The following is a 52,342-nucleotide window of genomic DNA, read 5'->3' as shown; positions in this document are numbered from 1 at the left end:
ACAGGATGACCGGATGATCCGGTGAGCGACGGCGATCTCCTCAGAAGCTACAGCCATACCGGTTGGGTATGAGAAGCTCCAAGGGCGAGCATGGCCCGGTTCTTATTGACTTTCTATTACACATAAACGGCGACATCAGCGAGCGCGTGATGACCGTCATCGAGGGCTTGGTGCCGCAACTGGAGGTGTACAGCATCGACGAAGCCTTTGCAGAGCTAACCGGTATCCAAACAGATCGGGTACGCATGGGGCGGGAGATCCGCTCCCAGATTATCGCCGCAACGGGCATTCCCACTGGAGTCGGCATTGCTCCGACCAAGACGCTGGCGAAACTCGCCAACTTTGCCGCGAAACGCTGGCAGCGACAAACCGGCGGCGTGGTGGACATCACCGACCCAAAGCGGCGGGACAAACTGCTGCAAGCCGTGGCGGTAAACGAAGTCTGGGGGGTTGGTCGGCGGCTCACTGAGCGCCTCGGTGAAATGGGTATACGCACGGCTTGGCAACTGGCCGAGGCAGACGCCTGGACCCTGCGAAAACAATTCAGCGTGGTGCTGGAAAAAACCGCACGCGAATTGCGAGGCACGCCCTGCCTGGAGCTGGGCGGCATTGCGCCACCCAAACAGGAAATCTGCTGCAGCCGCATGTTCGGCGAGCGTCTGGACGAGTTGGCTCCTATCCGCGAGGCGGTGGCCAGCTATGCCGCTCGGGCCTGCGAGAAATTGCGTGCTCAGGGCTCGGTTTGCAAGCGAGTACGGGTCAGCATCCGCACCGGTATGTTCAATCCGGACGAGCCTAAATTCGCCAAGGGCATGCTGTGCGAGCTGCCCTACCCCACCGACGACACTCGACTGATCACCCAGGCCGCGCTTGCCGGCCTCGACAAGCTGTATCGCCCAGGTTTCGCTTTCTCAAAAGCGGAAGTGCTGCTGATGGATCTGTGCGGGCGCGGTGAATTCACCGACGACCTGTTCGCCTCCAGTCAGCCAGCTAATTCGGAGAAGGTGATGGCCGTGCTTGATTCGATCAACGCCAAATGGGGACGGGGAACGTTGCGACCTGGTGTGGTACCAGCAGCCCCCGCCTGGAGCATGCGTCGCGAGCTGATGAGCCAGAGTTTCACGACGCGAGTAGATCAATTGTGGCGGGTATCCGCGCGGTAGCCTGCATCGCGCGCCTGCTGTGCTGCTTCTCCTGGAAGGGAAAGGGCCTGGCTGCGGTAATGGTTTGCTGATCCGGGCCGTGCTTGTGCCCCTCTACGCACCCGAGCTCGCAATAGATAATCCGTCTCCAAGCCGGTATGCGATCTTATCCAGGCCTTGGGTTATTTGGAGTTCAGGAGATGCTGAAACCAACTAAACCGAGGAGCTAGCCATGAACCTGTTTACGCACATTGCCAATCTGATTACCTCTGTCGTCCGGCCAGAAAAAACGGCATTCACCACGGTCATCTATCCCAGCCAGGGAAAAGCGGTCGTGGTGCATGACGGCCTCAGGATTCGCCATGAGAACCGGTGGCATAGGTTTGACTCGCTGCTGGAAGAGGATGAGCCGAGCACCTCCTTCAGCACATTGCACGATAACCATACGAGCCAAGCTGAACCGGTTGAACCGGTTGAACCGTTTCAAGCTGACAGTTTCACTTCAGATTTTTTTGCTAGCAGCTTCGAGCCGATGGGTGCCGATTGGGTCAACCCGGCCAACGGAATGCCCATGATGGACAGCTGCTTTGATGTCATGGGCAATGCGTATGGCATGGACACGATGAGCGACAGCCTCTCGTTTGATCATGGTATGAGCGACTTCGGAGGCAGCTTTTCGGCCTTCGGTTTTGATTGAACGCAGGGTCATTCAGGGGGAATTGAATATGTCGCCATTGGGACTGGGGGTAAGCTTCATTCTGGCTTTTGCCATAGGAATTTCCTGGCTGGCCTGGGCGTTCGATGCACGGATTGAGCGCAGCAGATTGATTCGGCAAATTCCACTACCGCTGGACTATCCAGGCGTTGGCCGGCGCCACTGGCCACAAACCGGAGCGCGGCCAGCAATAGCGCTATTAGGGTTCATACTGGTTCTGCTTTCGGCAACAGGTGCGGCACTCTTAGGACGGTTGGCCACGATGCAGCCGGGTGAAGCTGCAGCGGTATTCATGGCTTACCCGCTGCTCAGAAGCCTGTGGGGGCAGATCATCGGGGCGGGGCCAATCGTCTGCGTTGTCATGGCAGTACTCGGCACGTATTGCATCAGGATTGGCCTTGGAGCAGAGCGACGTTGAGGATACGTTGCCGTTTGACCTCCACTGCGGCAACAGGCTCGTGCTCGAGATCGCGTTAACTTCCGAAATCACCGTCGCGTTGCCAACGGACCTCCGCTACGGCAACGACCCCGGCTACTCACAGACCACAAAGTAATAGGAATCATTATGGATGTAACCGTAATCACACTCCTGATAGCTATCGGTTCAACCCTGCTGGTGGTGGCAACGGCGACACTGATCGGCCTTGTGGTGGCAAGGCGTTTGGATAGCAAGAATGGACGCAGCACCTCGGATTGCCCGCCACCGCCTCGGCAGCATCTGTAGACGGAGTTTTGCCGGAGCACTGCAAGCACGCAGGCTTCAGAGGACTCATGACTACACATTCCATGTTCCCTCAGCAGCCCCAAGTGCTGCGCGGCTTCGGTTGGCCCGGACGGGGCCCGTTACTTGGGCTGCCTTTGCCGTGATCGACACCCATTGTCTAACGCTCGCGTAAGCCAGCGGTCGCGAATGGCAAATGGCTTGGGCTAAGCCCAAGTGAGATCAATCTACGCTAGCGTTTTTAGAGGTATGCACCAGCTGATACAGGCGGATAACACAAATGCATTCTTATCACCAGATAAGTAGCACCCAAAATGAAACGAGGTGGAGCGCGAAGGGCGGGAGCTGCTCGCCGAACAGCGCCGGCAGCTGCGCCAGGACAAAGCCAGACCGATCATCGATGGCCTGCATAGCTGGATGCTTGGGCAGCGGCAGAAGGTGCCGGAAGGCAGCGCGATCGCCAAGGCACTCGACTACAGCCTCAAGCGCTGGGCAGCGTTGGTGCGCTACCTGGATGACGGCAACCTGCCCATCGACAACAACTGGATCGAGGTGCGACACGAAGTCGCTTAATGAAGTTGTTCCCCTTGGTGGGAACCACCCGTGTCACCGGGTGAATCTAGAAGGCTGAATCAAGAGCGCCTTCGACAATGGAACGAGGCATCGCAAGGTGCGGGGTACCAATCGTGAGAGGCGTACCCTTCTGGCAGCCATGGCCGGACAAGGGCTAGATAGTTGGTATGGTGAACACATGTGAATCTGCGCAACGATCGTTAAGTTGAACGAGCGGAAATGGCTTATTGAATCGCCCCGGGTTTCGTGGAGGCCTCAACTCTTGAGAAGATGAGGCCATGAAAAAGACTACGACCTACTCCCCTGAAGTCCGTGAACGTGCCGTGCGCATGGTTCTGGAGCATTTGAACGACTATCCCTCCGAGTGGGCCACCATTGAAGCCATCGCGCCGAAGATTGGCTGTGCAGCGCAGACGTTGCATGGCTGGATTCGCCGTCATCAGACCGACGCAGGTCAGCGTCCAGGCCCGACAACCGAAGAGCGCGAACGCATCAAGGCGTTGGAGCGGGAGAACCGCGAACTGCGCAAAGCCAATGAAATTCTGCGTCTGGCCAGTGCGTATTTTGCCCAGGCGGAGCTCGACCGCCGCACCAAGTCCTGAGGGCTTTGTCGATCAGTACCGTGACCGTCTTGGGGTCGAGTCGATCTGCCGCGTCTTACAGATCGCCCCGTCCGGTTACCGTAGGCATGCGGCCCAGCAGCGCAACCCCGAATTACGTTGCTGCCGCGCTCGACGCGATGACGCATTGATCATGGAAATCCAGCGCGTATGGGACACCAACATGCAGTGCTATGGTGCAGTGAAGGTCTGGAAGCAGTTACGGCGAGAAGGCATCGCAGCTGCCAGGTGCACGGTAGAGCGATTGATGCGTCGTGCTGGATTACAGGGCATAAGGCGTGGCCAGGTCGTGCGCACAACGGTGGCTGGCGACAAGGCTCTTTGCCCGCTGGATCGCGTCCAACGCCAGTTCCATGCCGACCGCCCGAACCAGTTGTGGGTGTCGGACTTCACCTATGTATCGACCTGTCAGGGCTGGCTGTACGTGGCGTTCGTGATCGACGTCTTTGCACGCCGGATCGTCGGCTGGCGAGTCAGTACTAGCATGAACACAGACTTCGTACTGGATGCCTTGGAGCAAGCCCTGTATGCCCGTCAGCCGCATTGCACAGGTGGGCTGATCCATCACAGCGACCGTGGCAGTCAGTACGTCTCCATTCGCTACACTGAGCGATTGGCAGAGGCCGGTATAGAGCCCTCGGTGGGTAGCAAGGGAGACAGCTACGATAACGCCCTGGCCGAAACCATCAACGGGCTGTACAAGGCCGAGCTGATTTACCGTCAGTCATGGAAGAGCCGCGAAGCCGTCGAAATGGCGACCTTGAAATGGGTGCACTGGTACAACCACCAACGCCTGCTGAGCTCAATCGGCTATATCCCGCCTGCGGAGGCTGAGGCAAACTTCCACCAGCAGCAAACAGATCAGGCCGTGGCGGCCTGACTTAAACGAAACGGCCTCCACGAAACCCGGGGTGATTCACCGATAATCAGAGTAAGCATGATTAGGGTCACCGGAATGCTCAGCAGCTTCATCAGAATGCTGCCGCGTAGCGGGCTCGGCTCAACGGCTACATCCCAGTGCTCCGACAGGCAGAACGGACAGCAATTGGAAATCGGTTTCCCTCCTCCAACCCTCCATCCCCACCGGCCGGCTACGCTTCGACTGAAAATAACGCGTGGGACCATCAGCCGCTTACAGCGGTTACACAAAACATGGGACATATCGCTAGCTCCTTAGAATCAAACGGATCCTAGCGGTAGCCGCCGTGAACCCAAGTAGAAGGAGTTCGGGATATTGACCCGGCTGATCGTTGTTCATTGCCGGCTGAATACTCCTCGCGCAAGGTGGCGAAGTTGACGAATCTCTAATACCAAAGGTGGACGGCGTCATAGCGGTGAGGCGGTATTGATGTGCCCCGCAAAATACCCGCGGCAATACGAAAGATCACGACAAGGGGCTTGGCTTGAGATTGAATGGGATCAGTGAACGCAAAAAAGATCATGCTCAAAGTTGACCATCTTGACGGGCAGCTCCCGGCCCAGAGTGTGTAAAAACGTCTGATCAAGCCCTTGCTATGATTTCGAGGATTTCATCGTAAGGGTCGACCATGAAGCGCTTCATCGCCGTGACCGAGCTGACCTATGCGGGACAACTGATCGTCGCCCGGACCTACGGGGCCGCGTCAGTGATGATGCCGATCGTGCTGGGCTACCTGCTGGTCTGCTGGCCGATCCTGCTGCGGCAGAGACCTACTGAACTGGATTCGCCTGTTGCGTATCGATTTAGGGGGCCTCTGTGAAAGACGGCACGGACGCACCGATCGCGCCCTGAACTGCGCATGGAGCTCACGGCGCTTTCAGTACACTGCTCTGCTCTTCTCCCTTGATGACCAAGTAATGTCGTGCTGAAGAGGTAGGCGGCAGTTTTCGAAATCCAATTTTGCAGCGCGGACATCATTCAAGCCAGCTCGCACCTTGCCGATAGAGACCTGAACCGGCAAGAGCATTGGCGCTCGTGATGGGCGCTCTCCTGCCTAGGTAACTTCGGAGAATCGAAAATGTTGAGTTGGCTTGGCAACCTACGTGTCTATCACAAATTGGGTCTTGGCTTCGGTGTAGTGCTGCTGTTTACAGTCGCGCTGGCTGTCATCGGGTGGAGCAGCTTGAGCAGCTTCATCTTGCGTAGCGACCGCATGGGCGATGTTGCCTCGTTGGACGCGGCTACTAGCCAAACGCAGATCAGCCGTCTGCAATACATGCTCACCGACGGTGACGAGACCGCCTTGAAAAAGGCCCAGGCCGACTTGGAAGCGTTGCAGGCCAAGCACCAGACAATAAAACAAAATTTCAACAAGACCTCCAATTTCAGTTTGCTCGAGCAAATCGGGCAAGCCATCCAGGCATACGAGACAGCGCTGCAGCAGATGCGCGCCGCCGTGGCCGGCACCCAGACGGCACGGCGCAACATGATCGTTCAAGGCAACCAGGTCGTGGCCAGCATCAATGAAGTGCGCGGCCAAATTGACCGGATGGAAATTGCCGAAGAGCGTGCCCGACTGTTCCGTGCCTTCACCTCGTTCAACGACGAGATGCTGATGACCCGGTACGAGGTACGCGGCTTCATGATGACCGGATCGGCTGAGCGCGAGGCCACGCTAAGCAAACAGATGCAGACCACCCAGGCCGAACTGTCGCGTATCGAGCCGGAACTGGCCGCAGACTTCCCCGCTGAGCTGAAGCAACTCAAGACCGCCCTGGGCGGCTATTTCGCCTCGCTGGATCAGTACAAAGACAGCCTGCGCGCCTTGAAAGGCACCGGCCCGGGCATGACCGAGCATGCCAACACCATGCAGAGTTTGACGGCCGAGCTGCGGCATAGCCAACTGGCCTTGCGTGACAGCGAGGACGCAGCTGCGCGTACGCTGCAGATCATCGGTGTCCTGGCCGCGCTGTTGTTGAGCCTGATCGCCGCGATGGTGATCACCCGCCAGGTCACGCAGCCCCTGCAGCAAACGATGGCCATCGCCGAGCGCATCGCTTCAGGCGATTTGACCCCCTTCCCGGTCTCGACCCGTCGCGACGAACTGGGCAATCTGCAGCGTGGCATCCAGAGCATGGGCGATACCCTGCGCGAGCTGATCGGCGGCATCCGCGACAGCGCGACCCAGATCTCCAGCGCTGCCGAAGAGCTGTCAGTCGTGACCGAACAGACCAGCACCGGTGCGCAAAAACAGATGGCTGAGACCGACCAGGTCGCCACGGCCATGCATGAGATGGCTGCCACTGTGCAGGAAGTGGCGCGTAACGCAGAACTGGCAGCAGAAGCGGCTACTCATGCAGACGGCGAGGCGCGTAAGGGCGATCACGTCGTCAGCGAAGTCATCATCCAGATCGAGCGGCTGGCCCAGGAAGCCACCCGTTCCAACGAGGCGATGAACCAGCTCGAACAGGAGAGTAATAGAATCGGCAGCGTAATGGACGTGATCAAGGCAGTCGCCGAACAGACCAATCTGTTGGCGCTGAACGCGGCCATCGAAGCGGCGCGCGCGGGCGAGGCGGGTCGCGGCTTCGCCGTTGTCGCTGACGAAGTACGTACCCTGGCTCAGCGCACCCAGCAGTCCACCGAGGAGATCGAAGCGTTGGTAGCCGGCCTGCAGAACGGTACCCAGCGTGTGGCGGCAAGTCTGAGCAGCAGCCATAGCCTGGCCGTCAGCAGCGTGGCGCTGACCCGCAAGGCTGGCACCTCGCTGGGCGCTATCAATAGTGGCGTATCAAACATCCAGTCGATGAATCAGCAAATCGCCGCTGCGGCCGAACAGCAGAGCGCTGTGGCAGAGGAAATCAGCCGCAGCGTGCTCAGTGTGCGTAATGTGACCGAGCAGAGCAGCACTGCGACACAGGAAATTGCCAAGTCGAGTACAGAGCTTGCGCGCCTGGGCAATCAGTTGGCCACGACGGTCAGCCGCTTTCAGATCTGATTCGGCGCTGGTAGCGGTATAGCTTGGCCATCAAACTTTCCAGTTCCTGATGGCCAAAGCCGCGAAAAAAATGTACCAGCACAGCACTTTCTTTGTTGTGGATGGCTTGGCGTGGCGGTCGGATCACCATGCTCGGTCTCCTCGGCCCGCTGGTCGGTCCGGCTTCGCTGCCTGAAGTCTGGTTGAGGGCCTCGTCATCGCGAAAGTGCTGTTTTTGGTGGCGCGCGCGTTGGACGTGGCGGCTACTGCGGCTGTTCAGATGGGCGCTTCCGTCATCGCCCCGTTTCCACTTCCCTCCCGCGCGACGAGCGCTGGCTTGTCGTGCTCAGGCTGGTAAACCGGGCATTAGTCAATTGCGTACTCTCCCAGGCGCTGGAAGCGGCCCGAAGCGAGCTGCCGATGGGAAGATCAAGCTCACGCGCGACACCAGGGTCGGAGACAATCGGCCTGACCAAGAACAGAAGCCTGACACTGGACCCTGTGCCTAAGCACACGCTAAATCTTCAGTAGTCTCCAAAAGCCGTTAGCCTGGACCGCAATGCTGGCGATACGCGAACAACTGCACGACCGTACGCATCGGGCGTTACCCGTCGAAGCGACTGATGTTCAGGATCACTTGGGGACGTTAGGAGGGGCCGACCGAGACGCCAGCCCGAGTAGCGAAATGATGAAACGCGGTGGGACTAAAGTGCCCCATCGTCAATCGTCAATCGTCCATGCGCCCGGCGGGCCATGGACGGTGGATCTCAACCATCCGCTACCGCAGGACCGCAGGCCGCGGCACTTAGGCCTATCGGCATCGCCCTGCGGAAGCGAATATTTTGCTAAACGACTCGGTTAGACGAGTCGCTCGAGCTCCGGCACGATCTCGAACAGATCGCCCACCAGGCCATAATCGGCAACCTGGAAGATCGGCGCTTCTTCGTCCTTGTTGATCGCGACGATCACCTTGGAGTCTTTCATGCCGGCCAGGTGCTGGATGGCACCGGAGATGCCCACCGCGATATACAGCTGCGGCGCAACGATCTTGCCGGTCTGGCCGACCTGCATGTCGTTCGGTACGAAGCCGGCGTCGACCGCCGCGCGCGAGGCGCCGACGGCAGCGCCAAGCTTGTCGGCCAGCGAATACAGGTGCTTGAAGTTCTCGCCATTCTGCATGCCACGACCGCCGGAGATAACGACCTTTGCAGCAGTCAGTTCAGGGCGATCGGACCTGGCCAGCTCCTCACCAACAAACGACGAAACCCCTGCATCGCCAGTGCCGGACACCTGTTCGATGCTAGCGGAGCCACCTTCGGCATTAACCGGATCGAAACCGGTCGCGCGAACCGTGATCACTTTGATCTGTGCGCTGGACTGGACGGTCGCGATGGCGTTACCAGCGTAGATTGGACGCCGGAAGGTATCAGCGCTTTCAACGGCGATGATTTCGGAGATCTGATCAACGTCCAGCTGGGCGGCTACGCGCGGCAGGAAATTCTTGCCGTTAGTGGTGGCAGCAGCCAGTACGTGGCTGTACTCCTTGGCCAGACCGGCGATCAACGGCGCGACGTTTTCCGGTAGCTGATGAGCGTAGGCGGCATCATCAGCAACCATTACCTTGGAGACGCCTTCGATTTTGCAACCCGCTTCGCCAATGGCCGCACAATTGCTACCGGCTACCAGCACATGAATGTCGCCGCCGATAGCTTTCGCGGCAGCCACGGTATTGAGGGTCGCAGCGGCCAGAACGGCATTGTTGTGTTCAGCGATAACCAGGATAGTCATTTAGATAACCTTCGCCTCGTTCTTCAATTTCTCGACCAGTTCAGCCACAGACATGACCTTGATGCCGGCGCTGCGCGCGGCAGGTGCTTCGACTTTCAGGGTCTTGACGGTGGAAGCAGTAGCTACGCCCAGCGCGTCGGGCGTCAGCACTTCCAGCGGCTTTTTCTTGGCCTTCATGATGTTCGGCAGCGACGCATAGCGCGGCTCGTTCAGACGCAGGTCGGTGGTGACAATCGCCGGCAGATTCAGCGCAACGGTTTGTGCGCCGCCATCGATTTCACGCTCGACCTTGACCTTGTCACCTTCCATGTCGACTTTCGACGCGAAGGTGCCCTGAGCGAATCCGGTCAATGCGCCCAGCATTTGGCCGGTCTGGTTGTTGTCGCTGTCGATGGCCTGCTTGCCGAGGATGATCAGCTGCGGCTGTTCCTTGTCGACCACGGCTTTCAACAGCTTGGCCACGGCCAGCGAATTGAGCTCTTCGGTCGACTCGACCAGTACGGCGCGGTCGGCACCCAGTGCCAGCGCGGTACGCAGCTGCTCCTGGGCTGCGGTCGGTCCGATGGAAACCACGACGATTTCACTGGCCACGCCCTTCTCTTTCAGGCGCACGGCTTCTTCCACGGCAATCTCGCAGAAGGGGTTCATCGACATCTTGACGTTGGCGAGGTCGACGCCGGAGTTGTCCGCCTTGACGCGAACCTTGACGTTGTAATCGACCACTCGTTTGACTGTTACCAGTATTTTCATATTGTCTCCGATTGCAGGCACCACAGAGGTGGCGGCGATCAATTGGTGCGTAGCGATTGAAGGTAGCGGCGCAAGGCAAAGCCCAGAGATAGCACCGTCAGCACGATGAAGAACCAGTCGATGGGGCCACGAATAAACACATCGAAACTGTTGCTGCTGATCAGCAGGGAACGACGGAAATTGTCTTCCAGCATCGGCCCCAGGATGAAACCGATCAGAAACGGTGCTGAGGCGAATCCGGTACGGTTGAAAATGAAGCCGACCAGGCCGAACACCAGCATGACAGCGATATCGAAGGTGCTGTTGTTCACGGCGTAGGCGCCGTAGATGCAGAACATCAAAACGATGGGGAACAGGATCCGCTTGGGAACATCGGCAATCCGGGAAAAATACCGGATCGCCAGCTTGCCGGTACCGAACAGCACCACGGAGCTGAGCATGATGCCGCAGAACAGCGCGTAGATCAGATTCATGTTCTCTTGGAAAAGAATCGGTCCGGGAGTCAGTCCATGGATCATGAAGGCGCCGAGGATGATCGCGGTGATCACGTCGCCGGGGATCCCCAATGACAGCAGCGGAATCATGGTCGCGCCGGCAACCGCGTTGTTGCCGGCCTCGGCTGCGGCTACACCCTCGATTTCGCCCTTGCCGAAATTGTCCCTGTTGGGCGAATTGCGGCGTGCCTCCGAATAGGAGATGAACGAAGCGGCTGTCGCGCCAGTGCCCGGAATGGCACCGATGATCACACCGATGAAGCTGCCTCGAATGATGCTGCGCATGCTGCCTTTGAGCTCCTGCCAGGTCACGTCGGCACCCGCCACGGCGGTCTGGATGTGCTCCCGGGCCCGCGACAGATAGAACTCGAGAATCTCGGGAATGGCGAACAGACCAATCAACAGCGGGATGAAGTTGATGCGATCCATCAGATTGTAATTGTCGAAGGTCAGGCGCTCGGTACCGTAGACCGGATCCATGCCAACCAGCGCGAGGATCACCCCTAAAGCAGCGGCGACCAGCCCCTTCATCACCGAATCACCGGAAACGGAAATGATGATCGTCAGCGAGAAGCAGATCAGCCAGAAATACTCCGGCGGCCCGAAGTTCAGCGCCAGCTTGGCCAGGTAACCCGCCAGGAAGATCAGCGACAGATTGGAGATGAAGTCGGCGATACAGGACGCGTACAGCGCCATGGACAGTGCCTTCTTGGCTTCACCCTTCTGCGCCATCGGGTAACCGTCCAGCAGCGTGCTGGCAGACGCTGGCGAGCCCGGAGTGCGGATCAGAATGGCAGTGATCGATCCGCCATACATGCCGCCCTTGTATATGCCGACCAGCAGCAGGATCGCGGTGACGGGCTCCATGCCGAAGGTGAACGGCAGCGCCAGGGCTACCGCCATGGTTGCGGTCAACCCGGGTATGGCTCCGATCACGACGCCAATCACCACGCCGACCGCGATCATCAGGATGTTTTCCACGCTCAGGAAAAGGCTGAGCACCTCAAGCATCTGGTCCATTTCATAATCTCATCAAGCGGGTACTCAATATCCCCAGAGCGAGCCGTAAGGCAGGGGAACATTCAGGCCATAGTCGAAGGCCAGGCAGATACCGATCGGCATCGCAACACCCAGCAGATAAATGCCAATGCGCCTGACCCCCATGGCTACGAACAGCAACATCGTGGCCAGCACGCCACAGACCGCCGCGCCCACCAGCTCGAGCCCGAAGTAGTAAACGGCGAAGGCCAGCAACGGCAGCAGCCATTGATGGAGCGGCAAGTCGCGAAGTTTGGTGTATTTTTCTTCCCGCTCACGCTTCGGGCCAAATATCGTGCCGAGCACCAGACCGATACCAAGTAACAGAATCATCCAACCCATGATCTGAGGAAGGACCAGGGGCGACAGCAGCGGTGACTGAAGCCTGCGAGGCTCAACGATGTACGCTGGAACCAGATAAAACAGAAACGTAAGGGATGCCACGATGAGAACCAGACCGGCAGCTGCATCGACGCTGGCAAGCCTGGAGACTCTCTGGCGAATGGCGGTGTTTTTCATAATCCATCCAGATAGACAGAGGCGTCCCGCGCGGCGACGCCCCATGAAGCTGTTGAGGCTTATTCGCCGAGTCCGGCGGCTTCGACCAGATCAGCCCACTGCTTGATATCCCGCTCCACCATGGACTTGAACGCTTCCCCGGATTCCTTGCCGGCGACAGCGCCCAGCTGCGGTAGGAAATCCTCGAACGCCTGGCTTTGCATGACGTTTTGCACGCCGGCCTGCAGCTTGCCGTAGGCCTCGTCGGACATCGAGGCGCTCCCGATAAGACCGAACCAGGCGGAGGTGGCAAAGTCGGACAGCCCCGGCTCAACACCAACGGACTGCACGGTCGGCACGTCCGGCAGGAAGGGCGAAGGCTCGCTGGTGCTGACAGCCAGTACCCGCAGTTGCCCGGACTTGATCATCGGATAGACAGTTGGCAGGTTCTCGAACGAAAAGTCGACATCACCCGACAGCAGTGCCGGGAGCGCCTCGCCACTTCCACGGAACGGAACGTGGGTCATCTGTGACGCACCGATCTTGGCTTTGAACAGTTCACCCGACATATGGATGGAGCTGCCGATACCAGGCGAGCTGAAGGAGGTCTGCTCGGTCTTCGCGGCTTGCACGAACTCTTCGAAGGTCTGGAACTTGCTCTTGGCCGGTACGACGAGGACGTTAGGGATATCAATAATGTTCTGAATAAAGCGGAAGTCTTTTACCGGGTCATAGGCCAGGGGATAAAGACTCGCGCCAACAGTGTGCCCCGGGGACGCCATCAGCACGCGGTAATCGGCATCGCGCTTGGAAACCCGGGCCAGTTGCGCGGTGGCAACAGTGGTGCCGGCACCCGGGCGGTTCTCGACGATAACGTTCACACCCAGTTCCGTGCCCAGAAGGTCGGCCACCCGACGGGACAGGATATCCGTGGAGCCACCGGCGGCGTACGGAACGACCAGTGTGATGTTCTTGGACGGCCAATCGGCAGCCTGGGCGGCCGTACCGAGCAGCGGAAGCAACACGGCAGCGCTTGTCGCCACCAGCATTTTCATCAACTTGTTCATATTATCTCTCTTGTGGTTGCGTATTTGATGACCCGGCATGTCGCAACATGACCGGGCTTACGTCCAGCTCAGGCAGTGAGCCAGTACCGGTTACTGGATGGGTTACGTGAGTTGCTCGATGACCCCCTTGTCTTTCAGAACATCCAGCGCATCGGCTGAAAGCCCCAGGACGGATTTCAGAACCTGCTCCGTGTGCTCACCGAGCATCGGCGCAGGCCGCTTGTACTCGACCGGCGTGCCCGAGAGCTTCACCGGGCTCCCGACCATCCTGAAGTCCGGGTTCTTGGCGTGCGGGATATCGACCAGCATGTCGCGCGCCAGCACCTGCGGCTCAGCCAGGGCGCGGCCGATGTCGTTGATCACGCCGACTGGTACCTTCGCCGCATGGATCCGGGTGACCCAGTTGTCGGCGGTGTCCTTGAGGAAGTGCTCGGACAGCAGCCCGACGATGGCGTCGCGGTTGCGCACGCGGTCGGCGTTTTTGGTGAAGCGCGGGTCCCGCGGCAGTTCCGGCAGGCTGATGGCATCGCACAGGGCTACGAACTGAGTGTCGTTGCCACAGGCAATGATGAAATCCATGTCGCTGGCAGTGAACACCTGATATGGCACGATGTTGACGTGGGCGTTGCCCTGACGGCCCGGCGGTTTGCCGGTGCTCAGGTAGTTCTGGCTCTGGTTGCCCAGGGCGGCCACCTGCACATCCAGCAGCGCCATATCGCAGTGCTGGCCGCGACCAGTCTTTTCACGTGCCAGCAACGCCGCCTGAATGGCGATGGTGGAATACAGGCCGGTCATTACGTCCGCCACGGCCACGCCCACCTTCTGCGGGCCGGCACCCGGCACACCGTCCTTCTCGCCGGTGATGCTCATCAGACCGCCCATGCCCTGGATGACGAAGTCGTAGCCGGGCTCTTCGGCGCGCGGGCCGGTCAGACCGAAACCGGTGATCGAGCAGTAGACCAGACGCGGATTAAGCTTCGACAGGCTGTCGTAGTCCAGCCCGTACTTGGCCAGCGAGCCGGCCTTGTAGTTCTCGATCAGCACGTCGGAGATGGCCGCCAGTGCTCGCACCAGCTCCTGACCTTCCGGCGTGGCGATGTTCACAGCCACCGACAGCTTGTTGCGGTTGGTGGACTGGTAATAGGACGCCTCGATGCTGTTCTCGCCATCCGGCGTTTTCATGTAAGGCGGGCCCCAGCCACGGGTGTCATCACCCACACGCGGCCGTTCGACCTTGATCACTTCGGCGCCAAGGTCGGCCAGCACCTGGCCGCACCAGGGGCCAGCCAATACACGACTCAGGTCGAGCACCCGAATCCCACTCAATGCACCCATGTCTCTTACCTTTTCAACACGGCCGGCACAAAACTCCGCCGACCTGGTTCAGATGAGCAAACAGCCTTCGCTCAGACGCGCTCGATGACCATGGCCAGGCCCTGGCCGACACCGATACACAAGCTGATGACCGCGTAGCGCTTGCCGCTGCGCTGCAATTCACGCGCGGTGGACAGTGCCAGGCGGGCCCCGGAAGCCCCCAGCGGATGACCCACGGCAATCGCGCCACCGTTCGGGTTGACGCGCGGGTCGTCGAACGCCACATCCAGGCCCTTCAGACAGCCCAGCACCTGCGAGGCGAAGGCTTCGTTGATTTCGATGATGTCCATATCGGTCAGGCTCAGGCCAGCACGGGCCAGTGCCTTGTTGATGGCTTCCACCGGTCCAACGCCCATGATGCGCGGCTCGACGCCGGCAACGGCGGCGGACAGGATGCGTGCCATTGGCTTGAGGCCGTGCTTCTCGCCAGCGGCCTGGCTGCCGATCAGCAGCGCGGCGGCACCGTCGTTTACGCCCGAGGCGTTACCCGCGGTGACCACGCCGTCTTCAAACAGCGGGCGCAGCTTGGTCAGTGCGGCCATGTCGGATTGCGGACGCGGATGCTCATCCTCGGCGATCACGCTGGGCGGGGTCTTGCGACCGGTCGGCACGCTCACCGGCAAGATCTCCTCGGCGAAGAAACCAGCCTGGCGGGCGGCTTCGAACTTGGCCTGTGAGGCAGCGGCAAAGGTGTCGGCCTCTTCACGGCTGATGCCAAACTCGAGGGCCACGTTGTCGCCAGTCTGCGGCATGCTGTCGTTGCCGAACTGCTCGATGATTTTCGGGTTCGGGAAGCGCGCGCCGATGGTGCTGTCGTACACCGTGAAGTCGCGGCTATAGGCCTTCTCGGCCTTGGCCATGACGAACGGGGCGCGCGACATGCTTTCCACGCCGCCTGCAACGAACAGTTCGCCTTCGTTGCAGGTGACGGCGCGTGCAGCATCGACGATCGCGGCCAGGCCACTGGCACACAGCCGGTTGACGGTCTGGCCGGGCACGGTGACCGGCAGGCCGGAGAGCAGCACGGCATGACGGGCGATGTTACGGCTGTCTTCACCGGCCTGGTTGGTGTTGCCGAGGATCAGGTCGTCGACGGCAGCCCCGTCAATGCCGGTGCGCGCAATCAGCTCGCGGATCACGTCGGCAATCAGATCATCCGGGCGAACCGGAGCCAGACCACCGCCATGGCGACCGAAGGGAGTACGCAGGCCAGCGTAGATGTAGGCGTTCAGCATGATGATACCTATATAGAAAAGGGTTATACGGCGGACGGCTCATCCAGGCGCAGCGACAGACCCAGCAGGGCACGGCGGCGCAGCCAGTGGCTCGGGCGGTAACGCGGGTCGCCGGTCACGTTCAACATGCGCTCGAGTATGGTCAGCAGGCGACGCGGACCGAGGCTGTCGCCCCAGGCCAGCGGACCCTGCGGGTAACCCAGGCCCAGACGCACGGCCTGATCAATGTCCTCGGGGCTGGCGATCCGCTGCTGAGCGATGTCGCAGGCCAGGTTGACCACCATGGCCAGCACGCGCTGCGCTACGAAACCGACGCTGTCGCGAATCACGGTAACGCCCACGCCATCGCGGGCGAACAGCGCATGGGCGGCAACGCGCATGTCCGGACGGGTAGCCGGTGTCATCATCAGCGTGCGATGGCGAGACAGATCGGTCAGCAGGTCCACGCACACCGTGCGCGCGGCATCCACGCCGAAACGATTGGTTGCGGTGGTGGCGTCATCGCCGTAGGGCGCAATCAGGCACAGCGCCTGCTCGGAAGGATGATCGCCCTCCTCCACCTGCGCACCCAGCGCATCGAGCAGCTCGACCAGCGTCTGCCGGTCGTCCGTGTTCTCGGTGGCGACCCACACCGGCGGCAATTGCTCAACACTCGGCACCGGTTGCGGTTGCGGCGCATCGACCATCTGGCCGTTCTGGTAGCGGTAGAACCCCTGCCCCACCTTGCGGCCCACGCGGCCGGCCACCAGCATCTGGCGGGTCAGCGGGGACGGCGTGTAGCGCGGGTCGTGGTAGAACTGGGTGTAGATGGATTCCATCACCGGATGGGAAACGTCCAGCGCGGTGAGGTCGAACAGCTCCAGCGGGCCCATGCGGAAACCGGCGCCCTCGCGCAGGATGCGGTCCACGTCGCCTTGCAGGGCGACACCTTCGCCGAGGATCTTCAGGGCTTCGGTGCCGTAGGCACGACCCGCATGATTGACGATGAAGCCTGGAGTGTCCTTGGCGCGGACACCGGTGTGGCCCATGCGCTTGGCCAGGTCCAACAGGGCATCGCTGACGGCCGGATCGGTGGCGATTCCGTCGATGACTTCGACCACCTTCATCAACGGAACAGGGTTGAAGAAGTGAAAGCCGGCGACGCGCTGCGGATGCTGACAGGCGGTGGCGATGGCGCTCACCGAGAGCGACGAGGTGTTGGTCGCCAGGATGCATTCGGCGTCAACGATGCCTTCCAACTGGGTCAGCAGGCCGCGCTTGGCATCCAGGTTCTCGATGATGGCTTCCACCACCATGTCGCAACCGGCAAGTTCCTCGATGGCGGCGACCGGCTTGAGCAGCGCCATGGCAGCGTCGGCGGAGGCCTCGGTGATCTTGCCCTTGGCCACCAGTTTGCCGAGGGTGGCCGCGAGATTGTCGCACGCGGTCAAGGCGGCGCCTTCACGGGCATCGTACAGACGCACTTGCACGCCAGCCTGCGCCGCGATCTGGGCGATGCCGGCGCCCATTACGCCGGTGCCGACCAGCCCCATGATGTTGATCGAGCGAGCCATGCCTATTCTCCGCGGTAGGTGGGTTTGCGCTTTTCGAAAAAGGCGGCGGCGCCTTCCTTCTGATCAGCGGAATCGAACAGTAGCTGGAACGCCTTGCGCTCAAGGGTCAGCGCGCTGTCCAGTGGCAGATCGGCGCCGGCCAGCATCACTTCCTTGATTTGTTGCACAGCCAGTGGCGGTAGCGCGGCGATTTCGCTGGCCAGGGCCAAGGCTCGCGAAAGGGTCTGATCGTCCGGCACCACTTCGCTAATCATTCCGATGGCCAACGCCTCGGGCGCCTTGACCATGCAGCCGGTCAGCGCGATGCGCATGGCCTGGAATTTGCCTACCGCGCGAATCAAACGCTGAGTGCCGCCGGCACCGGGCATTAAACCGAGTTTGACTTCCGGCTGGGCGAAACGGGCCGACTCCCCGGCCACGATGATGTCGCAGTGCATCGCCAGCTCGCAGCCGCCACCCAGGGCGAAGCCGTTAACAGCGGCGATGACCGGCTTCGGGCAGCGGGCAATCGGATCCCATAGCAGCTCGGTATGACGACCATACATCTCGATCGGCGAGGCGCTGGCAAACTCCTTGATATCCGCACCTGCGACGAAGAACTGCTCACCACCGGTAAGCACGACGGCGCGAATGTCGTCACGCCGGGCGAGCGCGCGGAAGTGCTCAGCCAACTGATGACGCACGCTCGCATTGAGCGCGTTCTTGGCTTCGGGACGGCTGATACGCACGACGGCGACACCGTTATGGGGATACTCCAGCAGTACGACTGGATCGAGTGGTTGGCTCATCTCTGCTCCGCTTTTGGTCACGCAGACATGTCTGCTATGCGAAACTGTATTTCGCTTTTTTTCGTGGGCGATAGGTTTTAACGTTGTTTTCTTTAAATGTCACCCCCTACGCATACGACTTTGGTCGGAAGATACGGCACAACAGAGGGCGCATACAGAAAATAATTTTAAATTAAAAGCATCGCTTGCTTGATGTCCGCTATGCGGAATACAATTTCGAAAAGCTTGATTTAATAAAAAAAGAGGCTATACCATGCAACGTAAGATCAAAGATTGCTCCCCGGATCAAGGCGCGCTTTCAGAGACCGAACGGGTCCTGCTCGATCCGATATCGGCGCTCGAAGATGAGGAAAAGGATCGCCAGTTCGTAACTGCGCTGGCGCGCGGCCTGGAGTTGCTTCGCTGTTTCAGCCCGCGCGAAAGCGTGTTGAGCAACCAGGAGCTGGCCCGCAAGGCCAACCTGCCCCGGCCGACCGTCAGCCGTCTGACTTACACGCTGACGCGCCTGGGTTATTTGAAGCAACTGCCCCAAGGCAAGTATCAGCTGGACGTCGGTGTAATGTCGTTTGGCTACGGGATGCTCTCTAATCTGTCGATTCGGGCGGTAGCGCACCCTCTAATGGAGCAGATGGCCAACCACGCAAATGCGGCGGTGGCGATGGCGGCCCGGGACCGGCTGCAGATGGTTTACCTGGACGTGGTGCACGGTCAGGGCAACCTCACGATGCGACGTCAGGTGGGCACCCATCTACCTATGCATCTGAGCGCTGCGGGACGTGCGTGCCTGGCTGGTTTGCCGGAAAACGAGTGCGATTTTCTGCTGGACCATATTCGCACCCGGCATGCCGAGGACTGGCCCAAGCTCCGCAAAGGCCTGGAAAAGGCGTTCCGGGACTACGCCGACTACGGCTACTGCCTGTCGATTGGCGAGTGGCACCGGGATGTGAATGCGGTTGCAGTGCCCATGACGCATGCGCAGCACGGGCTGCTGGCCTTCAACTGCGGCGGCCCGAGTTTTCAGCTCTCGCGCGAAAAGCTGGAAGAGGACATCGGACCGCGGCTGGTCCACATGGTTAGCAACATTGAGGCCAGCACCCGCTGATGAAGAAGCGGGTCGTGCCTCGTCGATATGACGCGTCCGACCATCGGACCTTCGAGGAGTAACACATGATCCGCGATCCGGAAACGCTGCAAATCCTGCTGGATTCCATCCGCCAGTTCGTCAACGAAGCGCTGATCCCGCGCGAAAACGAAGTTGCCGAAACCGACTCGATGCCGGCGGACATCGTCGAGCAGATGAAGGAAATGGGTCTGTTCGGTCTGACCATTCCCGAGGACTTCGGGGGGCTGGGCGTGACCATGGAAGAGGAAGTGAACATTGCCTTCGAACTGGGCCGCACGTCCCCGGCGTTCCGCTCCTACATCGGCACCAACAACGGCATTGGCTCCATCGGCATCCTGCTCGACGGTACAGACGAGCAGAAAGCCAAGTACCTGCCCAAGCTGGCCGCTGGCGATTTCCTCAGCGCGTTCTGCCTAACCGAGCCGGACTCCGGCTCCGACGCCGCCTCCCTGAAGACCACCGCCGTTCGCGACGGTGATTTCTATGTCATTAACGGTACCAAGCGCTTTATCACCAATGCGCCTCATGCCGGCATCTTCACCGTAATGGCTCGTACCAACCGTGAAATCAAGGGCGCCGGTGGCATCAGTTCGTTCATCGTCGAAGCCAACATCCCAGGCGTCACGGTCGGCAAGCGGGATCACAAGATGGGCCAAAAAGGCGCCCACACCGCCGACGTGATTTTCGAAAACGTCCGCGTGCCGGCCGAGAATTTGATCGGTGGCAAGGAAGGCGTCGGCTTCAAGACCGCCATGAAAGTGCTGGACAAAGGCCGTCTGCACATCGCCGCACTCTCTGTGGGCGCGGCCGAGCGTATGCTTGCCGACTCCCTGCAGTACGCCATTGAGCGCAAGCAGTTCGGACAGCCCATCGCCGAATTCCAGCTGATCCAGGCCATGCTGGCCGACAGCAAGGCCGAGATTTACGCTGCGCGCTGCATGGTGCTGGATGCCGCGCGCAAGCGCGACGAAGGCCTGAACGTCAGCACCGAGGCATCCTGTGCCAAGATGTTCGCCACCGAGATGTGCAGCCGCGTGGCCGACCGAGGCGTGCAGATCCATGGTGGCGCCGGGTACGTCAGCGAATATGCCATCGAGCGGTTCTACCGCGACGTGCGCCTGTTCCGCCTGTACGAGGGCACGACGCAGATCCAGCAAATAATCATAGCCCGCAACATGATCCGCGAAGCACAGCGCTGACAGACAGACCCTGCCTCAGCTCGCGCCGGATGCCAGCCGCGCCGCAACGAAGCCTACGAAGGCGTTGATCTTCGGCAATGGCTGGCGACTGACAGGCCATCGAATGCCGCGCGTACGGACCCTGGATAGCTATCCAATAACGGGACCAGGCGTTGCTGCCCGATGGCTTCAGCCACAATTGTATTCAGCGGCTTTCGGTGGGAGGCTGTACATTGCGCCCTTAGGCAAATCAGTCCTGCCAAACCCACCTCAGTTCAATAGACGCTTTCGGCTAGCCCCGTGGGTGCCAAGCGAACGCAGCATCGACTAATGCTATTACCGAGTTTTGCCTTGGCTGCCTTATCATGCGCGTTGCTTTTGGGCCGATTACGCCGCTCGATACCCGGCTAACAGTTAGCTGCGCCTCGAACAAAAAAAGGTTTGAGAGCCGGATAGCCGGTGTGAAGGTCGACGTCTCCCGGCCTTGCCGGGCCGCGCTGTCGTGCTGTGCATCGAGCTGGCAGGCCATCTCGCCCCGTCGGGCTTCCATCGTTCCCTCCCCCAGGTCGGCTGACGCCTGCGCGCTCCGCTTGCCAGTCCGTGCCAGAGAGTGAATATGGGGCGTTCTTGCTGGTTTCCTTCACCTTGTCACGGCGTGCTCGTCGTAAAGGGCTGCACGCGCAGGGCGCGTTGGCGGCCTAGGGCCGGCGGTGCCCCTGTGACGGCTTGCGCTGCGCCGTGCCGGGTCGGTTCCGGGCAATTTCGCCCGAGCAACCGGAGCACGCTGCCATGGCACAGTTTTCGTTTCTTTTGACGCTTCCCTCCTCGTTCGTGATGAACAGGGACGCTATCTGCCAGCTACGGCCGATCAAATCCTTGAAGCGGCGCGTCAGGTCGTTGATCTGAAAAGAAAACGCGGCGCGCCATTTACTTCTCCTGACATCGTCAAGGACTACCTGGGCGCCAAGCTCGCAGGTCTTGAGCACGAGGTCTTTGCGGTGCTGTTTCTCGACAACCAGCATAGGCTGATTCGCTACGTCGAATTGTTTCGGGGGACCATCGACAGTGCTTCGGTGTACCCGCGGGAAGTGGTGAAAGAAGCGCTAAAGCTCAATGCCGCGGCGGTGATCCTTTCGCACAACCATCCGAGTGGGAGTCCAGAACCGAGCCAGGCGGACAGGACCCTGACCAAGCGGCTAACTGACGCGCTGGCGCTCGTCGATGTCCGGACGCTGGATCACATCATCGTGGCTGCTCATGAGCGGGTGTCGTTGGCAGAGTTGGGGCTAATGTAGCCGCAACGGGGGCTTAGGCCCCTTCTCCGCCGAGGCGGGTTCGCTGCGGCTCGATCCTAGCCTCGGTCCAGATGGTCGGCAAAACATTACGTAATAGCTCCAGACAGGGTTTTCATTGCTAGCCGATCTTTGGAAAAACCTGGAGCAGGAGCTAATGCAGCTATGGTGACGACCTCACTGCTCTCCAGCTGATCATCGTAACGCCGCGTCCGGCGCCCCTTCGGGAACTCTCGGCGAGGCCAGGGTGATAACGGTGAAGCCCCCCCCTCCATAGGGAAGAGTACCGGCATAGGAGCGGAGCTTCGCCCGTACCTGCGTTCGTGAGACAAGGCATGCGGTTCAGCTTCCTCACGGCAACTTCCCGCACGAAGCCGTGTAATAGTGCCTCAGAACAGACCAGGTCACGCCATTGCCAGCGCCGATGAGCAGTCGCAGCTACTCGATTCGCGGATGGTCCAGGATGGCTGGCAGGCTTGCCGGCTCTTCAGCCGATCCAGCCCAGCGTCATCCGTCATCCGCTTCGGGCATTTAGGCCGAGCTACCGAAGTAGTATGCCGTTGATGAAGTTCAGACGAGCACATACCTCAATAAGGTTAGCTGAGAAGAATATCTGACATGACGGCCGAAACACCCCGGACAACGGACCCAGGATTGTCAATATCTACGATGCCAAGACCCACCTGTGGCAGCTGATCCTTGGGGCCAGCCAAGGCAATCCCTTCGTGATCGCAAAAGCCGGCGAGCCGATGGTCAAGGTTGTTGCGATTAGCCAAGAAACCAAACCGCGGCGCGTTATGCTTGCCGGGATGTATGACGTTCCGGAGGACATCGACTCGCCGTTCAAGAGCTTCCGCTTCCGGCGCAAAGCAGCCTCACGGCGAAGTTTTATAATCTGGATAGGCCTACCGAAGAATGCAGAAGGTCGGACGCGGGATTGTTTGTTAGTTTGAATGAGTAACCAGGAATCCCATTTCAGAGGTGCGATCTATGTCCTCATCCCTTCCAGAAGGTAACCGGTACCACGGCTGGAACATCGTTGCTGCCGCCACGGTCCTCACGCTGCTGACGGTTGGAATGCGCCTCGGGATCGGGCCATTTTTCCTACCAATGGCGGAAGACCTGGGTTTTAGCCGCAGTCTTCTGGCTACCATCGTTGGGGTTGGAATGCTGTTCTATGGTTTAGCGATGCCTTTGGCGGGATACCTTGTTGGGGCCATAGGTACGCGCTCGGTACTATTGCTTGGAACGGCGATAGTTATTGCCTCAACGATGTGGACGGTCGTTGCGCGTACGCCTTTCACGTTTCTACTCTCATTCGGCGTGCTGCTCTCGGTTGGTCTCGCGTTCACTAGTCCAGTAGCCCTGACCCCAGTCATTAGCCGGTGGTTTACTCGGCAACGTGGTATGGCGCTGTTCTTTCTGTCCACGGGCTCAATGGCTGGCATGGCGGTTATGACGCCGCTGCTAACTCTCTCCATTACCTTATTTGACTGGCAAACCACCCTTGTCGGCTTCGCTATTTCATTTGCTGTGGTAACCGTGCCGGCAGCCTTATTCATCATTAAGGACGAGGTGCCGCAAAACGCGGATCTGCTTCCAGCGACACCTGGTTCTGCGCCCTCCATTAATGATGCGACGCCTGCGGAGCTCACGTTCGGTGCCGCTATGCGCACTTCGCCCTTTTGGAAAATTGTGCTCGGCCTGTTCGCATGCGGATACAGCATGAATCTTCTTGGGACCCATGGTGTGCCTATGCTCATGGATCACGGATTCGATGCCATGACGAGTTCTTATGGCATCGGGCTTATCGGCCTCGTAGCCATCGCTGGAACGCTGATACTTGGTCGATTGTCGGACCGGCTGCCTCGAAGGAACATCTTGGGGGCGATTTACTTCATTCGGGGCCTGGGATTCTTTGCGCTGCTCCTGGTGGGTACCCATTGGGAGCTGTACATCGCGGCAGCCATTGGTGGAATGGTTTGGGCGGGCAGTATTGCAGCTTCGTCGGCCATACTCGCGGACGTCTATGGCGTGCGGCTAGTTGGCGTTATGTACGGAACTGCTTATTTGGGCCATCAGGTAGGGGCGATGATCAGCTCTTGGCTAGGCGGGTGGGGATTCGAGCATTTCGGTACCCATTGGCTCGCCTTTGGTAGTTCAGGCGGGCTGCTTTTGATCGCCGCAGTGGTATCGCTAAGGCTGCCGTTGAAGGGTTTCACATTGCCGCAGCTAACGGTATCAAAAGCCTGAACCGCTGGGTTTCCGAAGCGTAGCAACTTCTGTGGCGCGGCCATACCGAGCGGTGTGCCCTAGTTGCTCACTGCGACCTCAGCGAGGTGTTATCGAATCGAGCAGCATACCCCGACGAAGCCGAGGCCGGGCCGGCCACGCCGATCGCTTTGAGCTTATTGTCACTATCCTTACTAGCCAGCACCCGCAACATAAGAACAAGCCATTAGGGGAGCGTTTGATGCTTGCAGAACGGGAAGATGGGGCCTTGGCGGCGCAGTTGGAGCCGAAGCGTAATCCGTTCGTGAGGGCAATGGCGTTCATGCTGGCTGCGGCGGTTCTGATTCCACTACTGAACGCGGAAGTGAAGTACCTCGGCGTGTTCTATCCGGTTATCCAATTGCTCTGGTGCCGCTACTTCGGCCATGTGGCCTTCACGCGCCGCGCAAAGGTTCGGCGCTGTTTCGCTCTCAACGCCCTTGGTTGCAAATCGTGCGGTCGCTGCTGTTCTGTTTTACCTCCTTCCTGATGTTCTGTGCGCTCCAGTACGTGCCGGTGGCGACCGCAGCGGCGGTGAGTTTCACGGCGCCTATGGTGATCCTGGTGCTGGCGCCGTTCATGCTGGCCGAGAAGGTGGGCTTGCTGAAAATAATCGCAGTCGTCTGTGGGTTCGCTGGCACGCTGCTTGTTATCCAGCCAGGTGGCGATGCCTTTCATCCTGCCGCGCTACTGGTGCTCTTGAGCGCTTGTACGTCGGCGCTCACGCAGATTCTGTCGCGCAAGCTCGCCGGGCACGACACACCGGAAACGTCCAACACATACATGGCGGCCGCTGGATTTGTATTAACGAGCCTGATGCTGCCGTTTATCTGGCAGTCGCCGGACGGTTTGTTGCACCTCGGTTTGCTGATCAGCATGGGCATCCTAGGTGTTTGCGGGCACTATTGCCTGGTGCGCGCCTTCGAGGTAGCCCCGGCTCCGTTCGTGGCACCGTTTACTTACTTGCAGATCATCGGCGCCAGCCTGCTGGGCTACCTGTTTTTCGCCGAACTGCCGAATCTGTGGAGCCTCATCGGCACCTTCATCATCGTGCTGAGCGGGTTAGTGGTATTGCTTGGCGAGCAATACCTTGAGATGCGTCTAAGGGCGTCGGCTCGATGTTCTAGCTGAGACTTCCGAGCATTCACGCCGATGGTAATCGTCACATGAAGCGCCACCCTTCCCTCCCTGCTGGCGCAGATTATCCTCGGTGCGACTGACGATCCTGGCAAACACCGGATTGGCCATGTCCGGCAGGATGAGCCAACCGTGCGTGTCTGCCCGCGCTGCAGGTTTCGAGCCCTCTCGTCGGAGCGGTAGTTCAGTTGGCCAATCGCTCACATGACCAGCACGCGGGTTTCCGCCCCGACAGAGCCGGTTCCCGACAGCACGCAGAATCCGGTACCGACGCCGATCCCGGCTAGCCGAGCGACACTGATGGTGATCGGCTTTCCAGGCATAAGGTCCCTAAGTCCGGCCCACAAGGAACCGTACAGCCGCCCGAAGAGCAGAGACTCTGACGCATGGCTGGATCCAACAACGCCCTGACAACGTAGCGGCAGTGCTTCCTCAATACATCGAATCCACCTCCGGCACGATCTCGAACAGATCGCCCACCAGACCATAGGCAGCCACCTGAAAGAGCGGCGCTTCCTCGTCCTTGTTGATCGCGACGATCACCTTGGAGCCTTTCATACCTGCCAAGTGCTGGACGGCACCGGAGATGCCCACGGCGATGTACAGCTGCGGCGCTACGATCTTGCCGGTCTGGCCGACCTGCATGTCGTTCGGCACGAAGCCGGCGTCGACCGCTCCGTTCGACGCGCCCGCCACCTTGCTAGCTCAGGGCCTGACGGGAACGATCTCATCGCCGACGAAGTGACCGATGATGTAATCGTTTGGTCCCAGGGCATCATTTTTTTCCGGGCCGAACGGTTGCTGGTACTGCTTGATCAGGCCGTCGTATTGCTCGATGGCGTAGAAACCGTCACGCACCTCATTGCCTTTGGTGCTGCCGGCCTTCTCGATCGCCAGCGCGGTCAGGTACATGGCATCATAGGCGTTGGCGATGCCGGTCGCCGGGGTCACGTCCGCCAGGCTCTTGATTTCCGGATAGCGCGCTTTCAGGGCCGCCAGCAGGGCGCTGCCCTTCTCGCCGCTGTCTTCGGTGAACAAGTAGGTCTGCACGAAATGCACCCGCTCGGCATCCGGCCCGGCCAGCTCACCAAAACGGCCACCCGCCGGCCCCCAGTGGGAGACGATCGGGACGTCCCAGCCCATGCGGTCGAGCGACTTGACAACCTGCGCGGACGGTCCGACATTCGCCACCAATATTAGCGAGTCGGCGCCAGCATTTCTCAGCCGCGTCAGCTGCGGCAATACGTCCAGATCGCTGTCCTGTACGCGCTCGCCCCCTGCAGACGTCATGCCGCGCTTGTCCAGCGCACGCTTTAGGCCGGCCTCATTGGATTCGCCCCAGGGGTTGTTGATCAGAACCATTCCTGACTTCTGCATTTCGCGCTTGTCGACGCCGTACTCGACCAGGGCCTCGTCGACCAGCTCGTCGACCGCGAGACGCGAAAGACGTAGTTGTCCTTGGCGCCGTTCTCGGTGATCTTGGTGCCTGCGGCCCAGACTCCCATGAACGGCACCTTCATCTGGTTGGTCAGCGGCACGATGGCCAGGGACACCGGTGTGTCCAACCCGCCGAACAGCACCGCCACCTGTTCCCGCTGCACCAGCTCGCGGGCGGCGAGCATGCCCTTCGACGGGTTGCTTTCGTCGTCACGGCGCACCAGTTCCATGAATAGAAAGATTTCAGTCCCTACGAGGGTTCGCTGAAGCGGGTGGCAGGCCTCTGCAAAAGGCCTACGACCGATAAAACCACAGGCACGCGTATCATTCACGATGTCACGCCGCATCCTCATCTAATGCCCTATGGTCGGCAGGCAGAACCATCGCAAGGGACGCCAGTTCAACTCCCTATCGACCATTCGTCGGGAGTTTGCCAAAGGGGGCATTTCAGGGGGCACTTATCGATAGACCCATATAACCTTTCTTTAAAATCAATAGCTTATTGCAGTAATTATAAAGCCCCCGGCTCCACCAAACACAAAGCCCCGAGAATCTTGAGATTCTCGGGGCTTTTTCTTTGCGCTGTCGAAAGACGGTCGAGGTCTTCAGCGAGCAGCCGTGCGCCTCGATACGCGCCTGAATCTCTGCCGGCAATCTTGCGGGTAGGCTGGGCGACACTAACCACGTTCGCGCCGGCCATCACAGCGCAAGCGTAGTCACTCCTCGGAAAAGTAGTCGCTGTCGACCTGCTTGACCTCATACACCTGCTTAACGCTCACGCCAAGGTTGTGTTCGACCATCAGGCGGGCGAGCTCGATGCCGTCGATCAGTACGACCTTGATATCCAGACCGAGCGCCGCTTCCTTCGCGCCAGTAGAAAAGTCCGAGGTGGTAATGAATACGCCTTTGCGTGCCCGCTTTCGCGTCAGCGCGCCGATGAACTTGTCTATTTCCGGACGATGCACGGTGTTGGCCCAGCGCTTGGCTTGCAGGTAGATCACATCCAGCCCGAGCTTGTCTTCCTTGATGATGCCGTCGATACCGTCGTCGTTGGTGAGCTGGGTCGCTTTGCCGGCCTCCTTTCGCGAACCGCCATAGCCCATGGCGATCATCAGATCGACCACCACCTGCTCGAAGAAGCTCGGCGTAGCAGCCCGCACCTGCGCCAGCAGTTCGTCTGCCAGGGATTGCTGCAACGCCTGATAGGCCGCGGCCAACTGCTCATCCGGCGTGGTTTCGGCTAGATCGCTGTCTGCAACGGCGGCGGCGTTTGTCACCTGGGGTTTAGCCGTATGGAAGTCGGCGAACTCCGGAAACTGCTTCAGCCAGGTCACGGTGATTCGCGCCGGGCCACTGGCCAGCGCCTCACGCCCCCGGTCGGTGATCTGCACCATTCCTTTGCTCGGAATCGTCAGCAGGCCAGCCTTGTTCAGATAGGTTCTGGCCCAGCCCACCCGATTGTTGATCACGGTCTGATTCCCCGAGGGCAGCCGCTCCTTGCGCTCTTCTTCCGTCAGCTGGAATACATCGGCGATGCGCACGCGCAGGGCGCCAAGCGGCAACGGCACGCCGTCGCCAACCGCCTGCAGCACCGGGCGCATGACACTTTGAAAATCCGGAATTGCCATCCTGTGCATTTCTCCTGAGCGCTGTGTAGTTAAAAGGAACTCACAAGCCGGCCGACGGATGAGCCCCGCCTGCCAGCGCCTTCAGCATTTTGTAGATCACCAACGCAAACGCCCGGCTCTTGGTCTCGTTGTCCAGCACTTCCAGCGAGAGCTTCTCGTGATCAGTCATGGCGTCCAGCACGGTATCGATTACCCGTTTTGGCAGCAGCCCGTGCATCACTTGATCCACCGAGTGGTTGTTCACTTGCGCCATCACATCTTCCTGGCGGCTGATGCGCTCGGCGATGCCGGTGAGAAAGTGCAGCTGATCTTCATCGCTGACTTCGGCACCGAAGATATCGTTCAGCGCATCGATGATTTCCGACAGCCGCTTCTTCTCCGGATCGTGTGGCTTACCACTGCCCACGTCACTGCCAGGCTTGAGCGTGTACTCACCGCCCTCCTCGCTCAGGCGCAGCTGGTGTTCGGCACGTTTGCTTAGCCGGTAGTGGGTCAGTTGCAGCTCGCCGACGTCGACGTCGTCCTGTTGCAGGCGGTCGACCCGCAGCAGCGGGTGCAGGTGCTTGGCGAACACGCAGAGCTGCTCCAGCTCGCGATCCTCGTAAGGCACGATCTGCGAAAGGAATTCGTACAGGCGCACGAAGCTCTGCAGGTTCTTGCGGAACAGGTCGAGCTGATCAACCTGCTCGCCGGCTTCCTTTAGCGCGTGCTCGGCCTTCTTCAAACCGGCGCTGTCGCCGTTGGCCTCAGCGGTGCGCTTGAAATTCAGCGCCTGCTGGCGCGATTCGACGCTGAAGGCGTAACGCTTGGCGAAGCGCTCCTTGGCAGGCTGGCAGTAGTAGCTGAGCTTGCTGGCTGCCGCTTTCGGGTCGAAGAAGGCCAGGGCGAACGCCTCGACCTCCTGCCAGTGATAGATCCCTTCGGCATCCAGCTTTTTCTGCAGGTCGTAGATGATCTGCGGGTCGGTGACGTCGCTCAGCTCGGCCTTGGTGTAGTACGGCAGAAAGGCGTCGAGGATGTCCTGCGGCTCGTTGAAGAAATCGAGGATGAAGGTCTGCTTGGCCGGAAAGGTGCGGTTCAACCGCGACAGCGTTTGCACGCAGTCCACGCCCTGCAGCTTCTTGTCCACGTACATGGCGCATAGCTTGGGCTGGTCGAAGCCGGTCTGGTACTTGTTGGCGGCGATCATCACGTTGAAGTCCTGCGTGTCGAACGCCTCGGCCAGGTCGCGTCCATTCAGGCCGGCGTTGAGCAGGCTGCTGCTCTCGGTCACTTCCTCGGGGATCACCTCATCCGGCAATACGCTGCCGGAAAACGCCACCAGCGGATGCACGTCGGCGTAGCCCATCTGCTGCACGTAGGCCTTCACCGCCAACTGGTAGCGCACCGCCTCCTGGCGGCTGCTGGTCACCACCATGGCCTTGGCCTGGCCACCGAGCAGGTGGCGAATGTTGGCGCGGAAATGCTCGACGATGATCTCGACCTTCTTGTCGATGTTGTACGGATGCAGCCGCACCCAGCGCGCCAGCTTCATGCGTGCCTTCTTCGAGTCCACCTCGTCGTCTTCGCCGTCCGGGTGGGCAATCTTCCAGGCGGTGCTGTAGGTGGTGTAGTTCTGCAGCACATCGAGAATGAAGCCCTCCTCAATGGCCTGGCGCATGGAATACAGATGAAAGGCTTCGGGCTTGTTGCTGGCACTGGGTGGCAGCGTCGGGTCGGGTACGCGACCGAACAGCTCCAGGGTCTTGGCCTTGGGCGTGGCGGTGAAGGCGTAATAGCTGATGCGCTCGTTCGGCTGGCGCGCCTGTACGGCGGCATCGAGTAAATCTTCGGCGCTGATCTCTTCCGCATCCAGCGCATCGCTGCCGAGAATCTGTTTCAGCTTGCTGGCCGAGGAGCCGGTCTGCGAGGAATGCGCCTCATCGGCGATTACCGCATAGCGCCCCGAGGCGAGCTTGGGGTATTTCTCCAGCGCGTCGAACAGCGCCGGGAAGGTCTGGATGGTGACGATGATGATGCGCGTCTGCTCGGCCAGCGCCTCGGCCAGTTGCTCGGACTTGCTCTGGTTGCCCACGTCGCGGGTGATCGGCCGCACCACGCCCTGGGCGTGCTCGAACTGGTAGATGGTGCTCTGCAGTTGGCTGTCCAGCACCGTGCGGTCGGTGACCACGATCACCGAACTGAACAGCCGCTGGCCGTCGTGGCTGTACATCGAGGCGAGCTGGTGGGCAGTCCAGGCGATGGAGTTGGACTTGCCGGAGCCGGCACTGTGCTGGATCAGGTAGCGCATGCCCGGGCCTTCGACGTGGGTGGTTTCGATCAGCCTGTTGACCACATCCCACTGGTGGTAGCGCGGGAAGATCATCGTTTCCCTGGTGGTCAGCGTGCCGTCGAAGCCCTCGCTGGTCTTCTTGTCCAGGTGCAGGAAACGTCCGAGCACCTTGAGCCAGGCATCCGGCTGGAACAATTGCTGCCACAGGTACCCGGTGGCGTACTGGCTGTCGTCGGGCGGCGGTGGGTTGCCAGCGCCGCCTTCCGCGCTGCCGAGGTTGAACGGCAGAAAGAAGGTGTCCTTGCCGTCCAGCTTGGTGGTCATCGCCACCTCGTTCTGGCCCACCGCGAAATGCACCAGCGCCCCGCGTTTAAAGGTCAGCAGCGGCTCGGGTTTGCGCGTCAGCGGGTCTTTTACCGGGCGGTCGTAGCGGTACTGGCGCTTGGCGTTTTCCACCGACTGCTTGAACTCGCTTTTCAGCTCCAGCGTGGCTGTGGGGATGCCGTTGACGAACAGCACCAGATCCAGCCGTGGGTTGTAGCACTGCCCGCCAGCACCGGCCTCGCGGAAATGCGGCGAATAGGACACCTCCGGCACCACGCGCAGGCGGTTGCACTGGTAGCGTTTGAGGGTGTCTGGGTTCATGCCGTGGTCCGGCTGGAAGCTGCACAGCTCCACCTTCACCGCCGGCAGCTTAAAGCCATGGCGCAGCACATCCAGGGTGCCGCTCTGCTCCAGCTCGCGCACCAGCTTTTGCACCAGCACATCATCCGGGTTGTTCGGGTTGGACTTGGCGAACTTGTCCCAACGCTCCGGCCAGGCGTCCTTGAAGTAACCAAGAAAGTCCTCGGTATACAGCGCCGTGCGCCGGTCGTAGCCGCTGGCCGGGCCAGTGAGCCAGCCCTGGGCAACCATGGCGGTGATGATGTCCTGCTGGAACTGGGCTTCCTTGCTGTCCGCCATTTATACGGCCTCTACTTCTTCTACTTCAGGGGCTTGGGTGCTGGCCGGTGGCTGCCAGCCGCGCACATCGATTTTGCCGGTGACGGCGGCGGAGATTAGGGCGGAGCGGCGTTCTTGGAGGAGTGCCATAGAGTTTTCTGACTCTGCCATGAGCTCATCGAAGATCGATGACTGCTCTTCAACAAACTCAGCAATTGTTGCTTGCTCACTAAAGGGCGGCTTAAACATCCAAAACTCTATTGCGTCAGCGATGTTGAACTGTTTCTGGGCCGCTCCATACTGAACAACCTCAACTTGCTGCCGAACCAAACGGCTATTCATTACAGCGCAAAGCCATCCCGAATCGAAATTTCCGCGCTTAACCAACATAACTGAAGCGCAGTTCCCACCTTCGCACTCAGGCGGTACGACAGCTGTCAAACCTGGGTATCCAACACGCATGGTGACAATGTCACCTGCCTCAAGCATGGTCTTTCGATTTCTCAAACTGTCTTTCAAAGAAATTTTTCGTGCCTTATCAACCTCAATAAGCCCTTCCTTCACCTCGCCACCGTATATAAACGGCAGGCCTTCTTCTGCCACGTAGTCACTGGGATTAACGACTATCCCTACAGTGATAAACGGCGAAATATTTTTAAGGCGCTTCCTCTCCCAATGCGCAGGCACTTCGCCCAGCCACTCAACGCCGGAGTCTTTCATCGGCGCAGTGGGGTCGAGGCCTTTGGTGACGGCGTGGGAGATCACGGCCTGGCGCTTTTCCTTGAGCAGCTGGATCAGGCGCTGCTGCTCTTCGATCAGCGCGTCGATGCGGGCGGTTTCGTGGTCGAGGAAGCGTGCAATTTGGATTTGTTCAGCAACGGTTGCAACCGGAAAAATAACCTCGCCGATCAAGGTTCCATTTAAGTTGGCAAGCCCAGTTGTCGAGTTCGAAAGCAGATCAAGTTGAGCCCTGGCCAGCTCATCATTCATGAGATACCAAGCTAGCTTTGGGATAAAGCCTGACCCAACTCTCAGTCGCTGCATAAAGTTGCCATAGCAGCAGCTCTGCTTGGCAATCTCGGCAGTTACCAGCGTCGTTTTGCCAATATGCAATGAGCTCCCGCTGGACTTAGTTACTACCAAGTCGCCCTCTACAAGGAGCGCACTCGCTCTTTCCTTAGCACTAAGTTTACGGAGGGCAGGCTCTGCAACTCTCCAGTTCCCATCTACAGTCTGGTCCGTGGAGCGAAGAACTATCGTGTCATTTTCTCCTGTCGGATCGTCCCCCCAAACCCCTCCGTCGTTATTGTCGAGCAACCATTTAACTTGCTTAACCTCCCAAGTCACCGGTACGTCACCGATCCACGGCACCCCAGATTTTTTATATTCCGGGTACGGACTGAACCCACTCATGTCGACAGCCCCTCGATCATCTGCTTGATGCGGTCGGTGCAGGCTTTCAGGTCGCTATCGATCTCGGCCAGCGGGCGCGGTGGCTGGAAAACATAGAAGTGGCGGTTAAAGGGAATCTCGAAGCCGACAATGCCGACTTCGCCGTCCAGCGCATCGGTTTTGCTTTCGTCGATCCAGGCGTCCGGTACATGGGGGATGACTTCGCGCTGGAAGTAGTCGTATACCGACTCGCCCAGCGGTACGTTCTCGTTGTCACGCAGGCCGGCGTCGGCTTCCGGCTGGCCCTTGATCATGCAGATGTCCGCCTCAGGGTCGCGCTCGCTCAGGGCGCTCATCAGGGCTTTTAGCTCCGGTGCGCTGAGGCTGACGCTGTGTGCGCTGAGGGCTTTTTTCAGCAGCTTGCTGAATTGCTCGCGGTTGCGGTGCAGCACGCTGGCGTCCATCGCTTGCAGGGCCGTAATCAAACGCTGGCGTGCCGAGGCTTCCAGTTTCTCGATAGCTTTTTCTTCCAGCACCTTGGCGATGCGCTCGGCGCTGGTCTGGAAGTTCAGGCGCAGCGGGCGTTCGACGGTGATACGCCGGTAGCCGAAGGCGTCGATGGGGAAGATCTTGCTTTGCGGGGTGGCCTCGAAGCGACCGTAGAGGCGCACCAGCTCGCTGATTTGATCGTCGGTGATGTACTGGCGCTTGCTGCCCAGCGACTTGCGCATTTTGGCGTAGTGCTGGCTGCCGTCGATCAACTGCACCTTGCCCTGGCGCGCAGCAGCTTTGTGGTTACTGAGTATCCACACATAGGTGGCGATGCCGGTGTTGTAGAACATGTCGGTGGGCAACGCGACGATGGCTTCGACCAGATCGTTCTGCAGCAGGTAGCGGCGAATCTCCGACTCGCCCGACCCGGCGCCGCCGGTGAACAGTGGCGAGCCGTTGAGGATGATGCCGATGCGCGAGCCACCGTCGCGCGGGTCACGCATCTTGCTGACCAGGTGCAACAGGAACAGCAGCGAACCGTCGGACACGCGCGGCAGGCCGGGGCCGAAACGGCCGTCGAAGCCCTTGTGGCTGTGCTCGTCGGTGATCTGCTTCTGTACCTTCTTCCACTCCACGCCGAACGGCGGGTTGCTGAGCATGAAGTCGAAGTGATGCTCAGGGCCGGCCAGTTGATCGTTGGACAGGGTATTGCCGAGTTTTATGTTCTCGACCTTCTGCCCCTTGATCAGCATGTCCGCCTTGCAGATGGCGTAGGACTCGGGGTTGAGCTCCTGGCCGTGCAGGGACACGGTGACCTTCTCGCTGATGGACTGGATGTACTCATCACCCTCCGACAGAAAGCCGCCGGTGCCGGCGGTCGGGTCATAGATGGTTACGATGCTGTTGGGCGCGAGCTTGTGGTCCTGATCGGTGATCACCAGCGAGGTGGTGAGGTGCACGATATCGCGCGGGGTGAAGTGCTCCCCGGCGGTTTCGTTGGAGCTTTCCGCGAACTTGCGGATCAGCTCTTCGAAGATGATGCCCATGCCGAAGTTGCTGATGCGCTCGGGGCTCAGGTCAGTGGCGGCGAAGCGCTGCACCACCTGATACAGCAGGTTGGCGGTTTGCAGCTGCTGAACGAAATCCTCGAAGTGGAAGTGCTCGAAGATCTCGCGGGCATCCTTGCTGAAGGCCTGCACGTAGCTCATCAGGTCGGCGGCGGTCTGGGTGCCCGACAGCGTGCCGAGGGTCAGCGGCGAGGCATTGAAGAACTGTTGCCCGGCCGCACGCAGCAACAGCCGCTCACGCACCAGATCAGGCCGACCTTCTTGGGCATAGGACTCACGGATCACCGCTTCCTTGGTCGGTTCCAGTACGCATTCCATGCGCCGCAGCAGAGTGAACGGCAGGATGATGCGGCCGTACTGCGACTGCTTGAAGTCACCGCGCAGCAGGTCGGCAATGGACCAGAGAAAGGCGGCCGTCTGGGAATGGTTTTCCGTGTTCACGTAACTGCTCCAGGGTGAGGCGGCAAAGCCGCTACTTTAACCCGCGGAGCGTCACAGGGAGACCCGCACAGACGCATAGCCTCACTATTGCTTGAGGTATCGCTTGAGGCTCAGCGTAAGCCAGTCGCACCGCTAACCTGACTCGCCATCTCCCTGGTAACAATCTCGACGATGGCCCGCAGCAGTCGCATCTCACCGTTGAAGGTTGCACGAAGTGCTGGCTGGGCTTCGCTGAGTGCTTCGTTCTGCCGTTGCACCTCGTTCTGCAGCGCCGTGGCCTGCTGGTAGATCTTGCCCGCCAATGCGTCGATATGCTTTTTCGCGGTGGCAGGTTTGATGCCCATGCCTACCCCGGCATCGATCAACACGGCACCGGTAATCTCATTCAGGCACAGCACTCCATTGAGCGGCCAGGCCAGTGTCGATTGGGTTGGCCACTTGTCCTGATCGAATGCGCGGGTGCCGTAAACAGCTGTGCTCAGCAGGTCGTAGAACGGCGCCAACACCACGCCCTTCCGGCCCACGAGAAAGCTCAGGTTCTTCAGGTGGGCGTCTTCGTTACCGACGAGGACGTTGAACACCAGCCATTTGAACAGCGCTTCGCGCGCTTTCACCGAAGGCACGCAGAGCTTCGCGATGTCGCTCAGTTTCTGCACGCTGCCGGCGCTGTACTTGTACTCGCGTGATAGGCCTGTCAGCTGGCAGGCGTCGATACAGTGCAGGCGCTGCCATTGGGCGTGAGTGAAAGAGCGGTCGAATCGCTCGACCACATAGACCGGTTGAGGCACGTACAGTCTGCTAACGACCGGAACATCCAGCCCTAATCGCTTCGCCAAAGTCATGACGAACCATTCGTTAACGGCCGAATGGCCCCAGGCAATATCAGGGTGGTCGGGCTTGAGAATGTGGGTGGATGGCGTACTTCCGGTGGGCTCCAGAAGCTCCCCATCCCGATAGATGACCGCCACCTTATGCTGAGCCCCGGCCAGGGACATCTTCTTTGCCGAGCGCTCGGCGAGCGGTACTCGCGGCATTTCGCGTATCCGCGAGGACAGCACTTCGTGGGTCAATGTCTGCTTGCCACCTGCTAACGGCTGCTGTCCGGGCGGGAGCAACGTCAGGGAGCCTGCAGACTCGGCGCCAAAGCGTTGCAGCAGGCTGAAGGCGTCCGCAACTGCGGCTCCGATGCTTTGGGCGATCAGCAGGCGCTGCCCTTCCTCGGGCAAGAGGTTGTCGAAGTACCACTGCACGGGCCGTACGCTGGCGCCGTCGACATGTTCGTTGGGCTGCAGCGGCAACCCTGGACTTAGGGCGTGTGCATCGGGTCTGCTCAGCCACTCTTGGCTATACGCGAATGCCCATAAGCCGTTGGACTCGCGAAGCACTCCGACCAGAACATCGTTGATCCAGACATTGAGTTGCCGCTCCATCATTTCACCTCATGTTTCGAGGCGTCATGTTCAGAGCCTGCGGCCTGGCCGCGCTTGTGCTGAATATCCTGGAATTGCGCCATGGTTTCAGCGGCAAAGCTCTCAGGGACTTCAACCTCAACGGTCAGGCCCAGCTCTGTCAGGACCTGAAAGAGCTTGCCCCATTGCACCGTCTCGCCACCGCGCTCAACCTTGCCAAGAAAATTCTCGCTCACGCCGATGCTGCCAGCCGCGTCGTCCTGACGCATGCCCAAGGCCTTGCGGCTGGCGCGAATGAGCGTGCCAAGCTTTTCGGGGGAATCGATTTCAACCTTCATAGAAATCCTCACGGTCGTGAGGATAAGCATGCTGAACAGAGACGGCTTTAGAAAATCCTCACGAACGCGAGGATTCTAGTCCGCATGACGTGTTAATCAAACAAATCCTCACATCCGTGAGGATTTTTTCTGTTGGCTCGCCACCAGCCTGCTCCACCGGGCACAACTGGCAACTCACCCATAAATCGCTGGCTCCCGATAGTGCCGGGCACACGCCTCGCCGTTTTCGCGGAACAGGTGGCATTTGTCGGCCTTGAGCCCGGCGGCGAAGGTTTCGCCTTCGGTGACGCGCAGGTTGCCGTCGACGCAGAGGGTGATGACGTCCTGCAGGCGTTCCAGGGTGAGGTAGAGCAGGTTGTACTGGCCCAGGCGTTCGGCCACGGTGATCTGGCCGTGGAACGTGAAGTCGGCTTCTGCCGGCATGACGAAGTGTTCCGGGCGAATGCCGAGGGTGAGCGGGTCGCCTGGGCTCACGGCGCTGCCGTCCACCGGCAGGGTCAGCGGGTAGCCGCTGGGCAGTTCGATGGTGACGGCTTCAGGACTAGCGGAGATGGCGCGCACCTCGACGAAGTTCATCTGCGGCGAGCCAAGGAAGCCGGCGACGAAGCGGTTTTTCGGGTAGTGATAAAGGTGCAGCGGCTGGCCGACCTGGGCGATTTCGCCGGCATTGAGCACGACGATCTTGTCGGCCAGAGTCATGGCTTCAACCTGATCGTGGGTCACGTAGATCATGGTGGAGCGGATGCGCTGGTGCAGGCGGGCGATCTCGATGCGCATCTGCACGCGCAGGAAGGCATCGAGGTTCGACAGCGGTTCGTCGAACAGGAACACCTTCGGCTCGCGGACCATGGTGCGGCCGATGGCGACGCGCTGGCGCTGGCCGCCGGAGAGGTCCTTGGGTTTGCGTTCGAGCAGCTTGTCGAGCTGGAGGATTTCCGCGACTGCTTCGACGCGGCGCTTGATCTCGCGCTTGTCGACGCTGGCGAGCTTGAGGCCGAAGGCCATGTTCTCCGCCACGGTCATGTGCGGATAGAGGGCGTAGGACTGGAAGACCATGCCCACCGAACGATCCTTGGGCGGCAGGTCGTTGACGCGCTGATTGTCGATCAGCAGATCGCCGGAGGTGATGTCCTCAAGCCCGGCGATCAGCCGCAGCAGGGTGGACTTGCCGCAGCCGGACGGGCCGACGAAGACGACGAATTCGCCGTCTTCGATGTCCAGGTCGATATGCCGGGTGATCGGCGTACCGTCGTAACTCTTGCAGATGTCGCGCAGCGTGACACTGGCCATGGTTATTGTTCTCCGTTGATGCCGCCAAGCTCTCGTTATCTGGCGCAGCGGTGGGCCAACCCCACCGCTGCCAACGCTCCCTTAACCCGCGAGCCGGACATAGCCGAAACCATGTGCCGGCAGCCGCGCCCAGTGGCCATCGTATTCGGCAAAGCTCGCCGGTACGTCCACCAGCGGCACCGCCTGCGCCGGCAGCTCGTAGCTGCGCGACAGATCGCCGAGGTTGAACAGGCACAGCCAGGCTTCGTCGCCCAGCCGCCGCTCGAACACCAGCAAGGCGTCGTCATGGTAGACCATGTGGATATCGCCCTCGATCAGCAGGCGCTGCTCGCGCCGCCAGCCCAGGAAGCGCCGGTAGCAATTGAGCATCGAATGCGGATCGGCATCCTGCGCGGCCACCGACAGCGAACGGTGCGAGTCGTCCACCGGCAACCACGGCTGGCTGCCGGTGAAGCCGGCATGGTGTGCTTCGCTCTCCCAGGGCATCGGCGTGCGGCAGCCGTCGCGGCCCTTGAATTCCGGCCAGAAGGTAATGCCGTACGGATCGACCAGATCCTCGTAGCGCAGTTCCGCTTCCGGCAGGCCCAATTCCTCGCCCTGGTACATGCAGACACTGCCGCGCAGGGATAACAGCAGAGCCATCAGCAAGCGGCCGCGCTCCGGGTCGGGCCGGCCGTTGAGCGCCCAGCGGGTCATCACCCGCACCACGTCGTGGTTGCCCATCGACCAACAGGACCAACCGTCCGCCAGTTCCCGCTCGATCCCTTCCACGGTATGCCGGATGTAGCCAGGGCTGCACTGCTCGGTGAGCAGGTCGAAGGAATAGGCCATGTGCAGCGTGTCGCCACCGCTGGTGTAGGCGGCCATGGTGCGCAGCGACTCGTCGCAGCCGATCTCGGCTACCGAAGAGGCACCGGGATAGCGCTGCAGCAAGGCACGCAGACGACGCAGGAAATCCATGTTCTCTGGGCGCGTCTTGTCGTAGATATGGCGCTGGTAGGCGTAGGGGTTATCGATGCGCACGCCGATGCTGCCCTCACGGATCTCGGTGTTCGGCGGGTTGTCGCGCAGTTCGGCGTCGTGGAAGTAGAAGTTGGCGGCGTCCAGGCGGAAACCGTCCACGCCGAGCTTGAGCCAGAACTCCATGTCGTCGAGCAACTGATCCTGCACGGCGGGGCAGTGGAAGTTCAGGTCCGGCTGGCTGGAAAGGAAGTTATGCAGGTAGTACTGCCGGCGCCGGCTGTCCCAGCTCCAGGCCGGGCCGCCGAACACCGACAGCCAGTTGTTCGGCACGGTGCCGTCCGGCTTGGGATCGGCCCAGACGTACCAGTCGGCCTTGTCGTTATCGCGGCTGGAACGGCTCTCGGCGAACCAGGGGTGCTGATCCGAGGAATGATTGAGCACCTGATCGATCAGCACGCGCATGCCGCGTTCGTGGCAGGCCTCGACCAACCGGACGAAGTCGTCCAGCGTGCCGAACAGCGGATCGACGCCGCGGTAATCGGCGACGTCGTAGCCGAAATCCTTCATCGGCGAGGTGAAGAAGGGCGACAGCCAGATAGCGTCGACGTTGAGGCTGGCGATGTAGTCCAGCTTGTGCAGCACGCCGGGCAGGTCGCCCACGCCGTCGCCGTTGCTGTCGAAGAAACTACGTGGGTAGACCTGATAGATCACCCCGCCGCGCCACCAATTCTGAAGTTGCTCGGACATGCCACGTTACCTATGAGTGACCAGTGAAGATGTGGCCACTCTAGGTGCGGCATCCCGTCGCAACATCCTCCGGCGGCGGGGTCTTGCAGGCGTAAGGGTCGGGCGTAGACGGCGCGCTGGCCGAGGGCGTAGACGGCGACAGCGAGCCGGTCAGCGTATCCGCGCCGGATTGCCGACCACCGTGGCACCGGCCGGCACGTCACGGGTGACCACGCTGCCCGCGCCGATCACCGCATCGTCGCCGACCGTCACGCCAGGAAGGATGATCGCCCCGCCGCCAACCCAGACGTTGCGGCCGATATGGATCGGACGGCCGAACTCGACGCCCGAGCGGCGTGCTTCAGGGTCACGCGGGTGGTCGGCGGTGTAGAGCTGCACCGCCGGGCCGATCTGCGCGCCGGCGCCGATATGCACTTCGACCACATCGAGAATCACGCAGTTGAAGTTGAGGAAGGCGCCCTTGCCGAGGTGGATGTTGTAGCCGTAATCGCAGTGAAATGGCGGGCGGATCACCGCACCGGCACCGGCCGAAGCCAGGCGCTCGGCCAGCAACGCTCGGCGCTCGTCCGGCGAGGCCGCGAGCGCCGCGTTGTAGCGCACCATCCAGGCCTTGGCAGCGGCCTGATCGGCGAGGATCTCCGGATCGCCGGGGTAGTACAGCTCGCCGGCCAGCATCTTCTGCTTCTCGCTCATCGCCATGGCAACGCCTCCTTCACTGAAAAGCCCGAGGGTGCCACAGCATGAAGCGGCCCTCCTCCTCCCCAATTGATGGCCAACGGGCGAGGCGATGAACGGTTCGGCCCGGCGCCTTCGCGTTCGCCGCGACCCTCGACTAGGGTTGATGCACTGTCCCGTTGCCTTTGGAGCACTGCCGTGAAATTGATCGGTCGCTATATGTCGCCTTTCGTCCGCCGCGTCGGCATCAGCCTGCATCTGTTGGAAATACCGTTCACCAACGAACCGCTCAGCGTCCTGACGGACAGCCAGAAGATTCGCCACTATTCGCCGCTGGGTCGGGTACCGGCGTTGGTGCTGGACGATGGTCAGGTGCTGATCGACAGCAACGCCATCCTCGATTATTTCGATCAGCAGGCTGGCGCCGAGCGCGCCCTGCTGCCGCTATCCGGCCCCGAGCGCAGCGAGGCGATGAACCTGCTGCCCTTCGCCGTCGGGGCCTGCGAGAAAACCGTCGCGGCGTACTACGAACGTGATCGGCGGCCCGAGGGGTTGGTCTGGGACGACTGGTATCGGCATTGCGAGGACCAGGCGCGTGGCGCGCTGGCATTGCTGGATGCACGCCAGGCCGAGCGCGGCGAGCGGCCGTTGTGGGGTGAGCGGATGAGCCAGGTGGATATCAGCGCGGTGGTTGCCTACGACTTCGCCCGTCTCACCCTGCCCGACACGCTGGCGCCAGATGACGCCTTTCCGCATCTGGCAGCGGCGTCGCAACGCGCCAACGCCCTGCCCGCTTTCGCCCAGACCCAGTGGAAGGGCTGAACGGCGCCCTGCAGGCCAAGCGCTATCGGACCAGTGCCCGTGTGTTCAGCGCGGCGCTCGAACCTGGGCCACTACCTCGTCCAGGGTTGGGTTGGCCTTGCCCATGCCATTGAAGAATACGGCGGGAATACCGCCGTTGAGGACCGCGACGGTGCGCTGCAGCTGGGCCTGCTGCTCGGCGTTGGGGTTGCTCGTCTCGGTACTGAAGTGACTGGAGCGTTGCACCGCGATGCCCATACGGGAAAGCCCGGCCGCCAGTTCGTCGGCCCGCCGCGCTTCATCAGAAGGGCAGTTGACCGGTGCGAAGACCATTACCACGCCTGGGCGCGCACCACCGGGCATCGCCACCGGGATAAACCCTGAGGGGCTGCTTGTCGTACTTGCCTGGAGCAATGCCTCCTGCTGATGGCCGCTCCACAGTTTGTAGCCGAGGCCCAGGACGGCGGCCATGAACAGCACGCGTGTCAGGCTCATGGGCGGCCTCCGCCGTACTGTGCTGCGCCATGCGCGCAACGGCTGGCTCGCTGGTTGGTCTTCATCATCCGCCACATCCCTGTTGTGCTGTACGGCCGCGAGCATAGCCGCTCGCCTCGGCGGCGGCGAGCGGCCCTAGTCCCCCTGAATCTTGCTCAGCAGGTCGCGCGCCAGCTGCACGGCCTCGCTGCGGTGGGTGATGTTGAGCTTCTGGTAGAGGCTGCGGATGTGCGTCTTGATGGTGGTGGGCGCGACGTTCAGGTGGTCGGCGATCTGCTCGTTGGACTGCCCGGCATGGATCAGGCTGAGCACCTGCCATTCGCGCCGGGTCAGCGGTGAGCGACGGATCAGCTCGGGGACGTCGGGGCGATTGATGATGTCCTGGATCACCGCCTCGTCGAGGGTGATGCGGATGGCGCGGCTGAAGTCGCGCTGCTGCTGCGCCAGCTGGATCAGCCGCGTGGCGCGCTGGGCTTCCGGCTCGTCGAGGGTGCGCTCGTGCAGCAGGCTCTTGAGCATGCCGATGATCGGCTTGCCGACTCGCAGAAAACTACCGATGGCGCCGCTGCCGCTGGCCAGGGTCATTGCCCGCTGCAGGTGATCGAGCGCCTGCTGGCGTTCTTCGCGCAACCAGTGCAGCTGCGCCAGGAGGATGTGGTTGCGGTTGCGATCCATCACCAGACCGTGGCGCTCGGCGTCGGTCAGCAATTGGCGCAGGATCGGCAGTGCACTGTCCAGCTGGCCGAGCGTCACGTGGGCACGTGCGTGGTTGCGTGCGTTCAATTGGGAAAAGTGGTTGGCACCGGCGCTGACCGGCGGCGCGCTGAGCAGCCATTGGCGAATCGCTTCGCGATCCTGGCTGGAGTCCCAATAAGCGAGCATCACCGCATGGGCGTTGGCCAACCAGTCGATGTGGTAGCGATCATCGGCGAGCATCGTCTGCATCTGACCGATGTAATCGGCACAGGCGCTCTGCTGGCCGCGGGCGTAGGCGACACCGGCCAACAACGTGTGGCTCTGCAGGCGCCAGCGCTGGTCGCCAAGCTCGTCGAGGATCTGGATGCCCTGCAGCGCGCATTGTTCGGCGGCGTCCAGCTGATGCCACTCCAGCAGTACCTGGCCGCGCACCCGATAGATGAACTCGACGATGGGCGTGGCACGCAGGTGCTGCTGTTCGATGTACTGAATGGCCCGTTCCTGCAGGGTGTAGGCCTTCTGCAGATGGCCCTGGGCGATAGCGATCTCCGACAGTTGGCCGAGGCTCCAGACCACCAGGTGCGAGGCATTGATCTCACGGGCGCGGCGCTCGGCTTCCTCGTACTGCTTCTGTGCCTGCGGCAACGCGCCCTGAACGAAATGCACCTCGGCCAGGCCGGACATTGCCGCCACCCGCGAGGTGCGCATGATCAGCGGTTCGCAGGTCAGCGCCTCCTGGGCCAGCGTAATGGCGCGCTGCTCGTCACCCTGGTTCATCGCGACCTGCGCGCGCACCGCATTGAATTCGCAGACAATGCGTGCCCAGTCCTGCTCGGAGCAGCTGCGCTGCAGCGCCAGTTCGGCGGCCTTGAACCAGCGTTCGACATGTTCGAACTGGTAGGAATTCTGCGACACCCAGGCCTGCAGCAGGGTCAGCAGCGGCGAGCCGGCGATTACCGTTTCCGGCAAGGTTTCCAGGCATTGCTGCAACAGCCCGAGCTGGCCCTGACGGTAGAAGGCGCGCCCGTGGCGCTGGAGGATTTCGGCGACCTGCTGCGGATCGCCGGCCTGCACCGCGTGCCGTGCGGCCTCCTCGGGCAGGTTCTCGGACAACAGCGCCTCGGCGGCACGCAGGTGCAGCTGGTTGACGCGCTGCGGCTGGTGGGTGCGCAGCTCGCCCTGCAAGAACACGGCGAACAACGGATGGTAGCTGTACCAGCGGCGCAGGCAGTCCAGCGGCTGGATGAACAAGCCGCCGCGTTCGAGCCGCTCGAGCATCTCGCGGCCATGGCAGGCTTCGGTCAGGCGATCGGCCAGTGCGGCATCGAAGCGCTCGAGCAGGCAGGTGGCTTCGAGAAAGCCGCGCAGGTCTTCCGGCAGGCCGTCGATCACCTGCTCGCGCATGTAGTCGCGGATATCGGGATGGCCGAGCAGCAGGTTTTCCAGAAACGAGTCCATACCGCGACTGGTCTGCACCTCCTGCAGCGCGAGCTGCAATGCACAGGGCCAGCCACCGATGCGCCGGTTGAGGCGCTCGACCTGCTCGCGGTTGATGTTTACCGGCACGCCCAGCTGCAGCAGAGCCTGCACCTCGTCGTCCTCGAAGGCCAGCTGGCGAGCATCGAGCAGCAGCAGCTGATGCTTGACCCGCAGCTCGGCCACGCCCAGTTCCGGCAGGCGCCGACTGCACACCAGTAGGGTCATCCAGCAGGGCATGTGGCGCAGGAAGAAGCGCAGCCCGGCGATCAGCTCACGCTCGTGCAGGACTTCGAACTCGTCGAGCACGATCAGGATCGCCTCGTGCTCGCCTGGCAGCTCGGCCAGCAGCTGGGTGAACAGCGCGTCAAGCGACACCTGGCCCTGCTCGGCGAGAGCAACGGAAAGCGGGCAGCCGGCATCGAGCTGGCGGTCCAGAGCCTGGGTCAGGTAGCGGCCGAACTGCAGCGCCAGATTGTCGCTGGCATGCAGCTGCAGCCAGGCGACGCGGCCATCGAAAGCCCGCGCCCACTGCGCCGCCAGAGTGGTCTTGCCGAAGCCGCTGGCCGCGTGCAGCACGGCCAGACGTACCTGCGGCAGGCGCAGCTGCCACTCGTCCAATCGTGGGCGTTCGAGCAGGCCCGGCGGCAGCATGGGGATCGCCAGTTTGGTGGGGATCAGCGGCAGCAAAGCTGGCATCGAGGCATTCATGGACGGCTCCCTGTTCTCGTTCTTGTTGTTGTTTTTCCCGTGGCCTGGCGCACCGGCTCGCATGGCTCGCGCTCCCCGGCCTGACGCCCTGTTTCGCTATGTCCTCAGCCCTTCACGCCACCCGCCGTGAGCCCACCGACGATCCACTTCTGGCAGTAGAGGAACACCGCCGTGATGGGCAGCCCGGAGAGCACCGCCGCCGCGGCAAAATCACCCCACAGGTAGTTCTGCGGATACAGGTATTGCTGGGCACCCACCGAGAGGGTCAGCTTGTCCACGTCCATCAGCAGCACCGAGGCGATCGGATATTCGGTGACACTGGTGATGAACGCGAGGATGAACACCACCGCCAGGATCGGCACGCTCATCGGCAGCAGGATATGAAAGAACGCCTGCCAGGTGGTCGCACCATCGACGATGGCGGCTTCCTCAAGCGAGGCATCGATGCTTTCGAAATAGCCCTTGATGGTCCAGATATGCAGCGCCATGCCGCCCAGCGAGGCGACGATCACTGCGCCGTGGCTGTTCACCCCCAGCCAGCTGACGTGCTGGCCGAGCTGGTCGAACAGCGCATAGATGGCTACCAGCGAGAGCACCGGCGGGAACATCTGGAAGATCAGCATGCTTTTCAGGATCGGCGCCTTGCCGCCGAAGCGCATGCGCGCGAAGGCATACGCGCTGGTGGTCGACAAGAGCAGGATCAGGATCGAGCTGACGAAGGCGATCTTCACCGAGTTCCACAGCCACAGCAGCACGGGGAACGGCGGCTGGGTCACGCTGCCATCCGCGTGGGTGTAGGGAATGCCGAGCGCCAGCGACCAGTGTTCCAGCGTCGGGTTCTCGGGGAACAGGCTGCCGGTGGCGAAGTTGCCTTCGCGGAAGGAAATCGAGATCACCATCAGCAGCGGGAAGAGGATCGCAGCGACGAAGGCGAGCAGTGCCGCATGAGTCGCCCAGAGCCGGTAACGCGCAGATTTCGGTTGCACCATGGCCATTGCCGGTCTCCTTATACCTTCACTTTCGAGAGTTTGAGATTCAGCAGCGCCATGGCACCGACGAGGATGAAGATCATCGTGGCGATGGCCGCAGCCAGGGCGAAGTCCTGTCCGGAATCCTGGAAGGCGATGCGGTAGGTGTAGCTCACCAACAGGTCCGTGGTGCCGGCCGGCGTGGTGGCGCCGATGATGTCCGGGCCGCCGCGGGTCAGCAGGGTGATGAGTACGAAATTGTTGAAGTTGAAGGCGAAGCAGGCGATCAGCAGCGGCATCAGCGGCTTGATCAGCTGCGGCAGGGTGATGCGCAGCAGGTTGTCCAGCGGGCTTGCGCCATCGATCGCCGACGCCTCGTACTGGTCCCGCGGGATGGCCTGCAGCAGGCCCATGCACAGCAGCAGCATGTACGGGTAGCCGAGCCAGGTGTTGACGATGAGGATCATGGTGCGCGCCAGGCTCGGGTCGCTGAACCAGTCCGGACGGATGCCGAACAACCCTTCCAGCAGCAGGTTGATCTCGCCGAAGTTCTGATTGAACAGCCCACGGAAGACCAGGATGGAAATGAATCCCGGCACCGCGTACGGCAGGATCAGCATCAGCCGGTAGAACGCCTTGCCGCGCACCAGCTCCCATTGCAGCAGGCTGGCCAACACCAGGCCAACGGCGAGGGTGAAGACCACCGTTAGGCCGGCGAAGGCGAAGGTCCAGGCGAAGATCTGCATGAAGGGTTCGCGGATGCTCGGCTCGGTCAGCACCCGGGAAAAGTTGGCGAAGCCGGTGAACACGGTGAAGCCCGGCGGCACCGCCTTGCCCGTTTCGTCGACATAGAAGCCACGCTCCATGTCGGCAGTCAGCCGCGCGCCAGTGCGGGTGTCGACCAGCACACCGGGGCCATCCTGGCGGTACTGCGGTTCGACCGCCGCCACCTCGCGCAAGCCGTACAGCCGCAGCAGGCTGCCATCCGGCGCCTGCATCACCCATTGCTCCAGCACCTTGCGCCGCTGGATCACCTCACGCAGCGCCAGCGCTTCGCCGAGGCCGTCGACGCTTTCGGCCGGTAGCAGCGAAAGCGGCGCTTCCGGGTTCGGTTCGCCGGTAAGCGGCGGGCTGACAAACATGCCCAGCTCGCCCTTGTCCACCCGCAGCCGCTCGCCATCAGGGCTTTGATGCAGCGTGAAGCGGAAACGCTCGCCGGCTAGGTACGTCTGGCTCAGGTGATAACGCTCGACCTGGGCCTGGCTGAGCAGGTTGGTGCCGCTGTAGTTGGTAAAGCCGATGCCCACGGTATAGAGCAACGGAAAGATGACGAACACCAGCATCCCCGCTACCGACGGAAAGATGTAGCGCTGGGCGTACATGCGCCGATTGATGAACAGGTAGCTGGCGATCCCGGTGACCACCAGCCCGAGCAGGGCGAAAGCCATCTGCTTCTGAACGTAGAGCGCGACCACCAGATACAGCGACAAGGCGTTGAAGGCCAGCCAAAGCAGCCAGCGCACGCCGGTGGTCAGGAAGCGGGGCAAACCCCAGGATGTCGGGCGGGTCATGGCGGGGCTGGGCAACTCGGCACGGGCATTCACGGGAGAAGAACCTTTCTGAACGGAGCTTAGTCTGCCGGCGCGCCTGTGCAGGCGGCCGGCGACGGGTTCAACGGGTGATGCGCTTGGCGGCATCATCCAGCGCGGCGTCGACGTTCTGCCGGCCGGAGGTGATGTTGGTCAGCGCGGCGGCCATGGATGACCAGAACGCACCCATCTCCGGTACGTTGGGCATCGGCTCACCCATCTGCGCGTTCTCGAAGGTCGCCTTGATGTGCGGGTTGGCGGACAGCTCTTCCATATAGGCCGTATTGGCCACAGCACCCAGCGGCACATCGGCATTGACGGTCTTCAGGCCCTCGACCTGCAGCAGGTAGTTCTCGAGGAACTCCACGGCCAGATCCTTGTTCGGGCTGGCCGCGTTGAGCAGCGCGGCGGCAACACCGACGAAGGGCTTGCCCGGCTCGCCATCGATCGCCGGAATCGGCGCCACACCGAAGTCGATGCCGCTCTTCTCGATGTTCGACCAGGCCCAGGGACCGCTGATCATCATCGCCGAGTCACCCTTGTTGAACGCCGCTTCGGCCACGCTGTAATCGGCGCCCTTGGGCATTGCGCCCTTGTCGATCAGATCGCGCAGCACCTGCGCACCGGCCTTGGCGCCGGCATTGTTCACGCCGGTGGATTTGACGTTGTAACCGCCATCGGTCTGCTCGAACACGTAGCCGCCCTTGGCCGACAGCAGCGGCCAGGTAAAGTAGGTGTTGTTGTAGTCCCAGAGGATGGCGCGCTTGCCTTGCGCGGCGAGCTTCTCGTTGAGCGCGAGGACGTCATCGAAGCTCTTCGGCGGGGTATCCACCAGCGCCTTGTTGTAGATCAGGCCGATGGTTTCCACCGAAATCGGGTAGCCCCACAGCTTGTTGTCGTAGGTCACCGCCTGCCAGGAGAAGTCGGCGATACCGGACTTGGTGTCGGCGCTCGGGGTGACCGGGGTGAGCAGGCCGCTCTTGGCCCATTCGCCGATGCGGTCGTGGGCCCAGATGAAGATGTCCGGACCATTGCCGGTGGCCGCGGCCTGCTGGAACTTGTCGGTGGCGCTGTCGGGATGGGCCACTTCCACGGGGATGCCGGTTTCGGCGGTGAACTTCTTGCCGACTTCGGCGAGGCCTTTATAGCCCTTGTCGCCATTGATCCAGACGACCAGCTTGCCTTCTTCGATCGCCGCCAGCGCCGGTAGCGGCAGGCTGAAGGTGGCCGCCAGGCCGACGGTGGCGATACACCAGAATTTCTTGTTCATGCTTCGCTTTCCTCGTGGCTTCTTATTAGTTGTTCCACCTGCTGCCGGCCTGAGGCTCTGACAGTCGTTCCATCCTCGGCGCGTCCTGTGCCATGTGCATCCTCCTCCCCGAGGGGGCGGAGGGCGTAGAAGCAGGGCGTAGACAGACCTTCGCAACGGCACAAAATACGCCATCAGCCTAGCGCTTTACGCCTATACCCGGCTGGCAACGCGCGGTCAAATGTGGCGAAAAAGCATAATGGAGCCACATTGATGCGTGCCCACCGGTTATCCGCTCTGCCGCTACTGTTCGGCCTCGCCCTGCCCTTGGCCAGCCTGGCCGCTCCCGAACTGGCCATTCGCCTGAATGACCATCCGCTGTCACCGAGCTGGAACGCCCTGGCAGCCGATCGCTACGACACGCTGCTGGAACTCGAACCCGGTCGGCTGCAACTGGCGATGCCGCAGAGCACCGCGCAAAGCGCACCGCTTGCCCCGTTCCGCCGCCAGCCGCTTGGCAAAGACAGCGCCTACCGCTACGAAGTGCCCGAAGCCGGACGCTATCGCTTGATCGTCGAAACCGGCACGGCGGCAGCGCTGCGGCTGCTGCCGATCAAGGCCGCCGAGCCGCAGGTGGCGGCGCCAGTCTGCCGGGCCTGGGACGGCGGCGCGGTGGAGGTGGCCGTTGGCGACGTGTTCCGCGATGGCCAGACCCTGCGCGATGCGTTATCCGGCGCGACGGCGGTCGTGCGCAACGGCCAGGTGACGTTAAAGCCAGCCGCCGACAGCGATGGCCTGCTACTGCTCGAAGCCGCCGAACCGCCTGCTGCATCGCCACCACGCGACTGGCGCAACGCGACGGTGTACTTCGTCCTCACTGACCGTTTCGCCAACGGCGACCCGAGCAACGACCGCAGCTATGGCCGCGAGCCGGACGGCGCCGACGAGATCGGCACCTTCCACGGTGGCGACCTCAAGGGGCTGACCAAGCGGCTCGACCATATCGCCAGCCTCGGCGTCGATGCGCTGTGGATCAGCGCGCCCTACGAGCAGATCCACGGCTGGGTCGGCGGCGGCGATAGCGGCGACTTCCACCACTACGGCTACCACGGCTACTACGCGCTGGATTTCACCCAGCTCGACGCCAACATGGGCAGCGACGACGACCTGCGCACCCTCATAAGCGCGGCCCATGCCCGCGGCATCCGCGTGCTGTTCGATGTGGTGATGAACCACCCCGGCTACTCGACGTTGCAAGATATGCAGCAACAGGGTTTCGGCGCCCTGCGCGACGGCATGGCCGCCTACCTGCCCGAGCAATGGAGCGCCTGGCAGCCGGAAGCCCACGAGAACCTGCACGCCTACCACAACCTGGTGGACTACGAGCATCCGAGCTGGGCCGCCTGGTGGGGCCGCGACTGGGTCCGTGCCGGCATCGCCGACTACGACACACCGCCGAGCAGCACGGTCGATCCGCTCAAGGGCTCGCTGGCCTTTTTGCCGGACTTTCGCACTGAATCCGAGGCGGTCGTCGCGCTGCCCGAGTTTCTCGCGCGCAAGGCGCACACCCGCGCCGTCCCGCGTGAGGGTTATCGGGTGCGTGATTACCTGATCGAATGGCTGACGCTCTGGGTTCGGGACTTCGGCGTCGACGGCTTTCGCGTCGACACCGTCAAGCACGTCGAGCCATCGACCTGGGCGGAATTGCGCGCCGCTGCCGAGCGCGCCCGCGCCGACTGGGCTCGTGCCAACCCGGACGACCCCATGGCCAGCGAGCCGTTCTGGATGGTCGGCGAGGTGTTTGCCCACGGCCCGCAGGCCAGCGACTACCTGGGCCAAGGCTTCGACGCGCTGATCAACTTCGACTTTCAGGCGCAGACCGTGGCCGCCAGCGACTGCCTCGCCGCCGCCGAACCCAGCTACGCCGACTATGCCCGGCGCCTGGGCGAGACACCCAGGCACAACCTGCTGAGCTATGCCTCGTCCCACGACACCGCGCTGTTCAACCAGCTGGCCAAGGGCGATCTGACCCGCCAGCGCGGCCTCGCCGCCGCCCTGCTGCTGGCGCCCGGCGCCGTGCAGGTCTATTACGGAGACGAAAGCGCGCGCGCCTTCGGCCCCAGCGGTTCGGACCCGTATCAGGGCACCCGCAGTTCGATGAACTGGGCCGAGCACGAGCGGCCTGAGATAGCCGCACTGATCGAACACTGGCAGCGGATCGGTCAGTTCCGTGCGCGGCATCCGGCGATCGGCGCGGGTGAGCATCGACTGCTCTCGGCCGGCCAGCCCTATGCCTTCGCTCGCACACTGGGCGAGGACAAGGTCATCGTGGTGCAGGCCCGATGAGCGCCGCCTCGCTGACCGCAGCGGCACGACGCCAGGCCCAGCTGGCCTTTCTCGCCAGCGGCACCGAGTTTCGCCTTGGCCGCGCGGAGGATTGCCCGCTGCCACCGGCCGAGCTGGCCGCAGTGACCGGCAACGAGCCCTGGGTGCGCGCCTGCCTCGATGACGGGCTGACCGCTCGGGTCTATCGCGTGCAGCTGGCCGGGCGCGACTGGGCGCTCAAGGTCGCCCGGCGCCCCTGTCGCGTGCAGAACCCGGACGGCCAGACGAGCTTTCTCAACGAGCTGCAACGCCGCCGCGACCTGGCCCGGCTGATGCGTGCGCCGCAACAGGCCGAGCGCCTGGCCGGCATCGTGCCAACGCAGTACGCCTCGCTGCAGCAGGGCATCGTGCTGTCACCCTGGATCGAAGGCCGGCGCATCGAGCGCTGGGACGAGCGTCAGTTGCTGGAGCTGTTCGACCTGCTGGTCGCCCTGCTGCTGGCCGGCCTGTTCGAGTGGGATCTGGCGCCTGGCAATACCCTGGACGATGGCCGCATCCGCCTGTTCGATTTCGGCTACCTCTACCCTTTCGACCCGCTGCGCCAGTACAACAGCGACGGCCTGGCCTCACCGGGCTTCCATGCCGCCGAGCGCTTCGAGACGCGCCAGCTGTTCGCCTGCCTGCTACGGCTGGAGCAGGTAAGCGAGACATCGGCACTGGCCGATTTCGAGTTGGAGAAACGCATCGCGCTGGATGCCTACGAGCGGTTGCAGCGAGAACTCGCCGCCCGCGGTGCCAACCAGAGTGTGCTGGACTGGCTGGCCGTGTTGATGCGTCAGTGGCGCAACGCGCTGGCCGGCGATCTGGGCGGGCTGTACCTGCAGGAGGCCTGGCGCTCGCACTGGCTGGACGTGAAGGACGACCTCAGCGGGCAGAGCTGCACGCCGCTCACCCTGCAGCGCCTGGCCTGGCTCCGGGATAAAGCCACCACCCAACATGCCGAGCTGCTCGCCAGCGGCGCGCTGGCCAACGAACGACGCCCCGACCGCGAAGCGTTGCTGAACGACCTGCGCCTGGCGCAAGCACAGGCAGTAGGCTGGCAGCTGGGCGATATGCAGAGCGCCGAAGGGTAGTGAGCTGCGCTGCTGCGGCAGCGGTGGAAAGTGCGCTAGCCAAGGAGGCGTTGCCTGACCGAAGCGCTGAAACGCTGGGCTTCAGCCCAGCGCGACGGTGCCAGCAACGAAAAGAGCCCGCCTCACGGTGACGAGGCGGGCCGCAGATACCGCGTCCGGCTAGAGCCGGCCAACCGTGGTGGCGCCCTCACTGGGCGTCAGGCTGTTGTTCGCCCCACCCTGCCACTGGCGCACCAGCGTTGCGTTGGCCTCATTGCGGATCAGGCATTTCCATTCCACGTTCTGGCCGGCCGGCAGGGAGATGCTGCCCTTCCAGGTCGGGTAGCCGCTGGTATCGGTCAGGCGCACGGCGGATGCCGGGCTCCAGTTGCCGAGCTGACTGACACTGCCCGCCGCGTAGACGCTGTCGCCGGGTTGCGTCACGCCGTTGTCGCAGCGGAAATTCACCTTGACCAGCGCGCCGGGCTCGCCGCCGCCGCTGCCCGTACCGGTGCGCCAGACGCGTACCTGGCCGTTGCTGGCGTTGACCGCCTCGCTGAAGCTGCCGCTGGCG

The 52,342-nt window shown here is 61.6% G+C and carries 37 protein-coding genes, 6 pseudogenes and 1 other annotated feature (1 of these 44 running past the window's edge); of the genes and pseudogenes, 16 read left to right on the top strand and 27 right to left on the bottom strand.

Going from position 1 to position 52,342, the window contains the following annotated elements:
- Positions 1 to 68: 68 nt before the first annotated feature.
- The 7 genes and pseudogenes from BHD08_RS04400 (at position 69) to BHD08_RS23405 (ending at position 7,688) form a co-directional block, all read left to right on the top strand.
- Positions 69 to 1,163 (top strand): DUF4113 domain-containing protein, encoded by a 1,095-nt coding sequence (locus BHD08_RS04400; RefSeq protein ID WP_125020939.1) that lies wholly within the window; start codon positions 69 to 71, stop codon positions 1,161 to 1,163.
- A 211-nt stretch (positions 1,164 to 1,374) separates the two neighbouring features.
- Positions 1,375 to 1,839 carry a hypothetical protein gene (locus tag BHD08_RS04395; protein ID WP_125020938.1) on the top strand — a complete coding sequence of 155 codons (465 nt, stop codon included), beginning with the start codon at positions 1,375 to 1,377 and terminating at the stop codon, positions 1,837 to 1,839.
- A 1,060-nt stretch (positions 1,840 to 2,899) separates the two neighbouring features.
- Positions 2,900 to 3,130: pseudogene (locus BHD08_RS04385) on the top strand (transposase); the annotation flags it as partial.
- Between the two features lie 299 nt (positions 3,131 to 3,429).
- Positions 3,430 to 4,651 (top strand): annotated as a pseudogene (locus tag BHD08_RS04380) (IS3 family transposase).
- Positions 3,708 to 3,823 (top strand) — a sequence feature (AL1L pseudoknot). (Overlaps the previous pseudogene by 116 nt.)
- 667 nt (positions 4,652 to 5,318) lie before the next feature.
- Positions 5,319 to 5,510: a hypothetical protein gene (locus tag BHD08_RS04375; RefSeq protein ID WP_125020936.1), complete on the top strand. Its 192-nt coding sequence runs from the start codon at positions 5,319 to 5,321 to the stop codon at positions 5,508 to 5,510.
- 258 nt (positions 5,511 to 5,768) lie between these two features.
- A pseudogene (locus BHD08_RS23410) lies at positions 5,769 to 6,833 on the top strand (methyl-accepting chemotaxis protein); the annotation flags it as partial.
- A complete protein-coding gene (locus BHD08_RS23405; RefSeq protein ID WP_375708240.1) occupies positions 6,825 to 7,688 on the top strand; it encodes a methyl-accepting chemotaxis protein in 864 nt (287 codons plus the stop codon). The pseudogene BHD08_RS23410 and the gene BHD08_RS23405, both read left to right, overlap by 9 nt.
- Here the strand turns inward: BHD08_RS23405 and BHD08_RS22935 are convergent.
- The 10 genes from BHD08_RS22935 to BHD08_RS04325 all read right to left on the bottom strand — a co-directional run bounded on the left by BHD08_RS22935 (position 7,669) and on the right by BHD08_RS04325 (position 18,252).
- Positions 7,669 to 7,818, bottom strand: coding sequence for a hypothetical protein (locus BHD08_RS22935; protein ID WP_160128628.1), 150 nt, complete (start codon positions 7,816 to 7,818; stop codon positions 7,669 to 7,671). The genes BHD08_RS23405 and BHD08_RS22935 overlap by 20 nt on opposite strands.
- A 707-nt stretch (positions 7,819 to 8,525) precedes the next feature.
- Positions 8,526 to 9,455, bottom strand: a complete 930-nt coding sequence (locus BHD08_RS04365) for an electron transfer flavoprotein subunit alpha/FixB family protein (RefSeq protein WP_125020934.1) — start codon at positions 9,453 to 9,455, stop codon at positions 8,526 to 8,528.
- On the bottom strand, positions 9,456 to 10,205 hold the full coding sequence (locus BHD08_RS04360; RefSeq protein ID WP_125020933.1) for an electron transfer flavoprotein subunit beta/FixA family protein: 750 nt from the start codon (positions 10,203 to 10,205) through the stop codon (positions 9,456 to 9,458). It lies immediately after the preceding gene.
- A 38-nt stretch (positions 10,206 to 10,243) separates the two neighbouring features.
- Positions 10,244 to 11,719 (bottom strand): tripartite tricarboxylate transporter permease, encoded by a 1,476-nt coding sequence (locus BHD08_RS04355; RefSeq protein ID WP_125020932.1) that lies wholly within the window; start codon positions 11,717 to 11,719, stop codon positions 10,244 to 10,246.
- Positions 11,720 to 11,743: 24 nt separating this feature from the next.
- Complete coding sequence (locus BHD08_RS04350) at positions 11,744 to 12,256, bottom strand: tripartite tricarboxylate transporter TctB family protein (RefSeq protein WP_160128626.1); 513 nt, start codon at positions 12,254 to 12,256, stop codon at positions 11,744 to 11,746.
- Positions 12,257 to 12,315: 59 nt separating this feature from the next.
- Positions 12,316 to 13,302: a tripartite tricarboxylate transporter substrate binding protein gene (locus BHD08_RS04345; protein ID WP_125020930.1), complete on the bottom strand. Its 987-nt coding sequence runs from the start codon at positions 13,300 to 13,302 to the stop codon at positions 12,316 to 12,318.
- Positions 13,303 to 13,404: 102 nt separating this feature from the next.
- A complete protein-coding gene (locus BHD08_RS04340; protein ID WP_125020929.1) occupies positions 13,405 to 14,637 on the bottom strand; it encodes a CaiB/BaiF CoA-transferase family protein in 1,233 nt (410 codons plus the stop codon).
- Between the two features lie 71 nt (positions 14,638 to 14,708).
- On the bottom strand, positions 14,709 to 15,911 hold the full coding sequence (locus BHD08_RS04335; protein WP_125020928.1) for a 3-oxoadipyl-CoA thiolase: 1,203 nt from the start codon (positions 15,909 to 15,911) through the stop codon (positions 14,709 to 14,711).
- 23 nt (positions 15,912 to 15,934) lie between these two features.
- Positions 15,935 to 17,464 carry a 3-hydroxyacyl-CoA dehydrogenase gene (locus BHD08_RS04330; protein WP_125020927.1) on the bottom strand — a complete coding sequence of 510 codons (1,530 nt, stop codon included), beginning with the start codon at positions 17,462 to 17,464 and terminating at the stop codon, positions 15,935 to 15,937.
- Between the two features lie 2 nt (positions 17,465 to 17,466).
- Entirely contained in the window at positions 17,467 to 18,252 is a 786-nt protein-coding gene (locus tag BHD08_RS04325) for an enoyl-CoA hydratase (protein ID WP_125020926.1), read from the bottom strand.
- Between the two features lie 253 nt (positions 18,253 to 18,505).
- Here BHD08_RS04325 and BHD08_RS04320 point away from each other — a divergent pair, with 253 nt between their 5' ends.
- The 6 genes and pseudogenes from BHD08_RS04320 (at position 18,506) to BHD08_RS04290 (ending at position 25,247) form a co-directional block, all read left to right on the top strand.
- The gene (locus BHD08_RS04320) at positions 18,506 to 19,354 is read left to right on the top strand and encodes an IclR family transcriptional regulator (RefSeq protein ID WP_125020925.1); all 849 of its coding nucleotides are present in this window, start codon (positions 18,506 to 18,508) and stop codon (positions 19,352 to 19,354) included.
- A 65-nt stretch (positions 19,355 to 19,419) separates the two neighbouring features.
- The gene (locus BHD08_RS04315) at positions 19,420 to 20,574 is read left to right on the top strand and encodes an acyl-CoA dehydrogenase family protein (RefSeq protein ID WP_125020924.1); all 1,155 of its coding nucleotides are present in this window, start codon (positions 19,420 to 19,422) and stop codon (positions 20,572 to 20,574) included.
- A 779-nt stretch (positions 20,575 to 21,353) separates the two neighbouring features.
- Positions 21,354 to 21,848 (top strand): annotated as a pseudogene (radC, locus tag BHD08_RS04310) (DNA repair protein RadC); the annotation flags it as partial.
- Positions 21,849 to 22,835: 987 nt separating this feature from the next.
- Complete coding sequence (locus BHD08_RS04300) at positions 22,836 to 24,098, top strand: MFS transporter (RefSeq protein ID WP_125020922.1); 1,263 nt, start codon at positions 22,836 to 22,838, stop codon at positions 24,096 to 24,098.
- A 220-nt stretch (positions 24,099 to 24,318) separates the two neighbouring features.
- Positions 24,319 to 24,606 (top strand): hypothetical protein, encoded by a 288-nt coding sequence (locus tag BHD08_RS04295; protein ID WP_125020921.1) that lies wholly within the window; start codon positions 24,319 to 24,321, stop codon positions 24,604 to 24,606.
- Entirely contained in the window at positions 24,570 to 25,247 is a 678-nt protein-coding gene (locus BHD08_RS04290) for a DMT family transporter (RefSeq protein WP_125020920.1), read from the top strand. The genes BHD08_RS04295 and BHD08_RS04290 overlap by 37 nt, the downstream gene beginning before the upstream one ends.
- A 438-nt stretch (positions 25,248 to 25,685) precedes the next feature.
- Here the strand turns inward: BHD08_RS04290 and BHD08_RS04285 are convergent.
- The 11 genes and pseudogenes from BHD08_RS04285 to BHD08_RS04235 form a co-directional block, all read right to left on the bottom strand.
- Positions 25,686 to 25,943: pseudogene (locus BHD08_RS04285) on the bottom strand (FAD-binding protein); the annotation flags it as partial.
- Positions 25,944 to 25,958: 15 nt separating this feature from the next.
- A pseudogene (locus BHD08_RS04280) lies at positions 25,959 to 26,875 on the bottom strand (ABC transporter substrate-binding protein).
- 531 nt (positions 26,876 to 27,406) lie between these two features.
- Positions 27,407 to 28,318 (bottom strand): restriction endonuclease, encoded by a 912-nt coding sequence (locus BHD08_RS04275; protein ID WP_015275812.1) that lies wholly within the window; start codon positions 28,316 to 28,318, stop codon positions 27,407 to 27,409.
- A gap of 40 nt (positions 28,319 to 28,358) precedes the next feature.
- On the bottom strand, positions 28,359 to 31,553 hold the full coding sequence (locus tag BHD08_RS04270) for a type I restriction endonuclease subunit R (RefSeq protein ID WP_125020919.1): 3,195 nt from the start codon (positions 31,551 to 31,553) through the stop codon (positions 28,359 to 28,361).
- Positions 31,554 to 32,945, bottom strand: coding sequence for a restriction endonuclease subunit S (locus BHD08_RS04265; protein WP_125020918.1), 1,392 nt, complete (start codon positions 32,943 to 32,945; stop codon positions 31,554 to 31,556).
- Positions 32,942 to 34,924 carry a class I SAM-dependent DNA methyltransferase gene (locus BHD08_RS04260; protein ID WP_125020917.1) on the bottom strand — a complete coding sequence of 661 codons (1,983 nt, stop codon included), beginning with the start codon at positions 34,922 to 34,924 and terminating at the stop codon, positions 32,942 to 32,944. The genes BHD08_RS04265 and BHD08_RS04260 overlap by 4 nt, the downstream gene beginning before the upstream one ends.
- A gap of 110 nt (positions 34,925 to 35,034) precedes the next feature.
- Entirely contained in the window at positions 35,035 to 36,354 is a 1,320-nt protein-coding gene (locus tag BHD08_RS04255; protein WP_125020961.1) for a HipA domain-containing protein, read from the bottom strand.
- A complete protein-coding gene (locus BHD08_RS04250; RefSeq protein ID WP_125020916.1) occupies positions 36,354 to 36,671 on the bottom strand; it encodes a helix-turn-helix domain-containing protein in 318 nt (105 codons plus the stop codon). The genes BHD08_RS04255 and BHD08_RS04250 overlap by 1 nt, the downstream gene beginning before the upstream one ends.
- A 174-nt stretch (positions 36,672 to 36,845) precedes the next feature.
- Positions 36,846 to 37,961: a maltose/maltodextrin ABC transporter ATP-binding protein MalK gene (gene malK, locus BHD08_RS04245; protein WP_125020915.1), complete on the bottom strand. Its 1,116-nt coding sequence runs from the start codon at positions 37,959 to 37,961 to the stop codon at positions 36,846 to 36,848.
- Between the two features lie 81 nt (positions 37,962 to 38,042).
- The gene (locus tag BHD08_RS04240; RefSeq protein WP_015275806.1) at positions 38,043 to 39,671 is read right to left on the bottom strand and encodes an alpha-amylase family glycosyl hydrolase; all 1,629 of its coding nucleotides are present in this window, start codon (positions 39,669 to 39,671) and stop codon (positions 38,043 to 38,045) included.
- A gap of 150 nt (positions 39,672 to 39,821) precedes the next feature.
- Positions 39,822 to 40,370, bottom strand: coding sequence for a sugar O-acetyltransferase (locus BHD08_RS04235; RefSeq protein WP_125020914.1), 549 nt, complete (start codon positions 40,368 to 40,370; stop codon positions 39,822 to 39,824).
- A 174-nt stretch (positions 40,371 to 40,544) separates the two neighbouring features.
- On the opposite strand from BHD08_RS04235, the gene BHD08_RS04230 reads away from it, so the two are divergent.
- Complete coding sequence (locus tag BHD08_RS04230; RefSeq protein WP_125020913.1) at positions 40,545 to 41,168, top strand: glutathione S-transferase family protein; 624 nt, start codon at positions 40,545 to 40,547, stop codon at positions 41,166 to 41,168.
- A gap of 45 nt (positions 41,169 to 41,213) precedes the next feature.
- On the opposite strand, the gene BHD08_RS04225 is transcribed toward BHD08_RS04230, so the two are convergent.
- The 5 genes from BHD08_RS04225 to malE form a co-directional block, all read right to left on the bottom strand.
- Entirely contained in the window at positions 41,214 to 41,642 is a 429-nt protein-coding gene (locus BHD08_RS04225; protein ID WP_015275803.1) for a hypothetical protein, read from the bottom strand.
- Positions 41,643 to 41,777: 135 nt separating this feature from the next.
- Positions 41,778 to 44,525 (bottom strand): HTH-type transcriptional regulator MalT, encoded by a 2,748-nt coding sequence (gene malT / locus BHD08_RS04220; RefSeq protein WP_125020912.1) that lies wholly within the window; start codon positions 44,523 to 44,525, stop codon positions 41,778 to 41,780.
- Positions 44,526 to 44,629: 104 nt separating this feature from the next.
- Positions 44,630 to 45,520 carry a maltose ABC transporter permease MalG gene (gene malG, locus BHD08_RS04215; protein ID WP_015275801.1) on the bottom strand — a complete coding sequence of 297 codons (891 nt, stop codon included), beginning with the start codon at positions 45,518 to 45,520 and terminating at the stop codon, positions 44,630 to 44,632.
- Positions 45,521 to 45,531: 11 nt separating this feature from the next.
- The gene (gene malF, locus BHD08_RS04210) at positions 45,532 to 47,097 is read right to left on the bottom strand and encodes a maltose ABC transporter permease MalF (RefSeq protein ID WP_177412621.1); all 1,566 of its coding nucleotides are present in this window, start codon (positions 47,095 to 47,097) and stop codon (positions 45,532 to 45,534) included.
- A gap of 67 nt (positions 47,098 to 47,164) precedes the next feature.
- Positions 47,165 to 48,352: a maltose/maltodextrin ABC transporter substrate-binding protein MalE gene (malE, locus tag BHD08_RS04205; RefSeq protein WP_125020911.1), complete on the bottom strand. Its 1,188-nt coding sequence runs from the start codon at positions 48,350 to 48,352 to the stop codon at positions 47,165 to 47,167.
- A gap of 252 nt (positions 48,353 to 48,604) precedes the next feature.
- Between malE and BHD08_RS04200 the strand changes: the two genes are divergently transcribed.
- Together BHD08_RS04200 and BHD08_RS04195 are read left to right on the top strand one after the other, a co-directional pair.
- Positions 48,605 to 50,677: an alpha-amylase gene (locus BHD08_RS04200; protein ID WP_125020910.1), complete on the top strand. Its 2,073-nt coding sequence runs from the start codon at positions 48,605 to 48,607 to the stop codon at positions 50,675 to 50,677.
- Entirely contained in the window at positions 50,674 to 51,789 is a 1,116-nt protein-coding gene (locus BHD08_RS04195) for a hypothetical protein (protein ID WP_125020909.1), read from the top strand. Before BHD08_RS04200 ends, BHD08_RS04195 begins: the two co-directional genes overlap by 4 nt.
- Before the next feature lie 159 nt (positions 51,790 to 51,948).
- Here BHD08_RS04195 and mta read toward each other — a convergent pair whose 3' ends face one another.
- A protein-coding gene (gene mta, locus BHD08_RS04190; protein WP_125020908.1) for a glucan 1,4-alpha-maltotetraohydrolase crosses the window boundary here: on the bottom strand, positions 51,949 to 52,342 show its 3' end. Its footprint extends 1,253 nt past the window's final position; 394 of the gene's 1,647 nt are visible here — the last part of the coding sequence; its start codon lies beyond the right edge, outside the window — the gene reads right to left on this strand; it ends in the stop codon at positions 51,949 to 51,951.

It is taken from the genome of Pseudomonas sp. SCT (assembly GCF_003864275.1).
GTDB lineage: Bacteria > Pseudomonadota > Gammaproteobacteria > Pseudomonadales > Pseudomonadaceae > Stutzerimonas > Stutzerimonas stutzeri_AE.
This window is presented reverse-complemented; position numbering and strand designations above follow the sequence as displayed.

Bases quoted from the DNA above. Each gene is read 5' to 3' on its own strand.
- BHD08_RS04400 (WP_125020939.1), top strand. From the start codon at position 69: ATGAGAAGCTCCAAGGGCGAGCATGGCCCGGTTCTTATTGACTTTCTA.
- BHD08_RS04395 (WP_125020938.1), top strand. From the start codon at position 1,375: ATGAACCTGTTTACGCACATTGCCAATCTGATTACCTCTGTCGTCCGG.
- BHD08_RS04375 (WP_125020936.1), top strand. From the start codon at position 5,319: ATGAAGCGCTTCATCGCCGTGACCGAGCTGACCTATGCGGGACAACTG.
- BHD08_RS23405 (WP_375708240.1), top strand. From the start codon at position 6,825: ATGGGCGATACCCTGCGCGAGCTGATCGGCGGCATCCGCGACAGCGCG.
- BHD08_RS22935 (WP_160128628.1), bottom strand. From the start codon at position 7,818: ATGGTGATCCGACCGCCACGCCAAGCCATCCACAACAAAGAAAGTGCT.
- BHD08_RS04365 (WP_125020934.1), bottom strand. From the start codon at position 9,455: ATGACTATCCTGGTTATCGCTGAACACAACAATGCCGTTCTGGCCGCT.
- BHD08_RS04360 (WP_125020933.1), bottom strand. From the start codon at position 10,205: ATGAAAATACTGGTAACAGTCAAACGAGTGGTCGATTACAACGTCAAG.
- BHD08_RS04355 (WP_125020932.1), bottom strand. From the start codon at position 11,719: ATGGACCAGATGCTTGAGGTGCTCAGCCTTTTCCTGAGCGTGGAAAAC.
- BHD08_RS04350 (WP_160128626.1), bottom strand. From the start codon at position 12,256: ATGAAAAACACCGCCATTCGCCAGAGAGTCTCCAGGCTTGCCAGCGTC.
- BHD08_RS04345 (WP_125020930.1), bottom strand. From the start codon at position 13,302: ATGAACAAGTTGATGAAAATGCTGGTGGCGACAAGCGCTGCCGTGTTG.
- BHD08_RS04340 (WP_125020929.1), bottom strand. From the start codon at position 14,637: ATGGGTGCATTGAGTGGGATTCGGGTGCTCGACCTGAGTCGTGTATTG.
- BHD08_RS04335 (WP_125020928.1), bottom strand. From the start codon at position 15,911: ATGCTGAACGCCTACATCTACGCTGGCCTGCGTACTCCCTTCGGTCGC.
- BHD08_RS04330 (WP_125020927.1), bottom strand. From the start codon at position 17,464: ATGGCTCGCTCGATCAACATCATGGGGCTGGTCGGCACCGGCGTAATG.
- BHD08_RS04325 (WP_125020926.1), bottom strand. From the start codon at position 18,252: ATGAGCCAACCACTCGATCCAGTCGTACTGCTGGAGTATCCCCATAAC.
- BHD08_RS04320 (WP_125020925.1), top strand. From the start codon at position 18,506: ATGCAACGTAAGATCAAAGATTGCTCCCCGGATCAAGGCGCGCTTTCA.
- BHD08_RS04315 (WP_125020924.1), top strand. From the start codon at position 19,420: ATGATCCGCGATCCGGAAACGCTGCAAATCCTGCTGGATTCCATCCGC.
- BHD08_RS04300 (WP_125020922.1), top strand. From the start codon at position 22,836: ATGTCCTCATCCCTTCCAGAAGGTAACCGGTACCACGGCTGGAACATC.
- BHD08_RS04295 (WP_125020921.1), top strand. From the start codon at position 24,319: ATGCTTGCAGAACGGGAAGATGGGGCCTTGGCGGCGCAGTTGGAGCCG.
- BHD08_RS04275 (WP_015275812.1), bottom strand. From the start codon at position 28,318: ATGGCAATTCCGGATTTTCAAAGTGTCATGCGCCCGGTGCTGCAGGCG.
- BHD08_RS04270 (WP_125020919.1), bottom strand. From the start codon at position 31,553: ATGGCGGACAGCAAGGAAGCCCAGTTCCAGCAGGACATCATCACCGCC.
- BHD08_RS04265 (WP_125020918.1), bottom strand. From the start codon at position 32,945: ATGAGTGGGTTCAGTCCGTACCCGGAATATAAAAAATCTGGGGTGCCG.
- BHD08_RS04255 (WP_125020961.1), bottom strand. From the start codon at position 36,354: ATGGAGCGGCAACTCAATGTCTGGATCAACGATGTTCTGGTCGGAGTG.
- BHD08_RS04250 (WP_125020916.1), bottom strand. From the start codon at position 36,671: ATGAAGGTTGAAATCGATTCCCCCGAAAAGCTTGGCACGCTCATTCGC.
- malK (WP_125020915.1), bottom strand. From the start codon at position 37,961: ATGGCCAGTGTCACGCTGCGCGACATCTGCAAGAGTTACGACGGTACG.
- BHD08_RS04240 (WP_015275806.1), bottom strand. From the start codon at position 39,671: ATGTCCGAGCAACTTCAGAATTGGTGGCGCGGCGGGGTGATCTATCAG.
- BHD08_RS04235 (WP_125020914.1), bottom strand. From the start codon at position 40,370: ATGGCGATGAGCGAGAAGCAGAAGATGCTGGCCGGCGAGCTGTACTAC.
- BHD08_RS04225 (WP_015275803.1), bottom strand. From the start codon at position 41,642: ATGAGCCTGACACGCGTGCTGTTCATGGCCGCCGTCCTGGGCCTCGGC.
- malT (WP_125020912.1), bottom strand. From the start codon at position 44,525: ATGAATGCCTCGATGCCAGCTTTGCTGCCGCTGATCCCCACCAAACTG.
- malG (WP_015275801.1), bottom strand. From the start codon at position 45,520: ATGGCCATGGTGCAACCGAAATCTGCGCGTTACCGGCTCTGGGCGACT.
- malE (WP_125020911.1), bottom strand. From the start codon at position 48,352: ATGAACAAGAAATTCTGGTGTATCGCCACCGTCGGCCTGGCGGCCACC.
- BHD08_RS04200 (WP_125020910.1), top strand. From the start codon at position 48,605: ATGCGTGCCCACCGGTTATCCGCTCTGCCGCTACTGTTCGGCCTCGCC.
- BHD08_RS04195 (WP_125020909.1), top strand. From the start codon at position 50,674: ATGAGCGCCGCCTCGCTGACCGCAGCGGCACGACGCCAGGCCCAGCTG.